This window comes from Streptomyces sp. NPDC059866 (assembly GCF_042731325.1).
In the GTDB taxonomy this organism is placed as follows: Bacteria; Actinomycetota; Actinomycetes; order Streptomycetales; family Streptomycetaceae; genus Streptomyces; species Streptomyces flavusporus.
The window spans coordinates 1-52,457 of sequence record NZ_JBHWJT010000043.1 but is presented as its reverse complement, the minus strand read 5'-3'; the positions used below and the strand labels follow the sequence as shown (position 1 = coordinate 52,457).

Here is a 52,457-nt window from a genome sequence, read left to right as displayed (position 1 = left end):
CGCCCGCCTCGTCGGCGAACTGACCATCCAGGAGGCCGACTTCCGCACCTGGTGGGCCGAACACCGCGTCAACAGCGCGACCTACGGCACCAAGCGCTACCGCCACCCCCTGGTGGGAGACCTCACCCTCGACTGCGACACCTGGGCGAGCCCCGACGGCTCCGGACAGCGCCTGATGGTCCTGACCGCCGAACCCGGCAGCCCCTCCCACGACGCCCTGCGCATCCTCACCTCCTGGACCGCGGAGCGGACGGAACCGACCGAACAGAGGACCTGACCCGATGACCACCTGGGCGCCCGAAGACCAGACCCTGCTCTCCGAGACCTACTCCCTCGTCCTGACCGCCGGGGACGGTGACCGCCCCGGTGTGGAGATCGGCATGGTGGTCGTCGACGGCGAACTGTACGTCCGCGCTTACCGGGGAGTCCGCTCCCGCTGGTACCGGGCGGCGCGGGAACACGGTCACGGAACGATCCAGGTGGGCGGCGTCACCCGCGATGTCCTGCTCACGACCCGTGACCTCGAACCACCCTCCGGACTCGACGCCGCCTTCCGCGGCAAGTACGGACCGGTGGCCGACGCCCTCGTCGCGCGCCCGGAGGCACATGCCGCGACGATCCGGCTCGACCCGGCACCCGCGCCGACCCCCTGAGAGGCCCGCCGCGCCTCAGACGCCGGTGGTGTCACCGGAGGTGCCGAGCACCGGTTCGTCGTCGTACACCTTGGTCACCTCCACGTTCAGCACGGTGGCGATCCGTCCGAACGACCAGTAGTAGCCGGCCACTTGCAGCACCTCGACCAGTTCGCGGTCGCTGAGGAACCGGCGGGCCTCGTCGAAGACCTCGTCGGAGACGCGTGGGTGCCGCACCACCTCGGCGGTGAACCGGACGAGCGCGCGGTCGGCCTCGGACAGTTCGGGGCTGTCGATCTGCCGGTCGCGGACGAGCTGCCGGGTTCGCTCGTCGACGCCGGCCGAGCGGGCCATGGGGTCGTGCTGGGCCGCGACGAACGTGCCGTCGGTGTGGGCGGCGACGGTGAGGATCACCAGTTCGCGTGCGCGGTCCGGCAGTTCGAGTGAGGTGAACAGTGTCCTGGCGAACTCGACGAACGGCTTCACGGTGCCCGTCGAGTGGGACATCATCTTGACCATCGGGTCGGGCGGCAGCTTGCCGAGGAACGTGGCGACCTCGTCCGGGAACGAGGCGGGATCCGGGTCGGTGAGACGGGGCACGGTGGTCCTCCGATCGTGGGTGGCTCAGACGGTCCGGGCGGGCTCGAGGTCGAAACCCGTCTCGCTCAGGTGCCGGAAGCGGCCGTCCTCGGCGAAGGTGCCGAAGATCGCGATCTCCCGGCTCTGGGTGGTGCCGTTCTTCAAAGTGATGTGGAAGACGTGCCGTTCGGCGTAGGTGTCACCGTCGGTCAGCTCGTCGAGCACGGTGACCGTGCCTTCCGTGACCTGGCCGCGGATGCCCGCGACCATCCGCGTGAACTCGTCGCGGTTCAGCGTCTTTCCGTCGCTGCGGTGTGTGTAGTCCGGGGCGTAGTAGCGGTCGAGGACCTCGTGCAGTTCCACCGCGGGGTCGGGCTCGAAGACCAGGGCGCGGAGGGCGTCGGAGATACGGACGTGGCTCATCGTGGGTGTGTCCTTCGGTTGCGGAGGGACGCCATAAGCAGACCCGTGGGTCCGGTAATCATCGTACCGGACCCACGGGTCCGCTTCGTGGTGGAGCCACCCTGACATCGAGGGATCCTCGCCTGCAGCCGTCCGCCCCCGGCCACAGGCGGGGTCCGCGTTTTCGAGAAACGTGTTTCCGCTTGTCGGCCTTCGGCCTCTCCGCAGCCAATTGACTTACGTCACGTCCCGCGCAGCCCGTTCGACGCTTCCCGGAGCCGCTCTTCGGCCGCCGGGGTTCTGCTACGCCCTTCCAGGCGACGTCGCTTGACCGTCAAGTGACCGATGTGTGGGTTCCGTTCCCGGCGAAGAGTGGTAGGCGCAGACTTCGTCCCATGGAGGGGAACTCCTGTCATGCACCGTGATCAGTCACCCCTGAAGGCGCGTCCGGCGTCCGAGCCGGTGCCTCCGCTGTTCCTGGACCTCGACCAGATGCTCGATGAGTTCACCCCGCTGCCGATACGGGCGGAGTTCCGCTTCGACCCGGACATGCCCGCGGTGATCACGGTCGAGTTCCTGGCGGAACGAGGACCGAGTCTCATCTGGCGTATCGGCCGCGAGCTCCTCCACCACGGCCTGACATCGATGAGCGGCTGCGGCGACGTACGGATGTGGCCGGCGCTGCCCAGGGAACGGCCCTCGTCCTGGCTGCTTCTCGAATCGGAGGAGGTGGAGGCCCTGTTCGAGGTGCCCGCGGCACCGCTGGCGGAGTGGCTCGACGCGACCTACCGGATCACCTCGGCCGAGGCGGAGATGGACGGCCTGAACTGGGACGGCTTCCTCATGGAGCTGCTCGACGGCCCGGCGACACCGTCCGAATGACCGCCGCCGGGTGCGCGCACTCGGATGACTTGCTTCCGATCGCGTCACCTGTCAGAGTGGTGACGCGCAGGGTTGCCGTCGTCGGCCCGGCACATGACCAGTGCCACACGTGTGCCGTCCCGGACACCCGATGACAACGCTTTGCCGCAGGCCGCGAGTGTGCGGCGGACGAGGAGGAATGACGTGAGGTCCAGCAACCCGATCTTTTCCCGCTGGGGTGCCGCCCGTGACGCCGGCCCGGCCGACGCCTACGCGCAGCGGCCGGTGGGTGCCGCTGTCGGCGGCCGGCCGGCGGACGACTACGCGACCAACCCCTACGCCCCCGGTGCGGACACGTCACCGCGGACCGCCGGTACCGCGGTGACCATGGACGACGTCATCGTCCGCACCGGGACGACGCTCGGCACCGTGGCCCTGACGGCCGTACTGTCCTGGCTCCTGCTGCCCGTCGACGAGGCGAACATCGGCCGCTCGTACGGCATCGCGGTGGGCGCGGCTCTCGTCGCCTTCGTCCTGTCGCTGGTCCAGTCCTTCAAGCGGACGCCGTCCCCGGTGCTGATCCTCGGGTACGCGGCGTTCGAGGGTGTCTTCCTCGGCGTCCTCTCCAGCACGATCTCGACCTATATCGCGCCGGGTGTGGTCGTGCAGGCGGTGCTCGGCACCTTCGCAGTGTCCGCGGGTGTGCTCGTCGCGTACCGCATGCGCTGGATACGGGTGACCCAGAGGTTCACCGGGTTCGTCGCCGCGGCCGCGACCGGCTTCCTCCTGCTGCTCGTCGCCGACCTCCTCTTCTCCGCCTTCGGCGCGGGCGACGGCCTCGGCTTCCACAGCGGCGGCCTCGGCATCCTCTTCGGCGTCGTCGGCATCCTGCTCGGCGCGGCGTTCCTCGCCCTGGACTTCAAGCAGGTCGAGGACGCCGTCGCCTACGGTGCCCCGCGCGAGGAGGCGTGGCTGGCCGCCTTCGGTCTCACCACGACGCTGGTGTGGATCTACCTGGAGGTGCTGCGCGTGCTGACCATCTTCAACAGCGACAACTGAGTTCTCCGCCGCCGGAGGGGCATGCGCACCGCGCATGCCCCTCCGGCGTGTCCGTACATGGGTCCGCCGTCTGAACCTCCACGGAACCCGGCTCGTTCTCATGACGACGACCTGACCGCCAGAACGGGAGAGACGTGTCATGAGCCCCCACGAGGAGTGCCCGTACCAGGACGGCCGGGTGGTCATCGATCCCGCCTTCAAGGCGGAGGCCCCCGCGCGGTACGCCCGGCTGCGGGAACTCGGGCCCATCCATCCGGCCGAGTTCCACCTCGGCCTGAAGGGCTGGGTGATCGTCGGCTACGACCTGGCCCGGGAGGCGCTGGCCCACCCCGCCCTGCTCAAGGACGCCACGCCCGCCGCCGAGGCCCTGGCCGCCGCCGGCTACGTCCTCAACAAGCCCTCGGTGGGGCTCGGCGCGCAGATGATGGAGGCCGACCCGCCCGAGCACACCCGGCTGCGCCGGCTGGCCTCGGCCGCGTTCACCCCGCGTCGTACGGCCGAACTGGCGCCGCGCATCGAGCAGATCGCCCACGACCTGATCGACGCGCTGCCGCCGGCGGGCGAGACCGACCTCGTCGAGGCGTTCAACGCCCCGTTGCCGGGCACGGTCATCGCCGAACTCCTCGGCATCCCCGAGGAACACCACCCGGACTTCCGCCGCTGGTCGGCCCGGGCGCTCCAGGTGGCCTCGCCCGAGCACCGCCCGGCGCTGGCCGGTCTGCACGGGCTGCTGGCCGACCTCGTCGCGGACAAACGTCGCCGCCCCCAGGACGACCTGCTGTCCGCCCTGGTCGCCGTACGTGACGAGGAGGACGGCCGGCTGACCGAGGAGGAACTCGTGGGCACGGCCATGATGCTGGTGGTCGCCGGTCACGAGAGCACCGTGAACCTGCTGGGCAACGCCGTGCTGGCGCTGCTGCAACACCCCGACCAGCTACGGCTGTTGCGGGACCGGCCCGAGCTGGTGCCCGGCGCGGTGGAGGAGTTCCTGCGCTACGACACCTCCGTCGAGCGCTCCACCAGCCGTTACGCGGCGGAAGACATCGAACTGGGCGGGGTACCGATCCCCCGCGGCAGTATGGTCGTCGTCGCTCTCGGTGCGGCGGGGCGCGACGCCCCGCAGGCCGAGGACGGCGACCCGGCCGTGCTCGACGTGACCCGGCCGGGCGCCCGGCATCTGGCCTTCGGGCACGGCATCCACTACTGCCTGGGCGCCCCGCTCGCGCGCCTGGAGACGGCCATCGCCCTGCGCACCCTGCTCGTCCGCGTCCCCGAACTCGAACTCGCCGCCCCGGCAGGCTTCTTGCAGTGGATCGGCTCCGGCATCATCCGCGGCGTGCTCTCCCTCCCGGTGCGCTACCGCGTCGGCTGACGACATGAGAAACGTCCCGGCCCGCGTCGTGGAGACGCGGGCCGGGACGGAACAGAAGGGGTACGGCCGTCAGGCGGTCCGGCTGCGCAGCTGACGGGTCTTCCAGCCCAGCAGGCCCGCCTGGACGATGAAGAACACCCCACCGCCCGTGGCGTACACCGAGAGCACGTCGAGCGATGGATCGTCGCCCGCGGCCTGGATGTTGTAGGAGATGCCGACGACGAAGGACAGTCCGCCCGCGATCAGCATCGGCCACTGCTTACCCAGTTCGGGGCCGCGCCGCTTGAGCCCGACGGCCACCTGGGCGGCCCCGGAGATGACGGCCCAGGCGCCGAACACGTGGAGCACGGGCGCCACGCCACCGGCCCCGGCGATGCCGACCGCGATCGCGGCGAGCGTACTCAGCACCCCGTTGAACGCCGTGACCCGGCGCTCCGATCCGTCGGGGAGGGCCCGGTGGTCGATCAGTGACGACACCGCGTCGATCAGCGGGTAGACGACCAGCAGCGTGATCGCCACGGCGTCGACGTCCTCGTGGGCTCCGGCGAACGCCAGCGCCCATGCCACGGCCAGGACACCGCGGCCCAGGTACAGCCTCAGCAGGGAGGAGCGTTCGCCCGTGGCCGCCGCATCCGCGGGTGCCGATGTCTGCGTGTTCATGGTGGTTCGGCCTTTCTCAGGTCGGGGGGCGTCGCCGGCCCGGTCAGTGCCGGGACGGGAAGACGCACTTGAAGCTGGAAGCGACGGCCGGGTCGCCGTAGCCCTTGTAGCGGGACACCTGCGGGTAGCTGCACAGGTCACGGGTGACGCTCTGCCCCGAGGCGTTGATCAGGGTGGCGGGCAGGGTCTTGGGCGCCTTGCCGTGCTCGACCCAGGCGGTCAGCGCGGCGAGGCCGTCGGCCGAGCCGTCAGCGCCGTTGAGGCCGCAGTGGTTGGTACCCGGGGCGAGGAAGAGACGGTAGAAGTCGTCGACCCGCTTGGCGCCGCCCAGTTCACGCTCGACCCGCTCGCGGTACTGCACGGTGCCCTGGGTGGGGATGTACTCGTCGGCGTCGCCGTGCCAGCTCAGCAGCTTGCCGCCGGACTTGCGGAAGGCCGACAGGTCCGGGTCGTCCGTGCCGATGACCTTGTCGTACTCGGCCTGGGACTGCTGGAACAGCTGCGTGAACTGACCGTAGGTGACCTTCGGGATGTCGAGGGACGGGTCCTTCGCCACCCAGAGCTTGACCCAGGCGGCGGGCACCGGGAACGGCGTCCCCACGACGTTTCCGTCGGCGTCGGGATCGGTGTGCCCGGCCAGTGCCCAGATGTCGGCCCCGACCGGGACGCCGTACCACAGCTTCTTGCCGGAGACGGTGCGCGGACCGTCCCAGATCTTGCGTACGACGGTCGCGTCGGCCGCCGTGATGGTCAGCTCCCTGCCCTCGCACACGACCTTGGTGCCGATCAGCCGGCGCGGGTCGAAGTCGCAGCGGGACGGGTCGTTGACCAGGCCGTCCTTGACACCGTCGAGGGAGTCGCAGGCCTCGACGGCGGCGTTGGTGAAGGCGTCGAACTCACACTTGGACGGGTAGGTCTTCTCGTTGTTCATGACCACCTGCGGCCACAGGGTGGCGACCTCGAACTCGTCCCAGTTGACGGCGGGAGCGTCGGCGAGGATGCCGTCGTAGTCGTCGGGGTAGCGCTGGGCCTCCATATAGCCCTGGCGTCCGCCGGTGGAGCAGCCGGTGAAGTACGAGTACGCGGGACCCTTGCCGTAGATCGCGTCGACGACCTCCTTGCCGACGACCGCCGCCTCGTGCTGGGAGCGGGAGGCGAAGTTCTTCAGCAGCGCGGTGTTGACCCGGCCCTCGCTGTCCAGCGCCCAACTGGTGTCGAGGGCGTCGCCGACACCGGCGTCGGTGGAGACGGCGGCGTAGCCGTTCTTGACCGCGGTGCCCAGGCCGACGCCGTTGTCGCCGGCCAGGTAGGCGGCGCCGCCGAGCCCCTGGAAACGGCCGTTCCAGCCGCTGACGGGCAGCCAGGTCCGCACCTTGGCGTGGTCGCCGTCGCCCGGATGCGTGAGGGTGACCGTCACTTCGCAGTAGGCAGGGACGCCGGTGACCGTGCCGCCCAGGGCCCCGGTGCCGTGGATGGTGCCGCCCTCCTGGCCGACCGCTGTCACGGACTCCACCTTGGTCCCGGCCGGCGCCTTCACGGACGGCGTCGAGCAGGCGAACGGCGCGGCGGCGGAGCCGTCCCGGGGCTCCGCCGAGGCGGTCGGCAAGTACACCGCCGCGGCCAGCGGCACACCGGCCGCGAGGACAGTCAGAAGTCGTCTCATTGTTTTCCCATCCGAGGAAGTAGATGTGCCTCTGAAACACAGCGACACATGTGCACGGCTCACTCTGGCCATGCGTCACATGTCCCGACAACAGTCAGTTGACGGTCCATGTCCAGGGGCACCGCCCGGGCTACCCGAAGGACGTGTTAGGTCATTCGACGGTCCGCCGCCCGGACCCGTCGCCCACGTGCTCCTCCCGCAGCCACCGCGAGTGATACCGCTGCGCCCACGACCGGCTGACGTATCCCGTGCGCATCCCCAGCCGCGCCTCGGGGTCCTCGAACGCCTTGCGCATGTGCCCGAGGACAACAAACGTGATCGCCCAGGCCAGGATGTCGTGGACGAAGATCGCGCTGGTGCGGGAGATGAAGGGCAGCAGCCCCATGAACCACATCAGCAGGCCGGTGAACATCATCACCAGTACGGCACCGGCGATCCAGCCCGCGTAGAGCTTCTGGCCCGCGTTGAACTTGCCGGCCGGGCGGGCCTCGGGCGAGGTGCGGCGCCTGCGGACGGCGCGCAGCCACTGACGGTCGTACACCGCGAAACGGTTCAGCCTGCGCAGGTCCGCGCGGAAGGCGGGCGAGAAGAGCCCCAGCAGGAAGGGCAGCGGCAGCGAGATGCCGGACCACTCGTGGACCGTGACCATCAGGTGGCGCCGTCCGACGAGTTGGGCCAGCGGCCCGAGGTAGAGACAGGCGGCGGAGACCAGGCACAGCAGCATCAGGTAGCCCGTGGCCCGGTGGACCATGCGCTCGGCGGTGCTGAAGCGGCGTACCCGGCCGTCGTGTTCAGGCCGCGTCACTGTGCCGGTCGGCTCCGTCGAGCCAGCCGTCGACCGCATATCCGCGCTCCTCCCAGTAGCCGGGAACGACCTGGTCGGTGACCGAGATGCCGGACAGCCACTTGGCCGACTTGTAGAAGTACATGGGGGCCACGTAGAGGCGGACGGGTCCGCCGTGCGCGTGGGTGATGGGTTTGTCCTGCATGTTCAGCGCCACCAGGACGTCCGATCGGCGCGCCTGTTCCAGCGTGAGGCTCTCGCTGTAGGCGCCGTCGAAGCAGGTGAACCGGATCGCCGCACCCGGGGAACGCACGCCGGCGTCGTCGAGGATGTCCGCCAGCTTCACACCCTCGAAGGGCGTGTTCTCCACCCGCCATCCGTCGGTGCACACGACGTCGTGGACGACCCGGGTCTGCGGCATCGCGCGCAACGCGTCGAGCGTGTAGGTCTTCGGCCGCTCCACCAGTCCGTCGACCCGGAGTTCGTAGTTCGTCGCGTCCTTGTGCGGCACCGAGCCGACGACGCTGTAGTACCGGAAGCCGCCCGGGTTGGGCAGCAGACCGGTCAGGCCTGAGGGGTCGACCTCCGAGGCGGTGGCGAGGAACCCCTCCCAGCCACGCTGGAGGTAAGGCGCGGCGGCGAGCCCCGCCGCTCCCGCCCCGAGCATGCCCAGCATTGCCCGCCGCCCCACCGGTGCACCTCCGGCCCTCGGCTTCGGCTTCGGCTTTTCGGCCATGGTTTGCGCTCCTTCCGGCACATGTGAACTCTGCCGAGTCACCATGCTCAGCATCGTCACCGACTTAACTGGTGACGATGCTGTCATGAGGGTCTCGAGGGTGTCAACACAGAAGCCCGCTGATGCACACGTATGAGCTCGGCATGCCACGCCGTCGACCGAGCAGGACGGAGACTGTTAGGCTGCGAGTGACGTTGACCGTGTATCGAGGAGTCACAGACGTGGTGGGTGAAGACGACATCTCCGGGTGAGATCCGGATCTGACGGCCACCGGCCGGCGCTCAGGAGCGCTGCCGACGTGGTCCGTCTCGTCGTACCCCTTTTCCCACGTCTGCCCAGGGCAGAGCTCTGTTCTCCGCCCTCAAGCCGCTCGAGGTCACCTCCATGTCCGACGCATCCATCGTCTGTTCGAACCTCTCCTTCGCCTGGCCCGACGACACCCCGGTCTTCCACGACCTGTCCTTCACCGTGAACAGCGGCCGCACCGGCCTGGTCGCCCCCAACGGCTCGGGCAAGAGCACCCTGCTCAAGCTGATCGCCGGTGAACTGAAGCCCGCCACCGGCTCCGTGTCCGTCGGCGGCACACTCGGATACCTCCCGCAGAGCCTCCCCCTGACCGGCAACCTCACGGTCGCCGAGGTGCTGGGCGTCGCCGCGGTGATCCGGGCCCTGGACGCCGTGGAGTCCGGGGACGTCAGCGAGGAGCACTTCACCACCATCGGCGACGACTGGGACATCGAGGAACGCACCCGCGCCCAGCTCGACCGGCTGGGCCTCGCCGACCTCACCCTGGACCGCAGCCTGAGCACGCTCAGCGGCGGCCAGGTCGTCTCCCTCGGCCTCGCCGCCCAGCTGCTCAGGCGCCCCGACGTGCTACTGCTCGACGAGCCCACCAACAACCTCGACCTTCAGGCCCGGCACAAGCTCTACGACGTGCTGTCGGACTTCACCGGCTGCCTGCTGCTGGTCAGCCACGACCGGGCGCTGCTCGACCGCATGGACCGCATCGCCGAGCTCGGCAGCGACGAACTGCGCTTCTACGGCGGCAACTTCACCGAGTACGAGGAGGCCGTGCGCGCCGAGCAGGAGGTCGCCGAGAAGAACGTCCGCAACGCCGAACAGGAACTCAAGCGCGAGAAGCGGGAGATGCAGCAGGCCCGCGAACGCGCCGAGCGCCGCATGAGCAACGCCTCCCGCAACCTCAAGAACGCCGGCCTGCCCAAGATCTTCGCCGGCAACATGAAGCGCGGCGCCCAGGAGGCCGCGGGCAAGTCCGGCCAGATGCACGCCTCCCGGGTCAGCGAGGCCAAGGCCCGCCTGGACGAGGCCGGACGTGCGCTGCGCGACGAGCAGCGCCTCACCCTGGAACTGCCCGACACCCAGGTGCCCGCCGGGCGCAACCTCTTCCTCGGCGAGGGGATGCAGGTCCGTCTCGGGGACATGGACGTGTTCGCTCCGGGCGGGGTCGACCTGACCGTTCGCGGCCCCGAGCGCATCGCGCTGACCGGGCCCAACGGCGCCGGAAAGACCACCCTGATGCGGCTGATCACCGGCGAACTCGCCCCGGACGGCGGGGAGGTCAAGCGCAACGACGGGCGGATCGCCTACCTCTCGCAGCGCCTGGACCTGCTGGACCTGGACCGCACCGTGGCGGAGAACTTCGCCGCGTTCGCCCCCGAGCGGCCCGAAGCGGAGCGGATGAACCTGCTCGCCCGCTTCCTCTTCCGGGGCGCGCGGGCACACCTGCCCGTCAAAGTGCTCTCCGGCGGCGAACGTCTGCGCGCCACCCTGGCCTGCGTGCTGTGCGCCGAACCGGCCCCCCACCTACTGCTGCTCGACGAGCCCACCAACAACCTCGACCTGGTCAGCGCGGGCCAGCTGGAGAGCGCGCTCAACTCCTACCAGGGCGCCTTCCTGGTGGTCAGCCACGACGAGCGGTTCCTCGCCGAGATCGGCGTGAACCGCTGGCTGCGGCTGGCCGACGGATCCCTCACGGAGACGGGAGCCCCCGCGGTGTGAGCCGCCGACGTGTGACGTGGCCCGCGTCCGAGGCGGCACGCCCCGCGGGCCGAACACCGATCACGTTGGACGGTTCCCCATGCCCCAGCCCCATCCACAGCCCGCTCTGCTCGCCCACGACCTCGTCCGCACCCTGGGCGGCCGACGCGTCCTCGACGGCATCTCCCTGACCGCCTCCCCCGGCCACCGCATCGGCCTGATCGGGGAGAACGGCGTCGGCAAGTCCACCCTGCTGCGGGTGCTCGCCGGCGTGGACGAACCCGACGCGGGAAGCGTCATCCGCCCGGCCGACCTGGGCTTCCTGCACCAGGAGATGCCGTACGACGCCGACTCCACCATCGCCGCGGTGCTGGACGAGGCGCTGCGCGAGGCCCGCGAGGACCTCGTCGAGCTGGACCGGCTCGGCGAGGAACTCGCCCGCGTCCCGGAGGACCATCCCGGCCACCAGGAGCTCCTCGACGCCTACGGCAGGCGCCTGGAGCAGGCCCAGGACCGGGCGTCCTGGGACGCCGACCGCCGCGCGGCTCTCGTGCTGGACGGCCTGGGCCTCGGCGCCTTCGGCCACGACCGCACGCTCGGTTCGCTCTCCGGCGGGCAGCGCGGCCGGCTGGCCCTGGCCGCCCTGCTCGTACGGCGGCCCTCGGCGCTGCTGCTGGACGAGCCGACCAACCACCTCGACGACGGCGCCGCCGCCTTCCTGGAGGAGCAGATCCGTGGCCTGCCCGGAACGGTGGTGGTCGCCAGCCACGACCGGGCGTTCCTCGACGCCGTCTGCACCGACCTGATCGACCTCGACCCGGCGGTGGACGGCCCGGTCCGCTACGGCGGCAACTACAGCGCCTACCTGTCGGAGAAGCACGCCGAGCGGGAGCGCTGGAAGCGGCGGTACGCCGAGGAACAGGCAGAGCTGGCGGAGCTCAGGCACGCGGCGGGGGTGACCGCGCACCGGGTCGCGCCGGACCGCGGCCGTACCGACAACGAGAAGATGGGCTACGGGCACCGGGCGGGCCGGGTGCAGAACCAGGTCTCCCGCCGGGTACGCAACGCTGCCCGGCGGCTTGAGGAACTCGAGCGCACCCGGGTCGCCGAGCCGCCGCGCCCGCTGCGGTTCGCAGCGGGGGAACTGGCCGCGCGTACCGAGGAGGGCCCGCGACCCCTGGTCTCCCTGCACGAGGTGCGGGTACCCGGCCGGCTCGCACTGGACGGCCTGGAGGTGTCGGCGACGGACCGGCTGCTGATCACGGGCGGCAACGGGGCGGGCAAGTCGACGCTGCTCGCCGTGCTCGCCGGACGTCTCCCGGCCGAGGGCGAGGTGCACCGGCGGCGCCGGCTGACGGTGGGGCTGCTCACCCAGGACACCGTGTTCGAGCGGCCCGAGCGCACGGTCCGGGACACCTACGAGCTGTCGCTGGGTGCGCAGCGGGCCGAGAAGGTGCCGCTGGGCTCGCTCGGCCTGATGCACGAGGCGGACCTGGACAAGCCGGTCGGGCAGCTGTCCGTGGGCCAGCGCCGGCGCCTGGCGCTGGCCCTTCTGGTGGCCCGCCCGCCCCAGCTGCTGCTGCTCGACGAGCCCACCAACCACCTGTCCCCTCGCCTGTGCGACGAGTTGGAGGCCGCGCTGGGCCCGGGCCCGGGCGCGATCGTCGTCGCCAGCCACGACCGCTGGCTACGCCGGCGCTGGCAGGGCCGCGAACTCCATCTGGAACCGGGACACGGGCGACGGGAGGAGGCGGGTCCCACACTCGCGGCCCACCCCGCCCACGGCCCTGACCCTCGCTGACCGAGCCCGGTGCCGTACGATCTCCAGCACACTGGCACCAGGGAGAACCGTCTGGAGCGGTGACGCTTCTTGCGTCCGGCGTAAGTCACCTGTCAAAATGGTGATGTGAATCTTGACCATGTATTCGTATGCGGGCACCCGGCCCTGGACTTCGCGGCCACCCTCCGGGCCCGGCGCTCGATCCGGTTCGAGATGTTCGTGACGCCGGAGCGGCTGAATGCCTGGTACTTGGAGTCCGGGCTGGTGGACACGATCACTGACGGCGACGAGGTCGACGTCCGGGCGGCCACGATCCTGCGCGAGGCCATCTACCGGCTCGTCACCGACCGCCGCCTCGGCGAGGAGTTCGACTCGGGGGCGCTCGACACGGTCAACGCCGCCGCGCGCAAGACCCCTGTGACGCCGCAGCTCACCAAGACCGGGCGGCTCACCGAGGCGACGCCCGAGCAGGCGCTGGCGACCGTCGCCCGGCAGGCCGTGGAGCTGCTCAGCGGCCCGGACGTCCCCCTGATGAAGGAGTGCGGCAACCCCGAGTGCACCCGGGTCTACATCGACCGCTCCCGGGGCATGCGGCGCCAGTGGTGCGGCATGGAGTCCTGCGGCAACAAGATCAAGGCCGCCGCGTACCGCGCACGCAAGAAATCCGCGCCCGCCGTGGCCGCACGCTGACCTCCCGACCTGGGCGGCGGGCGATCCCGGCGAACGCGGGGCTCAGTCGGCGGCGAGGTCCTTGAGGGTCCCGCGGAACCTGTTCACCAGCATTCCCCGAGCCCAGCGCACCGGCGGCGGGAATGCGGCGTACACGTGATCCCGGCCGGGGACGGGCTCGGAGTGCTCCAGGAGGCCGAAGACCAGGTGCGGCCCACCCCGCCGGACACCGTCGGCTGCCGCCTTGCAGAACCTCAGGACGTCCTCGTCCAGAGGCTTGCGGAGCAGCCCCCTGAGCAGCGGTTCCACGACGGCGAAGTGCTCGGCCGGCCCGTCCCGGATCCGGCGGGAGGTGAGCGTCCCCTCCTTCATCGCGTGCCCCCAGCTCACCGATCCGCCGATCCGGTGCTCCTCGGTGATCCGCGCGATGCCGCTCTCCAGCTCGTCGAGCCCCTCGGCCGGCGAGTCGTCCTCCTCGTCCAGCAGGCCCAGACTGCGGACCGCTTCGGGGCACCGCTCCCGCAGCACCGGCCAGAGCAGCTCGTCCTCGCCGCGGCGGTGCCGACGTACGAAATCGACAAACCGCTGCACGGTCGTCACCAGGCTCTTCGTGTCGACGGCCGCCCCGCCCGCCGGCCCGGTGAAGGACCTGACGACGAGCTCGGCGCCCCCATGACGACATGTGTACGGCCCGTTCCCGTCACAGGGAGCGGGCCGTACCGGTCCAGGCCCTTGGGATGAGGACCTGAACCTGCGGCCGTCCTTGGAGGATCCGTCTCCAGGGACCGTTCACTGTAGGAACGGACGGGCCGACGGCAGTGGTTCACGACATGTGCGCACTGGCGGCCGAGGGGGGACTCTGGCCGCCAGTGCGGGGACGGGAACGGACCACGAGAGCGTGGCTGGACTCCGAATGTCCCGTCACGGCACCGCCGCCCGCGTGTCCAGACGGCAGAGCCTTCCATCTGGAGAACGCAGCAACAGGCCGAAAGGTTCACCACAGCATGCGCATCCGGCCGTCACCTCAGAGGTGTCTCAGAGATACATGGCTCGATGACTACGGTAGGCGAACGTGTCGCCCGAGCTGAGGATGGTCACGATCTCCTCGCAGAAGCGTCGGTACTCCGTCTCCTGTTCGGCCGGCAGGGTCACGGAGACGACGGATCCCTGGGGCACCACGGGCCGCAGGGCGCCCAGAAGGCCTGGCGGGGGCGGCAGCAGCAGCACTTCCATGACGCGTCGGAAGACATCGGTGAGGCTCTCCTCCCGATCCGGCGGTTCGGCACACGCCTGCTCCGGCACCGGACGCCAGACCTTGTCGGCCTCGACGAACAGGTCGAGGCAGGCCGCCAGGTGTCCGAGATCGACCGCTGTCAGCTCGATCGGGTACAGACTCGTCAGCTGGTCGCCGCGCACGCTGTGCATGGTGTACCGCTCGGCCGGAGCGGGGTCGGCGGACGCTTCTTCGCTGTGCCACCGGGACCACAACGGCAGCTTCAGCAGCACCTGCACCCAGCTGTCGTAGGCATCCGAGACGATCCGCTCGTCGTCGGACTCCAGGCCCGCGCTGTGCAGTCGGTAGAGGTGGCGGAGAAGCGGTTCTTCGAGACTCTGGAACTTCGCGAAGAAGACGGGATCGTCAGGGACCAGGGCGTACAAGGACTCCTCCTCTCACCGGCTTGACGGCTCGAAGCCGACCGCGGTACGGCCGTCACGCGGGACACGTGCACCGCCTGGCGTCACCGCTCGGACCGGTCCGCCGGTGAGCAGGCTCCCACAGCACTCGCCCAGCCGGCAGGAGCCTGTCATGAAAGCGAACGGAACAGGCCACCGCGGGGTTCACCGGGGGTGCATCCTGCCACACCACTCCCGCAAGTAACCACCTTGACAGGTGACAAAATCCCATGAAACCATCGTCACCTGTCAAGGTGGTCACTTCTCTTCTTTCGGAGGCGCACATGTCGGTCGTGCGACGCGCTTGCGGACACGGCAGGAGTGCAAAGTCGGCTGACGGATCCGCCGACTGCCAGTCCCGGTGCGGCACTCGACACCCTGGGGAGTCGTCCCGGCCGCGCCTGCTCAGCAGAGACGGTTCCACCCGGACACCACCGCCGCGATGACACACCTCGAGCCCTTCTCCGCTGCGCACACGTGTCACGAATCGTGGCTACACTTCGCGGTCATGGCCGCAAGCCCCTCGGGCGGAGACGGCTTGGGTCCCCCGGCGGCGCGGTGACGACAGGCGACCGACAGCACCTCATGAGAAATGGCGAGGCCAGCCGCGAGATGGACGCGACAGTGCGCTACTCAATCCTCGGTACCGTGCGGGCGATGCGCGGGGACACCGAGATCGACCTGGGCCCCCCGAAGCGACTGGCCCTGCTCGCCCTGCTGCTGCTCCGTGCCCCCGGCCCGCTCACCCTGAGCGAGGCGGTCGACATCCTGTGGGACGAGGAACCGCCGGTCAGCGCCGTCAACGTGGTGCACCGGCACATCGGCGCCCTGCGCAGGACACTCGAACCCGAACTGCGCAGCCGTACCCACGCCGAACACCTCGTCCGCGCCTCCGACGGCTACCGCCTGCTGGTCGACATCTCGACCTCGGATCTGCTGCGCTTCCGCGACCTGCGCGCCCAGGCGCAGCTCGCGGTCAGGGGCGGCGCTCCCGCCCAGGCCGCGGAGGACTTCGTCGAAGCCCTCCGGCTGTGGCGCGGTCCCGTCGTCGCCGCCGGCACCTCGGTGGCCCGGCATCCGGTGTTCACCTCGGTCGGCCACGAGTTCGTCGCGACGGTGAAGGAGGCCGCCGACGCCGTCCTGACCGCGGCACCAGCGCTGACGGAGGAGGTGCTGACGATGCTGCGGCGCGCCGTGGAGAGCCACCCTTTCGACGAGGCGCTCCACTCCCGGGTGATCGCCGCCCTGGCCGCCACCGGCCGACAGGCAGAGGCCCTGCAGCAGTTCGAGACCATCCGGGGCGCGCTGGCCGAGGAACTGGGCGTCGAGCCCGGTCCCGAACTGCGCGCCGCCCAGCAGCACCTGCTCCAGCGCAGGGCCTCCCGGGCCCCGGACGCTCCCCCGCCCCGTCCCGTGGAAGCCGGAAGGCCGGCCCAACTGCCCGCGGACTGCGCCTCCTTCGCCGGGCGCCGGCAGATCCTGAGCCGGTGCCTGGAGCTGCTGCCGCTGAAGGGCGAGAGCCGGCCTCCCACGATGACCGCGGCCATCTGCGGCATGGCGGGAGTGGGCAAGACGACACTGGCCGTGCACTGGGGCCACATGGTCGCCGGCCACTTCCCCGACGGGCAGATCTACGTCGACCTCCAGGGCCACCACCCCTCCCGCCCCCCGCTCGACCCGGCCGAGGCCATCGCCGAGGTGCTCGGCGCGCTGGGCGTGGAGCACGACCGTTCGCACTCGAGCGCCGCCGCACTCGCCGCCGCCTACCGCAGTGCCCTGGACGGGCGCCGGCTGCTCCTCGTCCTGGACGACGCCGAGGACAGCGAGCAGGTACGTCCCCTGCTCCCCGCCACGCCGGGCTGCCTCGCGATCGTCACGAGCCGACGGCGGCTGGAGGGCTTGGCCGTCACGGACAACGCCCGGATCATCACGCTGGATCCCATGACCCGCGAGGAGGGTCTCGAACTGCTCGACCGGCGCCTGGGCACCGACCGGATCAGAGCCGAGCACGAGGCCGCGGAGGAGATCGTGGAGCTGTGCGGCGGGCTGCCGCTGGCGCTGGCCGTCGCCGGCACCCGGGCACTCGTGCAGCCACAGTTCCCACTGGCCTCGCTCGCGGCCAGGCTCCAGGACGCCGACGACTGTCTCGACGCTCTGTCCAGCCGCGACGCCCGCACCGCCATCCGCAGTTCGTTCCACCGCTCTTACGAAGCGCTCAGCAGCAGTGCCGCGCGGCTGTTCCGGCTGCTCGGCCTGCATCCCACGCGTGACATCACCCTGCCGGCCGCCGCCAGCCTGGTCGGCACCGACCCGCGCAGTACCTGGCAGGACGTGGCCGAGCTGATGGACCATCACCTGCTCGTCGAACTGACCGCCGGCCGGTACACCTGTCACGAACTGCTGCGCGCCTACGCGAGAGAGCTCAGTTCGCTCCTGGATTCCCCGACCGCGCGGTCCGAGGCGCTGGCCAGGATGTTCGAGCACTATCTGTACAGCGCCAACGCCGCCACGGCGTTGCTCGCGCCCCACTGCGGCACCGTGATCCTGCCGCCGCCGAGACCGGGGGTCCGGCCCCAGGAGTTCGGCGAACGCGCGGACGCCGCCGAGTGGATCGTCGCCGAGCAGTACCTGCTGCCGGAGCTCGTCCGCGCCATCGGCCACGACCCCCGCGGCGAGACGTTCCGACGCCAACTGACCTCAGCGCTGGAGATGTGTCTGCACTCGACCGGTTTCTAAGCGGCCTCTGCCTCTGACCCTACGACGCTCCGAAGCTTGCGCAGGGCGTTGTGGTGACGGCTCTTGACGGTGCCGGCCGGGATGCCGAGGATGCCGGCAGTTTCCTGAATGCTGCGGTCGCACAGGTATATGTGGACCAGCACGGCACGGTGATCGGGAGACAGCCGACGCAGCAAGGGCCTGGCCACCAGGGTGTCGTGCACCGCCTCGGTGCCGTCGGTACCCGACACGGGGTCGTTGTGGGTGACTCCGACGACCTCCCTTCGGGCATGGGGTTTGCGCACCCAGTCGATGACCAAGTGCCGGGTCACGGTGAACAGCCAGCCGCGGACCGACCCCTCCATCCCCAGCAGTCTGTCGATGTTCCGCCAGGCCCGGATGATGGTCTCCTGGACGATGTCCTCGGCGAGTCCGTGGTCACCCAGCATCTTCTCGGCGTACGAGACAAGACCGTCCCGGTGTTCCCTCATGATGGTGCCGAGCAGATCGGACCGGGACATAGTCGTGAGGGGCGTAGCCATAGTGTCCTGAACCATCCTGGTTCTCTGTCGTGCGGCGACGGGGGCCTGATGTAACCCCCGCGTGCGCACTTTAGGCAGCGGCAAGTGCCAGAAACATGCCGCATTTGTGTCGCCGTAGTGCCGCGGCCCTCGACCGGCGAACACATATGCTCGTGAGGTGCTCGTCCGGCGCCGGAGAACCCCTTCTCACCAGGTACTTTCCACCCGAGGCACCGATTCCCCGCTTTGACGCACTCCAAACGGATGCAGCATGTGAGTTGCATGTCACGTGTGCCTAGCCGCCTTGACCCCGACAGAGGGTGTGCAGGCTCCATGGCCCGAAACTACGTATGTGACACTGCCGCATGTTCCAGCGAGACAGTGAAAGGTATGACACATTGCGTAAGAACCTGCTGCGACTGGGAGTGACCATGGCTGCCGCCGCCGGTCTGTCCCTCGGCGCGGGCACCGCGTTCGCCACCCCGGCCGGTCCGGGTGTGACGGGCAAGATCATCTCCCAGACCACGTTCGGCGGGAAGGACTACATCCTCCGCCAGGTCACCATTCCCCCGGGCCAGAGCACAGGCTGGCACTACCACGACGGAACCCTCTACGGCTTCGTCCAGCAGGGCACGCTCAGCCACTTCGACTCGGACTGCGAGTCCGACGGCGTCTACAAGGCAGGCAGCGGCCTCACCGAGCCGTCCGGCGCGGACCACGTGCACATCGGCCGCAACCTCGGCACGACCGACGTCGTCCTCGACGTCCTGTACGTCCTGCCGCACGGCGCCGCGCTGTCGGAGGACGCCCCCAACCCGGGCTGCGACTTCCAGTAGGTCCCCGGCCCTTGCGCAGCACATGACGAGCCCGCCACGGCGACACGCCGGGGCGGGCTCCTCGCACGGTGGGGCCCCGAGGCCCCACTCACATGTCAGTGGGCGACCCGGAGCGGAACACCGCGGCCTGGCCGTGGATCCGCCCGCGGGCGTCCATCAGGTCCCACATGGTCACGTCTTCGATCCAGAAGGCCCGGCCGCTCTTGCCGACGCGTATCCCCCGGTAGCCGGTGGTGTAGTGGTGGGCCGTCACGGCGCGCACGAAGGCCTCCCGGTCCTCCTGGCCGTCCGGGCGCGCCGACAGCCGGGACGGCAGGCCGACGAACTCGCCCCAGGAGTAGCCGAAGCAGTTCTGCGCCGTGCTGTTGGCGTAGACGAAGCGCGGGTCGGCGGACGTGTCGTGCGCCAGCAGCCCGAACGGGGCCTGCTCGTACAGCCACCGCGCGGCATCCCGCCCGGTCTCCCACACCGCCGGACACAACGGCTCGCCCACCAGCCGTAGATGGCTGGAGAGCAGCAGCTCGGCGAAGGCGGGATCGGTGGGCTGCGCGGGCAGGGTCATCGGCATGGCGCCGTCGTCAAAGGGTGTCATCACCGTTCACATGTTTCTTCGTCCGGCAGGGCAGAGGGTTTTGTCATCGTCAAGGGCCTTGACAGGGAAGTGTCCGCCACAACAGCCTATGGCAACGTTGTCAGATAGCGGGGGCCGCCCCGTACCGGCAACATGCGCCGCCTCTCCACTCACTCTCTGCGATTGGACGACTACACATGGCCGATCAGTCGTGTCCCTCACGACACCCCTCCCGGCGCACCGTCGTCGCGACCGGCTCGACGCTACTGGCCGGGTTCGGCCTCGGCACGGTCTTCGGGCCGGCCGCCGACGCCGCCGCCCGGACCGCGGACGCGACCGGCACCGGCTCATCCTCCGCACCGCGTGAGATCGCCGCCTACCGCCCGGTCCGGGTCTCCTCGCAGGCCTACGCACCCGCCCCCGCCGAGTTCGTGGTGGACGCGATCCCGGCGCAGGGTGTGCGCGGCACCGGATGGCGCGCCGAAGCGGGCGACCCGCAGTGGATCGAGGTCGACCTCCAGGCGGACTGCCGCGTCGACCGGATCCGGCTGACCTTCGAGGCCGACGCGAGCGATCCCGTGTTCACCCCGCCGGCCGGCGGAAACCCGCGCCAGGGCACCACCGGCAAGGAGCTCCTCTCCAGCTACGCCAGGGAGTTCCTCGTGGAGACGTCCCGCGACCGCGACTCCTGGACCAGCGTGTACCGCACCACGGCCGGCACCGGCGGCGTGGTGGACATCCCGCTGCCGAAGCCCGTCATGGCCCGCTGGGTACGGATGACGGCCCACCAGCGCTCCAGCCCCAACCCCCTCGGCCTCAACGGCTTCGAGGTGTACGGCACTGCTCCCGGCCACCGCCCGAAGGCCACCGGCTGGACCGACTGGGGCACCCACCACGGCGACGCCTCGCGGCTCACGGTCGCCGCCGACGGCACGGTGCCGCTGGAGTCGGGCTGGACGCTCACCCTGGACGACTGGGCGGACGGCGACGGCGCGGCCCTCTCGCAGACCGGCGTGGACACCAGCCGCTGGCTGCCCGCGACCGTGCCTGGCACCGTCCTGGGCTCCCTCGTCGACCAGGGCAAGCTGCCCGACCCGGTCGCGGGACTGAACAACCTGCGTGTCCCCGAGGCGCTGTCCCGCCACTCCTGGTGGTACCGGCGGGACTTCGACCTGCCCCGCGGCCTGCGCACCGGCCGAGGGCGGCACCTCTGGCTGGAGTTCGACGGTGTCAACCACAAGGCCGAGATCTGGCTCAACGGACACGGAGTGGGCGAGGTGACGTTCCCCTTCGCCCGCTCCGCCCACGACATCACCGAACTCCTGGCCGCCGAGGGCGGCAACGCGCTCGCCGTGAGGATCTCCCCCATGCCAGTGCCCGGCAGCCCCGGCGACAAGGGACCGGCGGGCGAGGCCTGGGTGGACGCCGGAGCCAACACGATGAACCTCAACTCACCGACGTACCTCGCCTCTTCGGGATGGGACTGGATGCCGGCCGTCCGCGACCGCGCAGCCGGCATCTGGAACCACGTACGGCTGAGATCGACCGGCCACATCGTGATCGGCGACCCGCGGGTCGACACGGTTCTGCCCGCGCTGCCGGACCTGTCGGTCGCCGAGCTCACCCTGACCGTCCCGGTGTGCAACGCCGACTCCACCGACCACGAGGCCACCGTCTCCGCCTCGTTCGGCGACGTCCGCGTCTCGCGCACGGTCACCGTCCCGGCCGGCGGCGACATCGATGTCATCTTCACCCCTGACGCGTTCAGCGCCCTGCGGGTGAAGAACCCCGAGCTGTGGTGGCCCAACGGCCTGGGCGAGCCCACTCTGCACGACCTGACCCTGGTCGCCCGAACCGGCGGCGCCGAGAGCGACCGGCGCACCACCCGTTTCGGCATACGGCAGTTCGGCTACGAGTACGACACCCCGCTGAAGTTCACACCTTCCTCCGACGCCTACACGCAGACCGTCCCGCTCGGTGACCGGCGCGCCCGCCACCTCCGCGTCCGCTGTCTCACCCGGGCCACCAGCTGGGGCAGTTCACTGTGGGCACTGTCGGTGTTCGACAGCGCCCGTCCCGGCACCGACCTCGCCCTGCACGCCGCGGCCGAGGCCTCCAGCACCGACGAGGACGGCCACGGGGCCGCCAACGTCACCGACGGCGACTCGAATACCCGCTGGTCCTCCGCCTTCGCCGACGACCAGTGGATCCGTGTCGACCTCGGCTCGGTGCAGTCCTTCGACCGGGTCGACCTGGTCTGGGAGCAGGCCTACGCGCGGACCTTCGTCGTACAGGTCTCCGCGGACGGCGAGCAGTGGACGGACGCCGCGTCCGTGGACAACACGGCCGTCCCGCTGCCCTTCAACAGAGGCGACGCCGGCCTGCGGGTGACCGACTTCGAGGCCCGTACGGCTCGTTACGTCCGGCTGTCCTGCGGCCTCCGCAACACCAGCTGGGGCAACTCCCTGTGGTCCTTCGCCGTCATCGACAGCGCCGAGCCGGGCACCGACCTCGCACTGCACCAGAAGGCGACCGCCTCCAGCGAGGAGGACGGCCACCCGGCCGCCCACGCCACCGACGGCGCCCCCGGCACCCGCTGGTCCTCCGCCTACGAGGACCACCAGTGGCTCCAGGTCGACCTCGGCTCCGCCCGGCGCTTCGACCGGGTCGCGGTCCTGTGGGAGCAGGCGTACCCGAAGACGTACACCATCCAGGTCTCCGACGACGGCGACACCTGGGCCGATGTCACGACCGTCTCCAACACCCCCGACCCGCTGAAGATCAGCGTCAACGGCGTACGGGTGCTGGTGCGCGGTGGCAACTGGGGTTGGGACGAACTGCTGCGCCGGATGCCCGCCGAGCGGACGGACGCGGCGGTGCGGATGCATCGGGCCATGAACTTCACGATGATCCGCAACTGGGTCGGCAGCAGCAACCGCGAGGAGTTCTACGCCGCCTGCGACGCGCACGGCATCCTGGTGTGGAACGACTTCCCCAACGCCTGGAGCATGGACCCGCCGGACCACGAGGCGTTCCTGTCCGCGGCCCGCGACACCGTGCTGCGCTATCGCATCCACCCGTGCGTGGCGGTGTGGTGCGGCGCCAACGAGGGCAACCCGCCGGCCGCGGTCGACGAAGGCATGCGCGAGGCGGTCGAGAGCCAGGTGCCGGGGGTGCTCTACCAGAACAACTCGGCCGGCGGCATCGTCACCGGCGGCGGCCCCTACGGCTGGGTCGAGCCAGAGCGCTACTTCGATCCGTCGACGTACGGCAGCAAGGACTTCGGCTTCCACACCGAGATCGGCATGCCCGTCGTCTCCACCGCCGCCAGCACCCGCGCCATGGTGGGCGACGACGGGCCGGAGTGGCCGGTCGGCGGTGCCTGGTACCACCACGACTGGAGCGAGCGCGGCAACCAGGCGCCGCAGCACTACAAGGCCGCCATCGAGACCCGACTCGGCACGGCCCGTGACCTGGACGACTTCACGCGCAAGGCGCAGTTCGTCAACTACGAGAACTTCCGGGCCATGTTCGAGGCCTGGAACGCCAACCTGTGGGACAACGCCAGCGGGTTGATGCTGTGGATGTCCCATCCGGCCTGGCACAGCACGGTCTGGCAGACCTACGACTACGACTTCGATGTCAACGGCGCCTACTTCGGCTGCCGGAGCGCCTGCGAGCCCCTGCACGTCCAGGCCGACCCGGTGAAGTGGCAGGTCATCGCGGTCAACCACACGCGTAAGGCGCTCAAGCGCGCGACGGTCACGGCGGAGACGTACGACCTGTCCGGCCGCCGGATCGCGAGCACCCGGCAGGCGCGCGTGGACGTGGACCCCGCGACCTCGGCGACGGCGTTCACCGCTGCCCCCGCGGACGACCTGCCGGACCTTCACCTGCTGCGGCTGACCCTCACGGACGACAGGGGCCAGGTCCTGTCGCGCAACACCTACTGGCGCTGCCGCACCCCCGAGGCGCTGCGCGCTCTCAACCAGGTCCAGCAGGCCAGGCTGTCGGCCTCCCTCACACAGGTGTCGCGCGACGGGGACCGGCGTACGGCGACCGCCACGGTCCGCAACCGGGGGTCCATGGTCGCCGCGATGGTCCGGCTCTCTCTGCTGGGCGAGGATGGCGCCCGCGTCCTGCCGACCCTCTACGACGACAACTATCTGTGGCTGCTGCCCGGTGAGACACGCACGGTCACACTGTCGTGGCCCGCGTCCGCCCTGCCCTCGGGCCGGCCCGAGCTGCGGGTCGAGGGGTACAACACTCCCCCGGTCACGGTGCACGGCTGAGCCGTACCGGGAGAGGCCGGGGGCCGGTGCCGCCGTATCGGCGGCACCGGCCCCCGTGCGTGTGTCACACGCTGCGCTCGTAAGTGGCCCACGCGATGTGCGACTCGTGCAGCGTCACGACCACCTCACGGATCCCCCGGGCGCCCTCCCCCAGCGCCCCCGCGTGGATCGCCTCGACCAGGCGGTCGGCGATCACCTTGGCCAGGTACTCCGTCGAGGTGTTGATCCGGTGGAACCGCTCCTCGTCGTCGAGGTTGCGGTAGTTGAACTCGCCGATCACCTTGCCGAGTTCCGCGGTGGCCAGACCGATGTCGACGACGATGTTGTCGTCGTCGAGCTCCGGGCGCCGGAACGTCGCGTCCACGACGAACGTCGCTCCGTGCAGCCGCTGGGCCGGGCCGAAGACCTCGCCGCGGAAGCTGTGGGCGACCATCATGTGGTCACGTACGGTGATGCTGAACAAGAGTCCTCCAAAGGGGGCGCTCGGCACGGAGCATAACCGGCGCACATGTGAACCAAATGTGCGGTCCTCTCGTGTCCTTCATGTGTCGGAAGGCCCTGGGCCGGGTCGCTCTCCGACACACCCGTCCTCTTCCCCTTTCGGGGACATGCGGCGAGGATGTGCGTGCCGCCTGCGGGTGGCTTCACCGGCAGAGGAGGACGATGGAGACGTCACCGGGAAGCCGTCTGGAGCAGGCTCTTGCCGACTTCGCCGAGCGGTACGGAACTCTGTCCAGGGCCCGGGAACAGATGAGGGCGCTGTCGGTGACGGCGCGTTCCAGGGACGGCGTCGTGGAGGTCACCGTGGGTGCCAACGGCCACGCGGCGTGGATCCGCTTCGTCGACAGTCGGTTCCGCGGGATGGCCGCCCCACAGCTGGGCGACAGTGTCCTGGAGGCTCTGACGACGGCCCGGGCCGAGGTCGCGGCCAGGGCGGCCACCGTGATGACGGCCGCGAACCTCCTGTCGGCGTTGCCCGCGCAACCCGTGCCCGGAGGCGAGCCGACGAGGTCACGGCCGCAGGGACCGCTGTGGGGCCGTAGGCCCTCGCTGCCCACTCCCCTGCCGCCGGAGCTGCGCGAGGCCGTCATGGCGCTGAGAGACTCCGTGTGCGAGCCATGAGCGACTCCTGCCGGCCCTCGATGGGCGGGTGTGCGGGGTGCCGGAACAGCCGGGGAGAGGTGCGGGCATGGCCGCCGGGTCCGCCCGACGGCATTCCGTCGGGCCATCGGATGTGTTCAGGGCCGAGGGCAGACACACAGGTTTGACCATTCACACGTTACTCTGTGGCTGGAGAAATCCCACAGCGAAATGTGCCGGTCTCCGCCGGGTGTCCCTGGGCGTGCGTCCCACTTTCGTGTTCCTCGATCCTTTGTCACTCTCCGAGCAGGAGTCACACATATGACCAACTTCCCCTCTCCGCCGCCGGTCCCCCAGGACCGTCAGTTCGTTCTCGGCCAGCATCTGCGCCTGTCGGTCCTCGCCTCCGGGGAGGAGACCGAGGGCCGGCACGACGTGTCCGATGTCATCCTGCCCCCGGGCGCCGGGACGCCGCTGCATCTGCACACCGGCTACGAGGAGCGCATCTGGGTCGTCTCCGGCTCGCTGACGGTCTGGGCGGGCTCGGACGCCTTCACCTTGCGGTCCGGGGACTTCTACGCCATCAAGATGAACACGCCCCACACCATCAAGGCGGGGGACGACGGTGCGCGTACCCTCGCCATCACCTCTCCCGCCAGGTTCGCGGAGCTCATCAGCCGCACCGGTACCCCCGCGCACCTGGCCACCACCGAGACCGAGTGGGACATGGGGCTGTTCCAGGCCGTCACCGAGGAGTTCGGGGACGTCATCCTCGGCCCGCCCGGAGCCACTCCGGCCGATCTCCAGCGCGACACCAAGTGACACGACCGGACCTGCACTGCGGGGTGTGACGACGGCGCCCGTCCGGTCACCCTCCGCACTCAGGTAGCCGCTTCCCGCGCCGCGGGCCGACGGCGCGCGGCGCGAAGGAAGGGCCCCTCACCCAGCGACAGGGCCCTCAGGGTTCCGGCCGCAACGAGAGGATCAGAAGGACCATGCCGAAGCTTCTGCGCGAGGACGACATCGTCCGCGTCGAGAGCAACGTCTATTCGGTGTCAGGCAGCAGCACCAACTGGGTCATCGTCAAGGACGGCGACAGCTGCACCCTCGTCGACACCGGCTACCCGGGCGACCGCGACGCCGTGCTGGCCTCACTGGAGGCGGTCGGGCTGAACGCCCGCTCCGTGGCCGCCGTCCTGGTCACACACGCACACAACGACCACATCGGCGCGGCCGAGCACCTGCGCGCCACGTACGACGTGCCGGTCCTCATGCACCAGGAGGAGGTACCGCACGCCCGCCGCGACTTCCTCGACCAGGTGTCCGTCGGCCAGGTGCTCGCGCAGGCATGGCGGCCCGGTGTGCTCCCGTGGGCCGTACACGCCCTCCGAGCCGGCGGAATCACGCATGTTCCGGTCTGCGAGCCGCAGGCGTTCCCCGCGCCGGGAGCACTGGACCTGCCCGGTGCGCCGGTGCCCGTGCACACGCCGGGGCACACCAAGGGCCACTGCGCCTACCACCTGCCCGGCAGCGGCATCCTGATCACCGGCGACGCCCTGGTGACCGCGCACCCCACGTCGCGGATCAACGGACCGCAGCTGCTGCCCGACATGTTCCACACCGACCGTGCCCGGGCTCTCGATTCCCTGGCCGTGTTCGAGGGCCTGGACGCGGGTCTCATCCTGCCTGGTCACGGACCCGTGCATCGCGGGTTGGCCAAAGAGGCAGCCCTGACGGCCCGCGAGTGCGCCGCCAGGTGACGGCCCCGGCCCCGAGGCGCCGTCCGACACTCGCACTCGTCCCCCCGACGGGGCAACACGGTCCCACACGTACAACGACCCACCAAGGGTCGTCAGGGAGGCGGTTCGACGACATACTTACCGGGCAGTATTGGCGGAGGGAGCCTCGTGCGAGTGACGTCGTCGAACCCTCGGGAGGTCGAAGAAGGTCCACACTTCCTCTATGCGCAGGCACATCAGCGCCTATCGTGAAGAGTGGACATGCTGGACGAACCATCTGGCGTCGACACTTATCTGCACGGGACCCTCGGCGTGGGTACCATGCGCAACGTCATCCATATCGAGGGAGTGAACGGTGTGACCAGCCAATCAGCCGCCACGCTCCGATCGCGGTACGTAGCACAAGCCGCGTCGGACTTGGAGGAGAACCGTCGGCGACAGCAGGAGCTGATGGAGAAGATCAGGATGCTGAAGCAGGAGGAGGCCCTCCTGGCGGACATCATCAACCTCGCCGAGCAGTACGAGGGTTTCACGGACGCGTCCCGTCTGCCCGAGCAGTTGCAGGAAGAGCCCGTCGTCGAAAAGGCGAAGCAGGCCCCTGCCGAAACCGCTTCACGACGCTCCACGTCGGCCAAGACCACTCCGGCCGCCAAGACCGCACAGGCCAGCGCGAAGGGGAAGTCGCACCAGCCTCTGCTCGGTGACCTGCTTGCGGACCTGCTCGGCCAGTACAAGGAGCCGCGTCTGGCGAAGGAGCTGCGGGACGAACTCCTCAAGAAGCACCCGGACCGCAATCCCACACCGCAGGTGGTACGAAACACCCTCGAATCCCTGGTCGCCAAGGGACGTATCAGGCGTCACAAGCAGCAGCGTTCCGTCATGTACACCCTGGTGTAGCGGGCGAGGCGGACAGCTCCGACTGACACCCACGCGCGTCCCGCGGGCGGTGGGCCGCAACCGGGCACTGCAATGCACCTCATGCGACACAACCCGCCACGCGGGACGGGTGCGGCACTTCAGGGCGTGTGCCAAGGGTTCCTCCCTACGGAGCCACATCCGCCAGCCACGCCTCGTCGGCAGTCGGGGCGAGCATGAGTTCGTCGACGCCGAGGTCCTCGTCGCCCAGGGCGAAGTACGCAACAGCGACGAGGTCCCGCGTGCCCTCGCGTCCGGCAGCCTTCCAGGCCGCACGTGCGCGGACGAAGGCCGTGGCCGACACCGAGGGGCCGGTGTCGTCCACCACGGAGTCGTCGGCTCTTCTCCGACGCCTTGGCCCAGGTCGGAACGGCGTCGGGCCGGACATCTCGGATCTGGTGAGGGCACGATACCGATTCTCACGAGCGCGCCTTCTCCTCACGACGGTCCGACGGGCGGAAAGATCCCGGCTTCCCCTATTCCCTATAGCTCCACGTACTTCGCAGGGGAAAAGGTTCACCCGGGGCTGCCCAGCGTCTGTAGGAACCGACGGTCGATCAGCCGACCGGTGCCGTGAGGGGCCTCGTCCAGGCAGCGGAGTCTCAAGAAGCCTCCCATGCGGCAGGTGTGAAAGCCCCGCTCACGGGTGTGACCACGCCCGTCGGCGCGCCCGCTCAGCGGCCCTATCCCCGCCAAACGTTGTCGAACGCGGCGTTCTCGACGTCCCGCCGCAGTCGTACGGCCTCCAGCTGCGTCACCGCGTCACCGACGGCGGCCAGTACCGTCGTGACCGCGTCCCCGGTAAGGCTCTCGCGGGCCTCGGCCGAGTCCTCCCCGATCCCTGCGGCCGCCAGCAGAGCGGCGAGGACGGGCTCGCCGGACGCCCTGCGTTCCTCCGCACTGCGGCGGGCCTGCGAGGCGGCCAGGACGGTCCGCGCGGACCGCAGCCGGAAGTGGCCCCGTGGGTGGGTGACGAGCCCGGCCCGCTCCAGGTCGTCGACATAGGCCGCGGCGAGCTCGCCACCGCGGCGCCACAGCCACTCGTCGACCTTCTCGTACGGCTCCTGCCGGGTGAGCGAGGCGTGCGCCTGGTCCAGCAGACGGTCACCCGTCGCCACCCGAGGGCCGGGCATCATGCGGTCGCCGTCCAGGCTCAGCGCTCCGCTCTCCAGGAGATCGACCGCCTCGGCCCCCGCGAGCGCAAGGGACAGGTCTCCCTGTGCCACGGGCCGATCGGACGACATACCCAGGGCGACGAGCGCGAGGTCGCGTGCGGTGGTCATGAGTCCCTCCTCGTCTCGAGCAGGCGCAGCCACACCTCGCTGATGGTGGGGAACGCGGGTACGGCGTGCCAGAGACGTTCGACCGGCACCTCCCCGGTGATGGCGACGGTGGCCGAGTACAGCAGCTCGGCAACGCCCGGTCCTACGAAGGTGGCGCCGACGACGACCTGACGGTCCCGGTCGATGAGGATCCGGGCCCTGCCCCGGTAGTCGGGGCGGTACTGGACGGCGCCCGCGAGGTGACCGATCTCGTAGTCGACGACCTCGACGGCCCGGCCGGTGCGCTCGGCCTCGCGGACGGTCAGGCCCACGGAGGCGACCTCGGGGTCGGTGAAGACGACACCGGGGATGGCCTCGATGTCGGCCGTACTGCTGTGCGGAGCCCAGCGGCCGGTGTCCAGCTGATCACCCCGGGCCCGGCCGGCGATCACGGCACCGGCGATGCGCGCCTGATACTTGCCCTGGTGGGTGAACAGGGCCCGGCGATTGACGTCGCCTACGGCGTAGAGCCAGTTCCCGGGGACGGCAGTGACGGTGAGGCTGTCGTCGGTGGCGAGCCAGTCACCCGCCCTCAGTCCCACGGTGTCGAGGCCGATGTCCTCCGAGCGCGGGGCGCGGCCGGTGGCGAAGAGGATCTCGTCGGCGGTGATCTCACCGCCGTCCGACAGCCAGACCCGGACCTCACCCCCGCCGTCGCCGTCCTCGCCGTCCGCCCTCTTCGCATCCACGACGGAGACGCCGAACCGTACGTCCGCTCCGGCCTCCCGCAGCCGCTCGGTGACCAACTCCCCCGCGAAGGGCTCCATCCGGGGCAGCAGTCCGTCCTCGCGGGCCAGCAGGGTCACCCGGCTGCCCAGGGCCTGCCAGGCGGTGGCCATCTCGACGCCCACCACACCGGCGCCGACGATCACCAGCCGCCCGGGCGGCTGCTGGGCGCTGGTGGCCTCCCGGCTCGTCCAGGGGCGCAGTTCCTGGACGCCGGGCAGCGGGGGCAGGGACGCGCGGCTGCCGGTGCACACGGCGACCGCGTGCCGGGCCCGCAGGCGGACGGTGTCGCCGTCGGGGGTCTCCACCGACACCTCGCGCTCCCCCGTCAACCGGCCATGCCCGCGCAGGAGATCGATGCCGACCGACTTGATCCACTCGACCTGGCCGTCGTCCTTCCAGTGGGCGGACATGCGATCGCGATGCGCCAGAACTGCCGCGACGTCCAGCGGACCCTTGACGGCGGGGGCGAGACCCGGGACGTGCACGGCGTCGGCGCGGAGCAAAACGGGGCGCAGCAGGGCCTTGCTGGGTTCGCAGGCCCAGTACGAGCACTCACCGCCGGCCAGTTCGCTCTCCACGATGACGGTGCTCAGACCGGCGGCGACGGTCCGGTCCGCGACGTTCTCACCGACCGGACCAGCGCCGATCACTATGACGTCGTACGTGCGGGTGTTCTCGGTCGGCATATGTCCTCCGTTGGCTGTGTGCCGGGCGGATGGGTGGGGGGCGGGCAGGTCTCAGCGGCCGGGGGCGCGCTCGGTGACCTCCTGGAGGAACCACTCATTGCCGTCCAGGTCCTTGAAGGCGGCGAAAGTGCCGTAGCTGGCCCGCTCCGGGTGCAGGCCCAGTACGCGGTGGGAGTCACCGGCATGGTGGAAGGCGCCGGTCTCGTCGCGGAACGGGCCGGAAACCTCCACACCGCGGGAGGTCAGCTCCTCCTGAGCCTTGACGATGTCGGTGACGGTCAGCTGGAGGCCGTGGAGCGTGCCCGCTTCCTGTTGCGTGAGGCCCCGGCCGAAGATGATCGAGCACTCGGAGCCGGGCGGGGTCACCTGCACGATCCGATAGCCGTCGTTGATCGGGAAGTCGGCGTCGAGGCGCCAGCCGAGCTGCTCCACGTAGAAGCCCTTGGCCCGGTCCACGTCGGAGACGGGCAGGATGACGACTTCGAGCTTCATGTCCATGGCTGTGATCTCGCTTTCTACGGTTCGGCATACGTCGGCAGGCACTGCGCTCTCAGTGTCGGCCGTGGTCGACATGTGTCGCCTCAGTCACCTGACTCAATTCGTTACCGGAGTCATAGCACCTGACGGCTTTGGGATACGTGTGAATGTTGGGCGCTCCGCCTCGGGCCGCGAACGCGTGCCAGGGCGGAGGTGGGTTGCCGCACGCTCTCCGCCGGAGGCGCCCTCGCCACGGCCGGAACAGCTGCGGCGAGCACAGCCACGGAGAGTTGACACAAGGTGGACTACGTCGCCCTCGGTGACTCGTACGCCTCCGCACCACTCGTGCCCACCCAGGCCGACGCGACCTGTCTGCGTTCCCACCAGAACTACCCCTCGCTGGTGGCGCGGTCGCGGTCCGCGACGCTGACGGACGTCAGCTGCTCGGGTGCCACCGCCACGGGTGAGAGCGTGATGGCCGCCGCCGTCGAGGGGGTTCTCACACGTCATGGACGGCACCACTGACGTTCCCCTCGCAGCCGGGTGACCGGTCCGGCATGATCCGGTGCCGGACCGGTCCTTCCACCGGTCAGAGAAAGCTCGAGGCCGACGGGCCGTACCCAGACAGCGCCGCACTCTCCGCCCAGTTCCACACCTGCGTGTCCGTCGGCCAGTCACGGTCCTCGGAGCTTGCCGCGTCTCGGGACGGCCGCTCGCCGGGGAGGCAGTCGCGATCCGAACGAGGCTGCGGGGCGATCCGTACGTATGTGTGCGTCATGGAGGCCATGTCCTGCCCTCGCTCTTCGGTCGGCGGTGTGGGTACGGCTGAGGGGGTGGCGGGTCCCGTGCAGGGGGAACACGGGACCCGCGGTCCAGGAGGACGGGTCAGGCGGCGGCGCTGGCGTTGATGGTGACCGGGATGTTGTCGCGCGTGGCCTTGGAGTACGGGCAGATCTGGTGGGCGGCCTGCGCGAGCTCCTCGGCGGTGGCCTGGTCGACACCGCCGAGCACCGGGTTGAGGACCGCGGAGAGGGAGAACTCGCCGTCGTCGCCGTGCGTGAGGGTTATCTCGGCGGTGATGGTGGTGCTGGTGAGCCGGATCTTGCGGATGGTGGCGGCGCGGCGCAAAGCGCCGAGGAAGCAGGCGGCCCAGCCTGCGGCCAGAAGCTGCTCGGGGTTGGTCGCGGTGCCGGCGCCGCCGAGCTCCTTGGGGAGGGCGAGGCCGGTCTCCAGCAGACCGTCGGAGGAGCGGACGTGACCGCCGTTCCGGCCCTCTCCGTCGACGTCGACAACGGCGGTGTAGCTGACTGCCATGACTAGTGCTCCCCATCTGGGTCGAAAGGTCTTCGGGCGCCTGCCGACCAGGACACTTTTCGTGTCACCGGTTGAGGCGGTGACGTAATCATGGCAACCGTTCCGTCACCCGTCAAGCCGGTGATTGGCGACTTCGCGAATTACACATGTCCTCTGTCGCCCTTATGACATGTCCCAGCTGTGCCACCGGTATCGAGTGACACCTGCCTCGCGGCCGTCGGATTCTGTCGCGCAGATGAACGGCACACAGCGCGCCGGGAGAGGCACGGAACCGATGAGACACACCCGCTTGGACGACCGTCCGCCTGATCACCGGCGACAGCGTGACTGTGGCCAAGGGCCCGGAGGGCCGGCAGACGGCCTCGGTAAGGCCGGGCCCCGGACGCGACGGCATCGTCTTCCACACCTTCGAACAGGACGGGCGCCTGACGGTGCTCCCCTCCGACGCCTCATCCCTGGTGTCCCAAGGCCGCCTGGACGCCGAGGTGCCGACCAGCCCCGCCGACTACCGCCTGGAGCTGAACACTTCGCGCACCTCCCCCGACTGGGACTACGCGACCGCGACGACCTGGTCGTTCCGTTCGCCCTCCAGGGACAAGCCCACCGAGCTGCCCCTCCTCCAACTCGACTACGCCGTACCGGTCGACGCCCACAACACCATCACCCGGGCCTGGTCGTACGGCGTGGACGTCACCGTCCGCGCCCAGGACAGGGCACCCGCCCCGCACGGGTCGAGGTGCAGGTCGAGATCTCGTACGACGACAGCCGCACCTGGCGTCCGGCGAACGTCCACGACCGTGGCCACGACACGTTCCGGGCCACGGTGGACCGCCCGTGCCATCGGATCGGCGCCTCGTACGTGACGCTGCGCGTCACGGCCCGGGACTCCGCGGGCGACAGCGTCCAGCAGATGGGCCTCAGCCGAAGGACCGTCCAGCGCCGCATCCAGAGTCTGATGACACGTGCCGGCGCCGGGGACCCGCATGTAGCTCGCCTGGCAGGCCGCCCGCCGCGGCTGGCTCTGAGAGGGCGGCCCCGGTTCACCCTCCCTGTCCCAGAGGTCCGTTACGGCAGCGGGAAGCCGAGCTGCTTGGCGGCGTCAGCCAGACCGTTGGCACCCCACCGCACCACTGCCTGCTCCGTCGTGGACAGGGACCGCAGCTCGGCGCGGTCAAGGTAGAGCATCCCGTCGAGGTGGTCGGTCTCATGCTGCATGATCCGCGCCCCGAGCCCGGCATGCTCTTCCACATGGCGCTGTCCCGCCTCGTCCTCGCGAGTCAGCCTGATCCGGTCGGGACGAGTCACCACGGCCTGCCAGCCGTCCACGCTCAGGCACCCTTCGAAGCTCGCCCTCCGCGGTCGTCCGACAGCCTTGTACGAAGGGTTGACCAGCACGGTGAACGGCACGGGCTGTTGCCCGCGCTCGATCAACCGGGCGGAGAACTCTGCGGGTGTCGACAGCACCGCAAGCCGCAGCGGCAGCCCGACCTGCGGCGCGGCCAGTCCGACAGCTCCGTGAATCTGCTCCATCGTCTCGCGCATCCTGGCGATCAGATGCTGCAGCATGTCGTCGTCGAGCTGCCCGTCGTAGGAAGCGGTCTTCTTCCGGAGCACCGGATCGCCGGCCTGGACGATGCTCAACGACCCCGGCTTCTCGATGAGTTGCGCCACCTTGTCGGTGAGTTCATTGCTTCCCATGCCTGATAACCGGAGCCGGGCCGGTGCGGGGTTCACACGACCGTTCAAGGAGTGAGGAAGGACACATGCACGATGCCGCTGGGCAGACATGTACCGCAAGGCCGACATTCCGCACCGTCAGGCTCGCGTGTGTGTGATCCACGCCATATGGCGGGGGCGCATAGCGAGGTAGGGGCCAGTGTCTTTGTTGTAGTGACAAGGGGCGTGTCCGCGGTAGAGGCCGGCGTGCTCGGCAGGGAGGCAAGGGGGCGACGCTGATGGGGCAGTTGCGGGCCGATGCGTTCGACCGGTTCGTGGCGGCTCGGTGGTCGGCGTTGCTTCATCTGGCGCGGCTGCTCACTGGCGGAGACCGGCACCGGGCCGAGGATCTGCTGCAGGAGGCGCTGGTCAAGCTGTGGTTTGCGTGGCCGAGGGTGGCCGATCAGGCGCCCGAGGCCTATGTGCGCAGGATCCTGGTCCGTGCCGTGGCTCGCTCGGCGCGGCGTCGCTGGTGGGGCGAGCATCCCGTCGACCAGCTGCCCGATCCGCCCGGGGTGGGGGATGAGACCGCCGCCGTGGACGAGCGGACCCGGTTGGAGACGGCGTTGGCGTCGCTGCCGGCGCGGCAGCGGGCTGCGGTGGTGCTGCGCTACTACCAGGATCTGCCCGAGCGGCACGTCGCGGAAGTGCTGGGGTGCCCGGTGGGTACCGCCCGTTCGCTCACGGCACGCGGCGTTGCACGGTTGCGGCAGCTTCTGGCCGAGACAGTCGAGCCGGTGGAGTGAAGAAGGAGCCATGGATCACTTCGAGCATGAGCTGGCACGGATGATGCGTGACAGTCAGGAGGACCCGCCCTACGACGACCGTCACCGACACCGCCTGCAAGCCGACATCCACGCCCGGCAGCAGACCCGGACGGCCTGGATGGCCACCGGATCCGTGCTGACCGTTGCCGGACTTGGAGTCGGGCTGATGGTCCTGGCAGGCCTTTTCGCTCAGGACAGGTCCAACGGTCCTCAGCCCCGCCCCGTCACCTCTGCCGAGTCGTTCCTGACACCGTCGACGGTCCGCCCCGCCTCCACTGCCAAGGGAGCGCCGACGCCGACACGGACCTCAACCACCGCCCGCCGGTCAGCTGATCCCCGCTTGTCCTGCTCTCCACGAATTGAAAGCTCACTACGTGATTCATGAGAACCCACCCGCGCCGGCCGACGAGCCTCAGCAGGCGGCGAAGCCCCGGGCGGTCTCCTGGGAGCGGCGGCTGCGCCGGTTCGGGTACGTGGAGCGGCCGCGTACGTCCGTGCGCGACCGCCTGGTCGTGCCGTTTCCCGAGCCCGGGTCACGGCTGTGGCGCACGCTCGGCCTCTCCCCGGCAATGGCGGGCCGGCTGGCGCGCTGGTCCGGATGGGGCGGGCCGCTGCTGGTGGCGCTGCTGGCCGGGCTGTTGCGGTTTTGGCGTCTGGTCAGCCCGCGGGCGGTTGTGTTCGACGAGACGTACTACGCCAAGGACGCCTGGTCCCTGCTGCAGCTCGGTTACGAGGGCACCTGGCCGGACCGCAAGATCGCCGACCCGCAGATCCTCACCGATCCCCAGGTGATCCCGCTCTCCGACACCGGCGCCTTCGTCGCACATCCGCCGACGGGCAAGTGGGTGATCGCCCTCGGCGAGTGGATGTTCGGCCTCAACCCGTTCGGCTGGCGCTTCATGACCGCGGTCCTCGGCACGTTGTCGGTGCTGATGCTGTGCCGCATAGGGCGCCGCCTGTTCCGCTCGACACTGTTGGGTTGCCTGGCCGGAGCGCTGATGGCTCTGGACGGCCTGCACTACGTGATGAGCCGGACCGCTCTGCTCGACCTCGTCGTCATGTTCTTCGTGCTGGCGGCGTTCGGATGTCTGCTCATCGACCGGGACCACGCACGAGCCCGGCTCGCGGCAGCCCTGCCGGTCGACGAGGACGGCCACATACGCCCGGACGCACACACCGGCGACCATGCCGGGACGGGAGTGCGTCCCTGGCGGCTCGCAGCCGGCCTCTTCCTGGGCCTGGCGGCCTCGACCAAATGGAACGGCCTGTACTTCCTCGCCTTCTTCGTGACCCTCACTCTGCTGTGGGACGTCGGCTCCCGCCGCGTCGCCGGGGCATGCCGCCCCTACCGGGCGGTGCTGCGCAAGGACCTCGGCTGGTCGGTGCTGTCCCTGGTTCCGGTCGCCGTCGTGACATATCTGGCGACATGGACCGGCTGGTTCCTGTCCGACAACGGCTACGGACGCCACTGGGCGGACGGCCACGGCGGCACCTGGTCCTGGATCCCGGCCCCGCTGCGCAGCCTGTGGCACTACGAGTACGGCGTCTACCGGTTCAACGTGGGACTGCACACCCCCCACAAGTACGAGTCGAACCCCTGGAGTTGGCTGGTTCTGGGCCGCCCTGTGCTGTTCCACTACGAGTCACCGAAACCCGGGACGGACGGCTGCCACACGACGGCCGACTGCTCACAGGCGATCCTCGCCCTGGGAACACCGCTCCTGTGGTGGTCGGCATGCTGCGCACTCGTGTACCTGCTCTACCGATGGGCGCTGCGCCGCGACTGGCGCTCCGGCGCCGTCCTGTGTGCGGTGGGTGCCGGGTATCTGCCCTGGTTCCTGTACCAGGACCGCACGATCTTCTCCTTCTACGCGGTCGCCTTCGTGCCGTACCTGTGCCTGGCCGTCACGATGATGCTGGGAGCCCTGCTGGGGCCGCCGGGAGCGACTGACAAGCGCCGCACACGAGGTGCGGTGACCGCAGGCGTGCTGGTCCTGCTCATCGCCTGGAACTTCATCCACCTCTTCCCGATCTACACCGGGCAGACGATCCCGTATGCCGACTGGCGCGCCAGGATGTGGCTCGACACCTGGATCTGAGTCCGGCCGCAGGTACGTGCGGGTGACCTGGGCGACATCAGGTTTGCGGCCGAATGTCAGGAAGGTGTTGTGCTCGCCGACGACGACCCCGAACAGGCCGGTCTCCCCCGGTGGTCCTCCCCACCGGCGCGGACGCCATGGCCGCCCGCATCGGCCCGGTGACCAGCGCGAGCGCCGTGGCCAACACCCGCAAGACCGTCCTGCGTTCCGACCGCGCCGACCCGGCCGACGCATCCGGCATCAGCGTCCTGGCCCCTCGTACCAACCTGCTCAGGGCGGTCCATGGGGCCGTCCGCTCGGGATCGTTCCCCTCCCCGACCACGGCACGCTTCCTGACCGTGGCCCTGGGCTTCCGCGCCGCTTCCCGCCTCGGTTTCGACCGGGTGCGCACCGGTCAGGAGTCCAGGCAGGTCCACATCGACGGCCACGGGTTCACCGTCGTCGGCATCCTCGACCCCCTGCCGCTCGCCCCGGCCTCGACACCGCCGGCCCGCGAGCCGCAGATCGAGGCGGTGCGCGCCGCACTGCCCGCGACCCTCCATCCGCAGCTGCCGGGCCTGGTCCAGGTCAGCCGTCCGTCGGGCTCCCTGGCCGCCGTCTGAGGCGGCCCGGAGCGTCGGCGTCGAGCCGGAGGGGGCCGGGGCCTCCGCGCAATCGATTCGTCCCGGCCGGCGGGGTGTCACCTGCCGGAGTTTGCTGTAGTTCTTCCCCGGGCTCTCCGGGGGCTCGTCGTGCCGTCGTGCGACGTTGTCCGGTGTGTCTGTGGCCGGCTCAAAGGCTCGGATCGAGCAGGAGCTTGCCGGAGGTGCGCCGCGATTCGATGTCGGCGTGTGCCTGCTCGGCAGCGCCCAGCGGGTAGCGTTCGGTGATGTCGATCCGCAGCTTGCCCTCGCGGATCTTGTCGAACAGGTCTCCGGCGTGCTTGAGCAGCAGCTCCCGGTTGTGGATGTGGTCCGCGAACACTGCGTAGGTGACCCTGATGCTCTTGGGCAGGTCGAGCAGCCGCACCGTGGGGATGTCGCCGATCAGCGGGCCGTAGTAGACCAGCGTCCCGACCCGTCGCAGGGACTCGATCGAGGGCCAGAACGTGGTGGCACCGCCGCCGTCGAAGACCGCGTGTACGCCCTCGCCGTCGGTCAGGTCCTTGACCCGGTTCACGAAGTCACCGCCCGAGGAGACGAGGACCTCGTCCGCACCCGCCGCCTTCGCGGCCTGGACCTTATCCTCACGGGAGACCAGGCCGATCACGCGCGCGCCGCGCAGCTTGAGCAGTTGGGTGACGATGCGCCCCACACCGCCGGCGGCGGAGTGCACGAGCGCGGTCTCGCCCTCGGCCAGGGGTGCGGACTCGGTGACGAAGTGGTGCGCGGTGAGGCCCTGCATCATCGTTGCGGCGGCGACGTCGCTGGAGATGTCGTCCGGGACCGGGACGACCTGGGCGGCGGGGACCGCGATCCTCTCGGCGTAACTGCCGTAGACGGAGACCCAGGCCACCCGGTCGCCGATCGCGAAGCCGCTGACGCCCTCACCGATGGCGGTGACCCGGCCGGCGCCCTCGACCCCGGGGACGAAGGGCGGGTTGCCGGGCACTGCGAATCCGGTACGGGTGCCGGTGTCCATGAAGTTGACACCGGAGAAGTCGACGTCCACCACCAGTTCGCCCGGCCCTGGCTCGGGGTCGGGCCATTCCTTCAGCTGGAGTACTTCCGGTCCGCCCAGCTCTTCCACTACTACAGCGCGCATGGCGCACACCTCTTTCTGTCGGTACGACCGCCGGATGACCGGCGGATGCAATCGGAGAGACTGGTCCGCTCAGGCCTGCAGCAGGGTGGATGCGTAGGCGGGGTTGGTGTAGTCGCGCCAGGCCGCGATCCTGCCGTCGCGGAACTCGTAGATCGCCATGTTCATCACCGGGGCGAGCTTCCCGCCGGGCAGGGCGAGTCCGTGGATCTGTTCGGCGATGACGACGTCACCGTTCACCGCCTGGTGCACGGTCTCGAACTTGATCTGTGCGAAGTTCGCGAAGACGCCCTTCCACAGGGCGATGACCGCGTCGCGGCCCTTGACCGGTGAGTCGCCGTAGGCGGTGAAGACGACGTCGTCGGCCAGGAACGGGGCGAGGGCGTCGGCATCCTGTGTGTTGAAGGTGTTCACGAAGTCGCGGACGAGTACGTCGTTGTCGGTGGCAGCCATGTCAAGGGCCTCCAGGGTCGTTGTCTGTGTGTGTCGGATGTCGTCGAGCGTAGGAAGAATTTTTTGGACCAGCAAGTCCAGAAGGCTCTGCTCCTCGGGCGCGTTCAAACGGGGGCGCGTCCGAGGCCGAAAACCGTACACATCTCACACGTTTCTCGCGCGTCATATTCACACGTATGACCGACGGCGATGTGGTTTCCCAGGCCGCTGGGGCCTTTCAGGCGGTGGAGGCACTTGCCGGGGTTCTTCCGAACGGCTTTCGTGAGCGCGGTCCCGGTGGTGCTCTACTGGCGATCACCGGCTCGCAGATTCCCGCGTTGAACGGGATCACGAGCATCGCTCCCGCACCGGACAAGGCGGAGATCGGCCTGCTCGGCGAGAAGCTCGAGGCGCACGTCCAGGGACTCCCCTGGAGTATCCGGCTGCCGGGGCGAGCCGGGAACGGAGATCGTCGATCTCGCCGCCGCCCACGGGCTCGCCACGCTCACCCCAGAGGTGGACCGAAGGGTCCAAAGAAGTGGGATGATGATGAGATGAACAAGGGAATGACCGCCAAGGGCAGAGCTACCCGACACCGCATCATCGTCGCTGCGGCGATGCTGACCAGGGACAAGGGGGCTGCCGAGACGACGCTCGACGACGTGCGGGCAGCCACGGCCACCAGCAAGAGCCAGCTGTTCCACTACTTTCCCGAGGGCAGGGCCGACATCCTTGCCGCCGTGGCCGAGTACGAGGCAGGGCAGGTCCTCGAGGCGCAGCAGCCGCATCTCGGCGATCTCTCCACGTGGGAGTCCTGGCAGGGGTGGCGGCAGGCAGTACTCGACCACTACACGGAACTGGGACAGAAGTGCCCCCTCGGCAGCCTGACTGCCGAACTGGGCAAGTCCTCGCCCCAGGCCCGCTCGATCGTCACCTCTCTCTACGACGAATGGGAGGCAGCTCTCGTACGCGGCGTGAAGGCAGTTACGTCCGACGAAGAGGAAGCCGTACGGCGACGGGCGCGGAGCATCCTGGCGGCCGTACAGGGGGGTGTCGTGATGCTCCAGGGGACGGGGCGCACGGACTATCTCGACGCGGCCCTGACCGCGGCGATCAGCCCGTTGCAGCCTGCGGCCGTGGGCACCGCGTAGGCCCGACCGCAAGATTGGACTTGACGGTCCTATTTTGGCGAGTCAAGATTGGACCATGCCATCCAATCCTGCTTTGGAGCGCTCCCCCGACCCCCCACCCCGGACGCGCCCCTTCCGCGCGGAAGGGGCGCAGGCTTCGCTGACGCTTCTATCGGTCGCCTCGGTCTCGTACGCCCTGGTCCAGTCCGTGGTGAACCCCGGTCTGGAGGCGCTGCGCGATCACGTCCACACGAGCCAGCTCGGAGTGGGGTGGGTACTCACCGGCTTCCTGCTCTCGAGCGCCGTCCTGACACCCGTGCTGGGACGAGTCGGTGACCAGGTCGGCAAGCGCCACGTACTCGTCGCGGTCCTCGCCCTGCTCGCTCTCGGCAGCGTGATCGGCGCCCTCGCCACCAGCCTCCCCGTGCTCGTCCTCGCCCGCGTCCTCCAGGGCGCCGGCGGTGCCACACTGCCCCTGGCCTTCGGCCTGGTACGCGACCTGGTGCCCCGACGCCAGGTCGGCACCGCGGTCGGCACGATCGCCGCCGTCAGCTCCGTCGGCGGGGCACTCGGGGTACTGGTGGCCGGCCCCATCGTCTCCTCTCTGGGTGTCGCCTGGCTGTTCTGGCTTCCCGCCATCGCCAATGGGCTCGTCGCAATAGCCGTGTTCTTCTTCCTGCCGCGGTCCAGCGGCGCCACAGCCGCTGGACGACTGAACGTGGGTGCCACCGTGACGCTGGCCGGCACTCTGGTCCTCCTGCTGCTGCCGCTCAGCCTCGGCCAGGACTGGGGGTGGCTGTCCGGGCGGACGCTCGGCCTGCTCGCCGGGGCACTCGCGGTCGGGACGCTGTGGGTCTGGTGGGAGAACCGGTCCCGCCACCCCTTGATCGACATGCGCGTCTTCCGGATGCGTCCTGTGTGGACGGCGAACCTGGCTTCGTTCCTCTTCGGTTTCACCCTCTACTCGGTCTTCGGCTTCGTCCCGTCCTTCCTCCAGGTGCCCACGGCCACCGGGTACGGGCTCGGCAAGTCGATCACCATGTCCGGCCTGCTGTTCCTTCCGGTGACGCTCACTCAGTTCGCGAGCGGGGTCGTGACCGGTCCGCTCGCCACCCGAATACCGGCCAAGGCGCTGCTCATCCTTGGCTCCGTACCCGTCGTGGTCAGCCTCCTGCTGCTGGCGGCTTTCCACGGAGAACCATGGCAAATCGCTCTCACCATGGCGATAGGCGGCATTGGATTCGGCGTCGGCCTTTCCGCACTGTCGGCGCTCGTCGTGCACGCGGTGCCCGCCGAACACACAGGTGCCGTGAGCGGAATGAACGCCAACATCCGCACCATCGGCGGTGCGGTCGGCGCAGCCGTCGTCACCACGATTCTCGCCTCCACCGCGCGGGCGGACGGATACCCGAGCGAAGGCGGCTGGGTCGCGGTGTTCCTGGTACTGGCCGTCGCCGCGGTCGTCGGACTCACCTCGTGCCTGCTGATACCCACCGGCCACCAGGAGAACGAGTCGCAGGACATGCACATCGGCGCGGACCAGACCGCGGAAAGCACCGCTCCGGTACCCCGTTCCTGAGAAAGCGGCCGAAGCTCAACCCACCCCTCACATGTGCCACCGGCAGTCGTATGGCTGAGTACACGGACAAGACACATCTGTTAGGCAATAGACACATCTCGGCGAAGGAGGGCGGATACATGACCGTCACGACGCATACCGACCTCGACCAAATCCGCGAACTGAGGGCCCGCTACGTCCGGTACGCCGACACCAGGCAATGGGAGAAGATGGCAGGAGTCTTCACTGACGACGCCGTCATGCGATTCCGCGATGTCGACGGCACACTCGCCGACGAAGTCGCCGCCGCCGAATTCGCGAAGACCATCGGCGGCCGTGTCGGGGCAGGCCAGCCCATCCACCACCTGTCCACACACGAGGTCACATTCACCTCGGACACAACTGCTCAAGGGGTGTGGGCCATGGAGGACCGGATCTACCACGACCGCGAGGCCCATTACTCCTTCCTGCACGGCTTCGGTCACTACCACGACACGTATCGCAAGGTCGACAGCGAGTGGCGCATCTCCGACTGCGAGCTCACCCGGCTGCGGCTCAAGATCGTTCCCTGACCCGGAGCCACCCCGGCCACGCCTCATCACCCGAGAGAGACTCCCGCATGTCAAGCAAGCCCTTCCCCTTGACCCCCACCACCATCCACGTCCCCGACGAGGTACTCGTCGACCTCAAGGAGCGTCTGCAGCGCACCCGTTACGCCGTGGACGCCGGAAATCGCGACTGGTACTACGGCGTGGACGGCCAGTACCTGAAAGAACTGATCGACTACTGGATCGACGGATACGACTGGCGCGAGGCAGAAGCCGAGCTCAACCAGTACGAGCAATACCAGGTCGAAGTCGACGGCGTGCCCATCCACTTCATGCGCAGGGCCGGTGTCGGCCCCGATCCGAAGCCGATGCTGCTCTTCCAGGGCTGGCCCTGGACCGTCGCGATGGCCACCAAGGTCATCGACAAGCTCGCCGATCCGGGTGCCCACGGCGGAGATCCGGCCGAGGCGTTCGACGTCATCGTCCCCTCAACGCCCGGCTTCGGCTGGTCCACGCCCCTGCCCGACAACCCGGACATGAACTTCTGGAAGGCCGCCGACCTGTTCCACAAGCTGATGACGGAAGTCCTCGGCCATGAGAAGTACGCAGCCACCGGCTCCGACCTGGGTTCCATGGTCACCGCTCAACTCGGCCACAAGTACTACGAATCGCTGTACGCCATCCACGTCGGCTCACCGATCCCGCTGAACATGTTCAACGGCGACCGGGCCTGGGACCTCACCGGCGGTAAGACGATCCCCGAGGGCACGCCCGAGGACATCCGCGCCGGGATCCTCTCCTTCCAGAAGCGCTTCGTCGCCCACGTCGCCGTGCACATGCTCGACTCCAGCACCCTCGGTCACGCGCTGAGCGACTCCCCGGCCGGCATGCTGGCCTGGATCCTCGAACGGTGGACGAACTGGAGCGACAACGACGGCAACGTCGAGAACGTCTTCAGCAAGGACGACATTCTCACCAACGCGACGATCTACTGGGCCACCAACTCGATCAGCACATCGATGCGGATGTACGCCAACGCCAACCGCTACCCGTGGACCCCGTCCCACGACCTCACCCCGCCCGTTCAGGCACCCACCGGCATCACCCTGGTCGGGTACGAGAACCCGCCTGGCGTGACCACCGAGAACCGGGTCCAGGACTTCCTGGGCAGCCCCCGGGCGCCCTGGTTCAACCGCGTCAACGTCACCGCACACCCGGGCGGAGGCCACTTCGTGTTCTGGGAAGTACCCGACGCCTGGGTCGACGACGTGCGCCGTACCTTCCGCGGGCGCACCGACTGACGGTCGGACCGACCGAAAGCATCCGAGGGCGGGCTGGCCATCCCCAGAGCCGGTCCGTCCCTGGGCCCTCTGCCTCTCCGACGTATCGACGCCCGTCGCCCCGCGCCCTGACCACAAGCGCCTGCACGAACTGGAGTTTGCAGGCGAAGAAGCGGCAGCCGTACTCCTCGCACAGGGCCAGCCCCTCTCCGGCCAGCAGCGCGGCCTCGGCCCAGCGGCCCGCCTGGTGGTAGTCCGGGCACAGATGCGGCAGTGCGGCCAGGTACCGGCGGCCGGGCGCGGTGCGTGCCAGGTCGGCGAACCTCTGCGCGCACACCCACAGCAGGTCGGGAGGTGCGGGGGTGAGCCGGTCGAGGGGCCCGGAACAGCGGTGGCAACTTCTGTGGATCGCCGCTGTACGAGCACAACAGGATCAGGGTGAACAGGGCTTCTACGAGAGCGCAGCCGGACGCAGGACGGCCTTGCCTGTGCCGGCCTCGCCGGTCAGCAGGAGCGTCGCGCCGTGGATCGCGGAGCCGCTGAAGCGGGACCGTGGGAAGTCGAGACCCCGTCCCGCCCGATCAGCCGTGCTCTGGGGCAAGGCAGGCTGGGCGGTCCAGGTCGTTCATCGGGCTGCTGTCTCCAAGTGCTGCGATCGCATGGAGCCCTTGGGGCGGTACACAGAGTCCGGTCATGTCAACACGTGGCTCTGCAGCGTATGCAGTCGTCCGCGCACAAGGGGTGTCCGTGTCTGCCGGGTGTCTACAGTCCCAGGTCGAGGGCGAGGCACGAGTAGAACTTCCACGAGCCCGCGGGGTCGTACGATGCGTTGACCCCGTCGGCCGGCGTGGCCTCGACCTCTTCGGTCATGTCCTCGAAGCGGATGCGCTCGGGAAGCCTGCCGAATCGCGCGTGTCGTACCGCCGCCTCGGCGGCTTCCGCGGTGAGCCCCTTGTGCATGCCCGTGCTCTACTTCGTCGATCGTGGATGGCGTCCTGGTTGTTGCCCTGGACTGCTATCAGCACGCCCTTCCACTCGCCGCCCGTCAAATCGGTGACGAACGTCGGGGCGCGGATCGGTCACCTCATGGCGTCGACTTCGAGGATCGCGGCGGTGAAGGCTTCGGGCCGCTCCTGAGGGAGGTTGTGTCCGGCCCCCGGGACAACATGGTGCTTCCAAGGGCCCGAGAAGTGGGCGGCGTAGCCGGTCCCGTCGGTCGGCGGGATGACGCCGTCGGCCTGTCCGTCCAGGGTGACGGCAGGAACGGTGATCTTCGGCTGTTCCAGCAACCGCTTCTCCAGTTCCGCGTAACGGGGATCGCCGGGGGCCGCGGCCAGGCGGTGCCGGTAGCTGTGGATCACGACGTCGACGTAGTCCGGGTTGGTCCACAGCTCCGCCGCCTGCGCGAACTCGACCTCGGTGAACTGCCATTGGGGCGAGTTGCGGTGCCAGACGACCCGTGCCAGGTCCTCCCGGTTGCGTTGGAGCCCCTTCCGCCCCCGCTCAGTGAGGAAGTAGAAGAAGTACCAGTACCCCTCCTCGAGCGCGGGCGCCAGCGGCTCCTGGGCGACGGCGAGGTTCTGGATGAGGTAGCCGTTCACGGAGACCACGCCGGTGCAGCGCTCCGGCCGCAGAGCCGCGGCGACGTCACCGGCCCGCCCGCCCCAGTCGTATCCGGCGAACAGGGCCCGGGGAAGGCGCAGGGCGTCCATGAAGGCGATCAGGTCCGCGCCGAGCGCCGCCTGCTCGCCGGAGCGAAGGGTGTCGTCGCGGAGGAACCGGGTCTCTCCGTGGCCGCGCAGGTAGGGGATGTAGCAGCGGTAGCCGCGCCGAGCGAGCGCGGGCGCCACCTCGGCGTAGGAGCCGACGGGACTGAAGGGCCAGCCATGCAGAAGGATCACGGGCTTGCCGTGGGCCGGGCCCACGTCGTGATATGCGATGTCGAGGACATCGGTACGGGTATGGCGCACCGGCCCCAGATCGCGTGCGATCCGCCCGGTCGGCGCCGTGTCCGTGCGTGCCGACGCCTGACCCGCCCCGGTGAGACCGGCGGCTCCGGTCGCCGCTGCCGCCGCCATGGCCTGGGTCAGTCTCCGTCTGCTGATCATGTCGTTTCCTCGCGTTCGATCCGGAGCGTGTGAGATACATGTGCACACACCCACCACGTATCACCGCTCTAACGGGTTACGAGGATCGTCGTATCAGGTGTCTCTGTCAAGGAACCGACGACGTGGCGGCGCTGCACATGTGTCGGCTGACTCCGTTATCGGAGCGGGGTGCTGAGCGCCGGCGTGGTGCTGGGCGTGGGTCTGCTGCTGAGGTGTTCCGTCCTCGGCAGCGGGCGAGAAAGCGGCGCCTCCAGCCCCACTGCGGTGGCCGGCCATAAGGTTTCCGGACGTTGCCACAGGGCCCCTGCCCGCAGTGGAGCATGGCTCGGTGGGCAGCCATCATGTGGTCTGGACGACCCGTCCCGACGATGTCGCACATCTCGACCGGCTGCGCGGGCGACCGGTGCCGGGGTTCTGACAGCGACGGGCCTCCTGCTCCGGAATCGGAGCAGGAGGCCCGTCGCCTGCAGGGTCAGCCACCGATCCTGCGGAAGGTCTCGACGAGGTCCGAGGCGAACGCTTCGGGGTTCTCGTAGTGGACGAAGTGGCCGCCCTTCATGTGGGCGTTGGCGTTGACCACGTTGAAGGAACTGCGCGTCGGCCCGTTCTCGAAGAGGGCGATGCGCTCTTCGACGGTGTTGATGGCGGGCGGGTAGGCGTCGCCGAGCAGGAAGGTGAAGCCGGCCGGCGGCTCGACGACGGGCTGGCGGTCGTGGGAGGGCACCCACGGGTGGCGCACCGCGTTGCGGTACATCCGGATCGAGGTGCCGATGGACTGCGTCACCCAGAAGATGGTGGCCTGGGTGAGGATGAAGTCGCGGGGAAAAGCCTCCTCGAAGTTGCCCCGCTTGTCGCTCCACTTCTTCCACCGCCGCAGCAGCCAGGCGAGCATCCCGATGGGAGAGTCGTTCAGACCGTGGGTGAGGGTCGAGCCGTCCAGCATGTGGACAGCGACGTGCGAGGCATACGTGTTGACGAAGTTCTCCAAGCCCTCCCGCAGCTCCGGCGAGGCGTCCTCCGGGATCTTGTTGCCGTCGGTCAGATCCCAGAACCGCTCGTTGGCGAACTGCCCCGGAGGCATGTCGTGGCCGTAGTGCAGGCCGATGATGCTGTCGGCGTACTTGTGGCCGAGCGCACTCGTCACCAGAGCACCGTAGTCGGAACCCGCCGCCCCGTACTTCTCGTAGCCCAGCACCTCGGTCATGAGCTTGTGCAGGATGTCGGCGATCTTCCAGTAGTTCAGATCGCCCCTGCCGACAGGGGTGGACCAGGCGAAGCCGGGCAGGTCCGGGATGATGACGTCGAACGAGATGGACGGGTCACCACCATGGGCGGCGGGGTCCGTCAGCGGGCCGATGAGCGCATAGCTGAACTCGCCGGGCCACGGCCATCCGGGGCTGATGATGAGCGGGATCGGGTTCGGGCCCTTGCCGCGCTCGTACACGAAGTGCACGGGTGTGTCGTCGATTTCGACCTTGTGCTGGTTGTAGGAGTTCAGCCGCTTCTCCTGCGCACGCCAGTCGAAGCCGTCCGCCCAGTACTCCACGAGCGGCTTCAGGTATGCGGTGCTGATGCCGTAGTACTCCTCCTCGTTGTCCAGGTCGTCGAAGAAACGGGTCTTCTTCAGGCGGTCCTTGAGGTCATCGAGGACGTCCTGGGGGACGTCGATGGTGTACGGCTCCAGCGCGGCGGGCTTGTTGCTGTTGCTCATGTCAATGCTGCTTTCGTGTGGGAATGAAAGAGAGGTTGTTACTCGGTAGGCAGGTAACGGGGGGCGAAGTCGCGCCGCGGCCGGTCGGGTTGCCCGCCTCCGGGCGAAGCGAAGGGGCGCGGTCAGGCGGTGAAGTCCAGACGGACTCGGGTCTGCTTGAGCTCGGCGATCCGCCAGGAACCATCGATCTTGACGAAACGTGCGTGGTAGTGGCCGAAGCCGTGCATACCCCTGAAGGGAATGGTTTCGGACACCTCGGCACCCTCGGGCCGGGTGACGATGTCCTCCATCGCGAACACGCCGCGGGCGGTGGTCCCCGAGTCGACGTCGATCTCGTCAGAGAACAGGTGGTGGATCAGGGTGACACCGGGGCCGCCGCTGGAGCCGACCGTCGCGGCGATCTCGTCCCGGCCGTTCATGCGCAGCCACACCGTTCCGTCCGGCTTGTGCGGGGTGAACGTGCCGTCAGGTGTGAACAGGTTCGCCAGGTCGTCCCAGCGCTGGTGATCCGCGTAGCGGACGTAGCGGGCCATCAGACGGCGGAGTTCCTCAGTGATGCCGAGGCGCTCAACAGTTTCCATGATCGATCTTCCTTCTTCCCATGATGTGCGGGTCTCCGCAGCGCCCGGCCCGTCCGTCTCCGACGTCATGCGCGTCCGCCGAGGGCTGGCGATCAGCCTGCCGGTGATGCGAACATCACCGAGGCGCTCCGATTCCTTATGGACTGTTCGGTCCAGTCATCATGCGCCAACCAGAATGGACCGGCAAGTCCAAAAAGGGGTGGCGCCGGTCACAGTGCGGACCGGTCGCGCAGCACGGACTCCCCCGGGGCCGCCGACAACGCGGCGCTCCGAGCGGGAACGACTGCCGACGGCGGCAGGTGATTGGGCCACCTGCCGCCGTCGGCGGTCGTTCTGTGTCGTGCGAGGGGTCGGAGCGCTCGCAAGGTCGGGGGTCAGACGGTGATGGTCTTGTACTCGGTGTAGGTGCCGAGGCCGACCGCGCCGTACTCGCGGCCGATGCCGCTGGCCTTGAAGCCGCCGAACGGGCCGTCGAAGGCGATGGATGCGCCGTTGACCGTGATGGTGCCGGTGCGGACGCGGCGGGCGACCGCCAGGGCGTGTTCCTCGTCGGAGGACCAGACGCCGCCGGAGAGGCCGTACTCGGAGTCGTTGGCGATGCGGACGGCGTCGTCCTCGTCGTCGTAGGCGATGACCACCAGGACCGGGCCGAAGATCTCCTCCTGCGCGATCCGCATGGAGTTGTCGACGTCGGCGAAGACGGTGGGCGTGACGTAGTTGCCCTTCTCCAGGCCTTCGGGGATCTGCGGGCCGCCGGTGACGAGGCGGGCGCCCTCGTCGATGCCGAGCTGGACGTAGTTGCGCACCCGTTCCTGCTGGTCGGGGCGGATCATCGGGCCGATGAAGGTGTCGGGGTCGTTCGGGTCGCCCACCTTGAGCGACTCCACCAGGTCCTTCAGCGCGGCCACGACCTCCTCGTACCGGCTGCGCGGGGCCAGGATCCGGGTCTGGGCGATGCAGGACTCGCCGTTGTTGAGCAGGGAGCCGAACTTCACGCCCGCGACGGCCTTCTCGATGTCGGCGTCGGGAAGGATGATGGCGGCGGACTTGCCGCCCAGCTCCAGGCTGACCCGCTTGAGCTGCTCGCCGGCGATCGCGGCGATGCGGCGGCCGGCTCGCGTCGAGCCGGTGAAGGCGATCTTGTCGACGTCCTGGTGCGAGACCAGGTATTCACTGGTCTCCCGGTCCGCGGGCAGGACGCTGATCACGCCCTCGGGCAGGCCCACCTGCTCCAGCAGCTCGGCCAGGAAGCCCATGCTCAGCGAGTTCTCCGGGGAGACCTTCAGGACCACGGAGTTGCCGGCGACCAGGGCCGGGATGATCTTCGAAGTGGCCGAGGAGAAGGGCGAGTTCCACGGGATCACCGCGGCCACGACGCCGACCGCCTCGCGGCGCACCACACTGCGCACCGGGGAGGCCGGGTCGGAGGGCTGAAGCGTCTCCTCCCAGCCGAACTCCTCCGCCGCCTTCAGGTAGGCGTTCGCCTGCCGGGTCAGGCCGGGCTGTCCGGCGCGGGTGAACCAGCCGGCCGAGCCGTTCTCCAGCGAGATCAGGTGTGCGATCTTCTCCGCGTTCTCCTCGCGCAGTGCGTTGAACCGCCGCAGGACCGCGATGCGCTCCGCGGGCGGGGTCAGACGCCACTCGCCCGCTTCGAAGGAGGCCCGTGCCGCGGCGACCGCGCGGTCGACGTCCGCCGGCTGTGCCTGCGCGGCACGGCCGACCACCGACCGGTCGTGCGGGGAGGCGATGTCGAGCAGCTCCGGGTTGCCCGGCTCGGCCCAGGTACCTCCGATGAAAAGCCGGTCGTAGATGATCATGTGCTTTCTCTCTTCCGGTGCGCCATCCAACTGTCACTCCAATGTAGCACTTCCATTCATTAAGTGCGCATTGAAGTGGCTGCAAGGATGTGATTCTCTACATCAGAGGTACTCTTAAGGAATGAGAGCCGACGCTGCGCGCAACCTGGAAGCCGTCCTGACCACCGGAGCACGTATGCTCGCCGCCGACCCCGCCGCGAGCATCGCGAGCATCGCGAGCATCGCCACCGAGGCGGGTGTGGACCGGCGCACGGTCTACCGACGCTTCGCCTCGCGCGAGGACCTTCTGGCGGCCATCTACGAATCTCGCCTTACCGCCATCGAGCACGCCATCGAGGACGCGCGGCTCCGGGAGGCACCCGTCGCCGTCGCCCTGCACCGCTACGTCGAGAACATCATCGCCGTCAACCGCACCTGGCCCGTCGACCTCGCCCGCATGCTCGCCGACGACACCATTCACCCACGCCGCGACGCGTCCGTCCGCGAGGTCGACGCCTTCCTCCGGCGCGCCACCGACGAAGGCCTCCTGCGCCCCGGCCTCCCGGAGGGATGGGCGAGGCCGCTGCTGCCCGAGCTGGTGAACCTGGCAGCGCATCAGCTGGCACACCTGAGCCCCGGGCAGGCGGCCGACGTGGCGGTCGACACGTATGTGCGCGGCATCGGCATCCCGAGCCGCCGTGCCCCGCATCCGGCGGAGACCGGGGAGCCGGAGCGAGCCGAACTTGTGCCCAGCGGCTTGCTTCGCCGCGAAAGCAGGGCTCCGCACACATAGGCTCGAAGCGTGTACACATGTGGCTGGTTCGTTGGTGAGGGGAGTGAGGCGCCGTGGCGTCGCTCGTGACGATGATCGGCCGGAACGGCGAACGAGGGCGGTTGTCCGCGTTCGTGACGGCCGCCGAAGGTCAGGCCCTCGTCCTCAAGGGGGAGACGGGTGTGGGCAAGAGCACCTTGCTCGACCATGTCGCCCAAGTGGCGGCGCAGGCAGGCCACGAGGTGGTCCGGGCCGCCGGGGTCGAGGCGGAGTCCGGGCTCCCGTTCGCCGGTCTGCACCAGTTGTTCCACTCCCTGCTGCCCTCCGTCGACGGTCTGGACCAAGTGCACCGCACCGCGTTCGACACCGCCTTCGGCCGCAGCGCCGGGAAGCCGCCGTCGGTCATGTCGGTCGGCATCGCCGTCCTCGACCTGCTGTCCCTGGCCTCCTCGGCGAAGCCGCTGCTGCTGGTCCTCGACGACGGCCAGTGGCTGGACGCCTCCAGCATCGCGGTGATCGGTTTCGTGGGTCGCCGGCTCACCGGCAGTTCGATGAAGCTCGTGGTCGGACTGCGCTCGGACATCACATCGGGCTTCGACACCGCCGCCCTGCCCGAACTGCCCGTCAGAGCCCTGTCGGACACGGCCGCCCGACAGCTTCTGGACCTGCGCCACCCGGACCTGGACACAGCTGTCCGCCGGCTGGTGCTGGACCAGGCCCAGGGAAACCCGCTGGCCCTGCTCGAACTGCCCGCCCACGTCCGCGTCGGTCACGCGGGACTCGCGACCGCCGGAGTCCTCGGACTCCACGATGCCTCACTGCCGCTGCCCCGACGCCTCCAGCACGTATACGGCACACGTGTCAGAAAGCTCAGCGACGGCGTCCGTGAGGAGCTGCTGCGCGGTGCTCTCGACGGTGTCGGAGCGACATCCGGAACGGCGCCCGCACCCGGTCTGGGGCGCTACCGCATGCGCGACGCCGACGAGGCCGTGGCCTGCGGTCTGCTGGACGTCGACCCGCTCAGCGGCGAGTTCGCCTTCCGGCACCCGCTCGTACGTTCCACCGTCGTCCAGATGGCCACGCCCAATGAGCGGCGCGCGGCGCACGCGGCCCTCGCCCACGTGCACCGCGACGACGTCGAGCGGCGGGCCACGCATCTCGCGGCCTCGACCGTCGACCCGGACGAAGAGGTGGCGGCCGCCCTGGAGGCGGCGGCCGAGTCCGCGACCCGGCGGGGCGGCGCGGTGGCTGCCGTGGCCTGGCTGACCCGCGCCGCGGAACTCAGCGAGAACCACGAGGACCGTTCCCGCAGGCTCGGCGACGCGGCCTTCGTCGCCGGACACGCGGGGCTCTTCGACCAGGCGCAGCAGCTCGTCCGCTCCGACCGGGCACCGGGCACGGCCGAGTCCCCGGCCGCCGTGGTCACCTCGGCCTACATGGCGCTCTTCGAGGACGGAGACGTACAGCACTCGCACCGCCGGGTGACCGCGGCGATCGAGAACCTGCTCGACCGCGAACCGCACAAGGCGTCCGAGGTGCTCACACGTCTCGTGAACCTGCTGTTGGCGATCGACCAGTACGCCGGTGACCCGGCGCAGTGGGAGGAGACCCGCGTCTTGCTCGGCTCACTGGGCGATCTGGCCTCGTCGCGCTCGCTGATCTACCGCGACGCGTGGGGCGACGTGGTCCGGCACGGTGCCGAGGTAGGGGACAGAGTGGAGCGTGAGTTCGCCCGGCTTGCGGACATGGAGCCCTGGGACATCACCCGGCTGGGGGTCGCCGCCTACCACGTGGACACCCTCAGCCAGTACCGGCCGCATCTCCAGCGCACCGTGGACCGCGAGGCCGAGACGGGCTTCGTGCGCAACAGCATGACCACGCAGCACCTGATCATGCTGGACCAGATGACGGTCGGCGAGTGGGACGAGGCCGAACGCACCGGACAGCGCTGCCTGGAGCTGACGACGTCCCACGGATACCTGTTGCTCGCTCATCACACCCGTGCGTATCTGGGGTTGTTGGCCGCGCTGCGGGGCCAGGTGGACCGCGCCCGGGAACTGCAGGCCACCGTCGACGCCTGGGCCCGCCCCCGCGGCATCGGCTTCCTCACCCAGACCGCCGACGCCATCGGCACCACCGCCGCCCTCGCCGAA

The 52,457-nt window shown here is 69.5% G+C and carries 49 protein-coding genes and 1 pseudogene; 26 read left to right on the top strand and 24 right to left on the bottom strand.

Features of this window, described 5'->3' with window-relative positions; all coding sequences use genetic code 11:
- Together ACFV7R_RS40280 and ACFV7R_RS40275 are read left to right on the top strand one after the other, a co-directional pair.
- Positions 1-277, top strand: a pseudogene (locus ACFV7R_RS40280) (transcriptional regulator); the annotation flags it as partial.
- A gap of 4 nt (positions 278-281) precedes the next feature.
- Positions 282-653, top strand: coding sequence for a DUF2255 family protein (locus tag ACFV7R_RS40275; RefSeq protein WP_385273615.1), 372 nt, complete (start codon positions 282-284; stop codon positions 651-653).
- A gap of 15 nt (positions 654-668) precedes the next feature.
- On the opposite strand, the gene ACFV7R_RS40270 is transcribed toward ACFV7R_RS40275, so the two are convergent.
- Positions 669-1,232 (bottom strand): carboxymuconolactone decarboxylase family protein, encoded by a 564-nt coding sequence (locus ACFV7R_RS40270; RefSeq protein ID WP_224740243.1) that lies wholly within the window; start codon positions 1,230-1,232, stop codon positions 669-671.
- 24 nt (positions 1,233-1,256) lie between these two features.
- Complete coding sequence (locus ACFV7R_RS40265) at positions 1,257-1,634, bottom strand: nuclear transport factor 2 family protein (protein ID WP_385273612.1); 378 nt, start codon at positions 1,632-1,634, stop codon at positions 1,257-1,259.
- A gap of 393 nt (positions 1,635-2,027) precedes the next feature.
- On the opposite strand from ACFV7R_RS40265, the gene ACFV7R_RS40260 reads away from it, so the two are divergent.
- The 3 genes from ACFV7R_RS40260 to ACFV7R_RS40250 all read left to right on the top strand — a co-directional run bounded on the left by ACFV7R_RS40260 (position 2,028) and on the right by ACFV7R_RS40250 (position 4,905).
- Complete coding sequence (locus tag ACFV7R_RS40260) at positions 2,028-2,495, top strand: SsgA family sporulation/cell division regulator (protein WP_385273609.1); 468 nt, start codon at positions 2,028-2,030, stop codon at positions 2,493-2,495.
- Between the two features lie 183 nt (positions 2,496-2,678).
- On the top strand, positions 2,679-3,533 hold the full coding sequence (locus ACFV7R_RS40255) for a Bax inhibitor-1/YccA family protein (RefSeq protein ID WP_224740247.1): 855 nt from the start codon (positions 2,679-2,681) through the stop codon (positions 3,531-3,533).
- Positions 3,534-3,672: 139 nt separating this feature from the next.
- Positions 3,673-4,905 (top strand): cytochrome P450, encoded by a 1,233-nt coding sequence (locus ACFV7R_RS40250; protein ID WP_385273606.1) that lies wholly within the window; start codon positions 3,673-3,675, stop codon positions 4,903-4,905.
- Between the two features lie 69 nt (positions 4,906-4,974).
- Here ACFV7R_RS40250 and ACFV7R_RS40245 read toward each other — a convergent pair whose 3' ends face one another.
- The 4 genes from ACFV7R_RS40245 to ACFV7R_RS40230 form a co-directional block, all read right to left on the bottom strand.
- A complete protein-coding gene (locus ACFV7R_RS40245; protein ID WP_385273603.1) occupies positions 4,975-5,565 on the bottom strand; it encodes a DUF308 domain-containing protein in 591 nt (196 codons plus the stop codon).
- Positions 5,566-5,608: 43 nt separating this feature from the next.
- Complete coding sequence (locus ACFV7R_RS40240) at positions 5,609-7,228, bottom strand: tannase/feruloyl esterase family alpha/beta hydrolase (protein ID WP_385273600.1); 1,620 nt, start codon at positions 7,226-7,228, stop codon at positions 5,609-5,611.
- A 151-nt stretch (positions 7,229-7,379) separates the two neighbouring features.
- On the bottom strand, positions 7,380-8,072 hold the full coding sequence (locus ACFV7R_RS40235) for a cytochrome b/b6 domain-containing protein (protein WP_385273597.1): 693 nt from the start codon (positions 8,070-8,072) through the stop codon (positions 7,380-7,382).
- A complete protein-coding gene (locus tag ACFV7R_RS40230; protein WP_385273635.1) occupies positions 8,020-8,688 on the bottom strand; it encodes a molybdopterin-dependent oxidoreductase in 669 nt (222 codons plus the stop codon). Before ACFV7R_RS40230 ends, ACFV7R_RS40235 begins: the two co-directional genes overlap by 53 nt.
- A 444-nt stretch (positions 8,689-9,132) precedes the next feature.
- On the opposite strand from ACFV7R_RS40230, the gene abc-f reads away from it, so the two are divergent.
- From abc-f to ACFV7R_RS40215, 3 genes are all read left to right on the top strand, one after another.
- Positions 9,133-10,767 (top strand): ribosomal protection-like ABC-F family protein, encoded by a 1,635-nt coding sequence (gene abc-f, locus ACFV7R_RS40225; RefSeq protein WP_385273594.1) that lies wholly within the window; start codon positions 9,133-9,135, stop codon positions 10,765-10,767.
- Positions 10,768-10,846: 79 nt separating this feature from the next.
- Positions 10,847-12,547: an ABC-F family ATP-binding cassette domain-containing protein gene (locus tag ACFV7R_RS40220; protein ID WP_385273591.1), complete on the top strand. Its 1,701-nt coding sequence runs from the start codon at positions 10,847-10,849 to the stop codon at positions 12,545-12,547.
- A gap of 105 nt (positions 12,548-12,652) precedes the next feature.
- Positions 12,653-13,216 carry a CGNR zinc finger domain-containing protein gene (locus ACFV7R_RS40215; RefSeq protein WP_385273588.1) on the top strand — a complete coding sequence of 188 codons (564 nt, stop codon included), beginning with the start codon at positions 12,653-12,655 and terminating at the stop codon, positions 13,214-13,216.
- A gap of 42 nt (positions 13,217-13,258) precedes the next feature.
- On the opposite strand, the gene ACFV7R_RS40210 is transcribed toward ACFV7R_RS40215, so the two are convergent.
- Positions 13,259-13,795: a hemerythrin domain-containing protein gene (locus ACFV7R_RS40210; protein WP_385273585.1), complete on the bottom strand. Its 537-nt coding sequence runs from the start codon at positions 13,793-13,795 to the stop codon at positions 13,259-13,261.
- 435 nt (positions 13,796-14,230) lie between these two features.
- Positions 14,231-14,854 (bottom strand): hypothetical protein, encoded by a 624-nt coding sequence (locus ACFV7R_RS40205; protein ID WP_385273582.1) that lies wholly within the window; start codon positions 14,852-14,854, stop codon positions 14,231-14,233.
- Positions 14,855-15,526: 672 nt separating this feature from the next.
- Between ACFV7R_RS40205 and ACFV7R_RS40200 the strand changes: the two genes are divergently transcribed.
- Positions 15,527-17,605 (top strand): BTAD domain-containing putative transcriptional regulator, encoded by a 2,079-nt coding sequence (locus ACFV7R_RS40200; RefSeq protein WP_385273580.1) that lies wholly within the window; start codon positions 15,527-15,529, stop codon positions 17,603-17,605.
- On the opposite strand, the gene ACFV7R_RS40195 is transcribed toward ACFV7R_RS40200, so the two are convergent.
- Positions 17,602-18,105, bottom strand: a complete 504-nt coding sequence (locus tag ACFV7R_RS40195; RefSeq protein WP_385273577.1) for a sigma-70 family RNA polymerase sigma factor — start codon at positions 18,103-18,105, stop codon at positions 17,602-17,604. The two genes, ACFV7R_RS40200 and ACFV7R_RS40195, sit on opposite strands and share 4 nt — an antisense overlap.
- Positions 18,106-18,536: 431 nt before the next feature.
- Between ACFV7R_RS40195 and ACFV7R_RS40190 the strand changes: the two genes are divergently transcribed.
- Positions 18,537-18,941 carry a cupin domain-containing protein gene (locus tag ACFV7R_RS40190; protein ID WP_385273574.1) on the top strand — a complete coding sequence of 135 codons (405 nt, stop codon included), beginning with the start codon at positions 18,537-18,539 and terminating at the stop codon, positions 18,939-18,941.
- A gap of 88 nt (positions 18,942-19,029) precedes the next feature.
- Here the strand turns inward: ACFV7R_RS40190 and ACFV7R_RS40185 are convergent, their stop codons facing one another.
- Positions 19,030-19,533, bottom strand: a complete 504-nt coding sequence (locus ACFV7R_RS40185; protein ID WP_385273632.1) for an MEKHLA domain-containing protein — start codon at positions 19,531-19,533, stop codon at positions 19,030-19,032.
- A 176-nt stretch (positions 19,534-19,709) separates the two neighbouring features.
- Between ACFV7R_RS40185 and ACFV7R_RS40180 the strand changes: the two genes are divergently transcribed.
- The gene (locus tag ACFV7R_RS40180) at positions 19,710-23,804 is read left to right on the top strand and encodes a discoidin domain-containing protein (protein WP_385273571.1); all 4,095 of its coding nucleotides are present in this window, start codon (positions 19,710-19,712) and stop codon (positions 23,802-23,804) included.
- A gap of 64 nt (positions 23,805-23,868) precedes the next feature.
- Here the strand turns inward: ACFV7R_RS40180 and ACFV7R_RS40175 are convergent, their stop codons facing one another.
- Positions 23,869-24,267 carry a 6-pyruvoyl tetrahydropterin synthase family protein gene (locus ACFV7R_RS40175; protein WP_385273568.1) on the bottom strand — a complete coding sequence of 133 codons (399 nt, stop codon included), beginning with the start codon at positions 24,265-24,267 and terminating at the stop codon, positions 23,869-23,871.
- Between the two features lie 200 nt (positions 24,268-24,467).
- On the opposite strand from ACFV7R_RS40175, the gene ACFV7R_RS40170 reads away from it, so the two are divergent.
- The 4 genes from ACFV7R_RS40170 to ACFV7R_RS40155 all read left to right on the top strand — a co-directional run bounded on the left by ACFV7R_RS40170 (position 24,468) and on the right by ACFV7R_RS40155 (position 27,520).
- Positions 24,468-24,926 (top strand): YbaB/EbfC family nucleoid-associated protein, encoded by a 459-nt coding sequence (locus ACFV7R_RS40170; RefSeq protein ID WP_385273565.1) that lies wholly within the window; start codon positions 24,468-24,470, stop codon positions 24,924-24,926.
- Positions 24,927-25,205: 279 nt separating this feature from the next.
- On the top strand, positions 25,206-25,706 hold the full coding sequence (locus ACFV7R_RS40165; protein ID WP_224740098.1) for a cupin domain-containing protein: 501 nt from the start codon (positions 25,206-25,208) through the stop codon (positions 25,704-25,706).
- Between the two features lie 173 nt (positions 25,707-25,879).
- A complete protein-coding gene (locus tag ACFV7R_RS40160) occupies positions 25,880-26,644 on the top strand; it encodes an MBL fold metallo-hydrolase (RefSeq protein WP_385273562.1) in 765 nt (254 codons plus the stop codon).
- A 336-nt stretch (positions 26,645-26,980) separates the two neighbouring features.
- Positions 26,981-27,520 (top strand): hypothetical protein, encoded by a 540-nt coding sequence (locus ACFV7R_RS40155; protein WP_385273630.1) that lies wholly within the window; start codon positions 26,981-26,983, stop codon positions 27,518-27,520.
- A gap of 145 nt (positions 27,521-27,665) precedes the next feature.
- Here ACFV7R_RS40155 and ACFV7R_RS40150 read toward each other — a convergent pair whose 3' ends face one another.
- From ACFV7R_RS40150 to ACFV7R_RS40135, 4 genes are all read right to left on the bottom strand, one after another.
- Entirely contained in the window at positions 27,666-27,866 is a 201-nt protein-coding gene (locus ACFV7R_RS40150) for a hypothetical protein (protein ID WP_385273559.1), read from the bottom strand.
- A 355-nt stretch (positions 27,867-28,221) separates the two neighbouring features.
- A complete protein-coding gene (locus ACFV7R_RS40145; protein WP_385273556.1) occupies positions 28,222-28,821 on the bottom strand; it encodes a GPP34 family phosphoprotein in 600 nt (199 codons plus the stop codon).
- Positions 28,818-30,275, bottom strand: coding sequence for a dihydrolipoyl dehydrogenase family protein (locus ACFV7R_RS40140; protein ID WP_385273553.1), 1,458 nt, complete (start codon positions 30,273-30,275; stop codon positions 28,818-28,820). Before ACFV7R_RS40140 ends, ACFV7R_RS40145 begins: the two co-directional genes overlap by 4 nt.
- A gap of 51 nt (positions 30,276-30,326) precedes the next feature.
- Entirely contained in the window at positions 30,327-30,773 is a 447-nt protein-coding gene (locus tag ACFV7R_RS40135; RefSeq protein WP_385273550.1) for a VOC family protein, read from the bottom strand.
- 279 nt (positions 30,774-31,052) lie between these two features.
- Between ACFV7R_RS40135 and ACFV7R_RS40130 the strand changes: the two genes are divergently transcribed.
- Positions 31,053-31,277, top strand: coding sequence for a hypothetical protein (locus ACFV7R_RS40130; protein ID WP_385273547.1), 225 nt, complete (start codon positions 31,053-31,055; stop codon positions 31,275-31,277).
- Positions 31,278-31,637: 360 nt separating this feature from the next.
- Here the strand turns inward: ACFV7R_RS40130 and ACFV7R_RS40125 are convergent, their stop codons facing one another.
- Complete coding sequence (locus tag ACFV7R_RS40125; RefSeq protein ID WP_385273544.1) at positions 31,638-32,066, bottom strand: organic hydroperoxide resistance protein; 429 nt, start codon at positions 32,064-32,066, stop codon at positions 31,638-31,640.
- 323 nt (positions 32,067-32,389) lie between these two features.
- Here ACFV7R_RS40125 and ACFV7R_RS40120 point away from each other — a divergent pair, with 323 nt between their 5' ends.
- Complete coding sequence (locus tag ACFV7R_RS40120; protein WP_385273541.1) at positions 32,390-32,929, top strand: hypothetical protein; 540 nt, start codon at positions 32,390-32,392, stop codon at positions 32,927-32,929.
- Positions 32,930-33,131: 202 nt separating this feature from the next.
- Here the strand turns inward: ACFV7R_RS40120 and ACFV7R_RS40115 are convergent, their stop codons facing one another.
- On the bottom strand, positions 33,132-33,800 hold the full coding sequence (locus tag ACFV7R_RS40115) for a peptide deformylase (RefSeq protein ID WP_385273538.1): 669 nt from the start codon (positions 33,798-33,800) through the stop codon (positions 33,132-33,134).
- A 221-nt stretch (positions 33,801-34,021) separates the two neighbouring features.
- Between ACFV7R_RS40115 and ACFV7R_RS40110 the strand changes: the two genes are divergently transcribed.
- From ACFV7R_RS40110 to ACFV7R_RS40100, 3 genes are all read left to right on the top strand, one after another.
- Entirely contained in the window at positions 34,022-34,528 is a 507-nt protein-coding gene (locus tag ACFV7R_RS40110; protein ID WP_385273535.1) for a SigE family RNA polymerase sigma factor, read from the top strand.
- 590 nt (positions 34,529-35,118) lie between these two features.
- Positions 35,119-36,648: a dolichyl-phosphate-mannose--protein mannosyltransferase gene (locus tag ACFV7R_RS40105; protein ID WP_385273627.1), complete on the top strand. Its 1,530-nt coding sequence runs from the start codon at positions 35,119-35,121 to the stop codon at positions 36,646-36,648.
- A 110-nt stretch (positions 36,649-36,758) separates the two neighbouring features.
- Positions 36,759-37,250: a hypothetical protein gene (locus ACFV7R_RS40100; RefSeq protein ID WP_385273532.1), complete on the top strand. Its 492-nt coding sequence runs from the start codon at positions 36,759-36,761 to the stop codon at positions 37,248-37,250.
- 169 nt (positions 37,251-37,419) lie between these two features.
- Here ACFV7R_RS40100 and ACFV7R_RS40095 read toward each other — a convergent pair whose 3' ends face one another.
- On the bottom strand, positions 37,420-38,391 hold the full coding sequence (locus tag ACFV7R_RS40095) for a quinone oxidoreductase family protein (protein WP_385273529.1): 972 nt from the start codon (positions 38,389-38,391) through the stop codon (positions 37,420-37,422).
- A 69-nt stretch (positions 38,392-38,460) separates the two neighbouring features.
- Positions 38,461-38,841 (bottom strand): nuclear transport factor 2 family protein, encoded by a 381-nt coding sequence (locus ACFV7R_RS40090; protein ID WP_385273526.1) that lies wholly within the window; start codon positions 38,839-38,841, stop codon positions 38,461-38,463.
- 533 nt (positions 38,842-39,374) lie between these two features.
- Between ACFV7R_RS40090 and ACFV7R_RS40085 the strand changes: the two genes are divergently transcribed.
- The 4 genes from ACFV7R_RS40085 to ACFV7R_RS40070 all read left to right on the top strand — a co-directional run bounded on the left by ACFV7R_RS40085 (position 39,375) and on the right by ACFV7R_RS40070 (position 43,357).
- Positions 39,375-39,971 carry a TetR/AcrR family transcriptional regulator gene (locus tag ACFV7R_RS40085; protein WP_385273523.1) on the top strand — a complete coding sequence of 199 codons (597 nt, stop codon included), beginning with the start codon at positions 39,375-39,377 and terminating at the stop codon, positions 39,969-39,971.
- A 139-nt stretch (positions 39,972-40,110) separates the two neighbouring features.
- Positions 40,111-41,529: an MFS transporter gene (locus tag ACFV7R_RS40080; protein WP_385273624.1), complete on the top strand. Its 1,419-nt coding sequence runs from the start codon at positions 40,111-40,113 to the stop codon at positions 41,527-41,529.
- A gap of 119 nt (positions 41,530-41,648) precedes the next feature.
- Positions 41,649-42,080, top strand: a complete 432-nt coding sequence (locus ACFV7R_RS40075; protein WP_385273520.1) for a nuclear transport factor 2 family protein — start codon at positions 41,649-41,651, stop codon at positions 42,078-42,080.
- A gap of 47 nt (positions 42,081-42,127) precedes the next feature.
- Entirely contained in the window at positions 42,128-43,357 is a 1,230-nt protein-coding gene (locus ACFV7R_RS40070; protein ID WP_385273517.1) for an epoxide hydrolase family protein, read from the top strand.
- 741 nt (positions 43,358-44,098) lie between these two features.
- Here ACFV7R_RS40070 and ACFV7R_RS40065 read toward each other — a convergent pair.
- The 5 genes from ACFV7R_RS40065 to ACFV7R_RS40045 all read right to left on the bottom strand — a co-directional run bounded on the left by ACFV7R_RS40065 (position 44,099) and on the right by ACFV7R_RS40045 (position 49,553).
- On the bottom strand, positions 44,099-44,296 hold the full coding sequence (locus ACFV7R_RS40065; RefSeq protein WP_385273514.1) for a hypothetical protein: 198 nt from the start codon (positions 44,294-44,296) through the stop codon (positions 44,099-44,101).
- 119 nt (positions 44,297-44,415) lie between these two features.
- Complete coding sequence (locus ACFV7R_RS40060; protein ID WP_385273511.1) at positions 44,416-45,444, bottom strand: alpha/beta fold hydrolase; 1,029 nt, start codon at positions 45,442-45,444, stop codon at positions 44,416-44,418.
- A gap of 472 nt (positions 45,445-45,916) precedes the next feature.
- On the bottom strand, positions 45,917-47,155 hold the full coding sequence (locus ACFV7R_RS40055) for an epoxide hydrolase family protein (protein ID WP_385273508.1): 1,239 nt from the start codon (positions 47,153-47,155) through the stop codon (positions 45,917-45,919).
- A 122-nt stretch (positions 47,156-47,277) separates the two neighbouring features.
- The gene (locus ACFV7R_RS40050) at positions 47,278-47,736 is read right to left on the bottom strand and encodes a nuclear transport factor 2 family protein (RefSeq protein ID WP_385273505.1); all 459 of its coding nucleotides are present in this window, start codon (positions 47,734-47,736) and stop codon (positions 47,278-47,280) included.
- 374 nt (positions 47,737-48,110) lie between these two features.
- Complete coding sequence (locus ACFV7R_RS40045) at positions 48,111-49,553, bottom strand: aldehyde dehydrogenase (protein WP_385273503.1); 1,443 nt, start codon at positions 49,551-49,553, stop codon at positions 48,111-48,113.
- A 175-nt stretch (positions 49,554-49,728) separates the two neighbouring features.
- Here ACFV7R_RS40045 and ACFV7R_RS40040 point away from each other — a divergent pair, with 175 nt between their 5' ends.
- Both ACFV7R_RS40040 and ACFV7R_RS40035 read left to right on the top strand, forming a co-directional pair.
- Complete coding sequence (locus ACFV7R_RS40040) at positions 49,729-50,325, top strand: TetR/AcrR family transcriptional regulator (RefSeq protein ID WP_385273621.1); 597 nt, start codon at positions 49,729-49,731, stop codon at positions 50,323-50,325.
- A 71-nt stretch (positions 50,326-50,396) separates the two neighbouring features.
- A partial coding sequence (locus tag ACFV7R_RS40035; RefSeq protein WP_385273618.1) for an AAA family ATPase occupies positions 50,397-52,457 on the top strand: 2,061 nt, incomplete at its 3' end.

Coding starts and splice junctions, on each gene's coding strand:
- ACFV7R_RS40275 (WP_385273615.1), top strand. CDS start 282: ATGACCACCTGGGCGCCCGAAGACCAGACCCTGCTCTCCGAGACCTAC.
- ACFV7R_RS40265 (WP_385273612.1), bottom strand. CDS start 1,634: ATGAGCCACGTCCGTATCTCCGACGCCCTCCGCGCCCTGGTCTTCGAG.
- ACFV7R_RS40260 (WP_385273609.1), top strand. CDS start 2,028: ATGCACCGTGATCAGTCACCCCTGAAGGCGCGTCCGGCGTCCGAGCCG.
- ACFV7R_RS40250 (WP_385273606.1), top strand. CDS start 3,673: ATGAGCCCCCACGAGGAGTGCCCGTACCAGGACGGCCGGGTGGTCATC.
- ACFV7R_RS40245 (WP_385273603.1), bottom strand. CDS start 5,565: ATGAACACGCAGACATCGGCACCCGCGGATGCGGCGGCCACGGGCGAA.
- ACFV7R_RS40240 (WP_385273600.1), bottom strand. CDS start 7,228: ATGAGACGACTTCTGACTGTCCTCGCGGCCGGTGTGCCGCTGGCCGCG.
- ACFV7R_RS40235 (WP_385273597.1), bottom strand. CDS start 8,072: ATGCGGTCGACGGCTGGCTCGACGGAGCCGACCGGCACAGTGACGCGG.
- ACFV7R_RS40230 (WP_385273635.1), bottom strand. CDS start 8,688: ATGCTGGGCATGCTCGGGGCGGGAGCGGCGGGGCTCGCCGCCGCGCCT.
- abc-f (WP_385273594.1), top strand. CDS start 9,133: ATGTCCGACGCATCCATCGTCTGTTCGAACCTCTCCTTCGCCTGGCCC.
- ACFV7R_RS40220 (WP_385273591.1), top strand. CDS start 10,847: ATGCCCCAGCCCCATCCACAGCCCGCTCTGCTCGCCCACGACCTCGTC.
- ACFV7R_RS40200 (WP_385273580.1), top strand. CDS start 15,527: ATGCGCGGGGACACCGAGATCGACCTGGGCCCCCCGAAGCGACTGGCC.
- ACFV7R_RS40195 (WP_385273577.1), bottom strand. CDS start 18,105: ATGTCCCGGTCCGATCTGCTCGGCACCATCATGAGGGAACACCGGGAC.
- ACFV7R_RS40190 (WP_385273574.1), top strand. CDS start 18,537: ATGGCTGCCGCCGCCGGTCTGTCCCTCGGCGCGGGCACCGCGTTCGCC.
- ACFV7R_RS40185 (WP_385273632.1), bottom strand. CDS start 19,533: ATGACACCCTTTGACGACGGCGCCATGCCGATGACCCTGCCCGCGCAG.
- ACFV7R_RS40180 (WP_385273571.1), top strand. CDS start 19,710: ATGGCCGATCAGTCGTGTCCCTCACGACACCCCTCCCGGCGCACCGTC.
- ACFV7R_RS40170 (WP_385273565.1), top strand. CDS start 24,468: ATGGAGACGTCACCGGGAAGCCGTCTGGAGCAGGCTCTTGCCGACTTC.
- ACFV7R_RS40165 (WP_224740098.1), top strand. CDS start 25,206: ATGACCAACTTCCCCTCTCCGCCGCCGGTCCCCCAGGACCGTCAGTTC.
- ACFV7R_RS40160 (WP_385273562.1), top strand. CDS start 25,880: ATGCCGAAGCTTCTGCGCGAGGACGACATCGTCCGCGTCGAGAGCAAC.
- ACFV7R_RS40145 (WP_385273556.1), bottom strand. CDS start 28,821: ATGACCACCGCACGCGACCTCGCGCTCGTCGCCCTGGGTATGTCGTCC.
- ACFV7R_RS40140 (WP_385273553.1), bottom strand. CDS start 30,275: ATGCCGACCGAGAACACCCGCACGTACGACGTCATAGTGATCGGCGCT.
- ACFV7R_RS40135 (WP_385273550.1), bottom strand. CDS start 30,773: ATGGACATGAAGCTCGAAGTCGTCATCCTGCCCGTCTCCGACGTGGAC.
- ACFV7R_RS40125 (WP_385273544.1), bottom strand. CDS start 32,066: ATGGCAGTCAGCTACACCGCCGTTGTCGACGTCGACGGAGAGGGCCGG.
- ACFV7R_RS40110 (WP_385273535.1), top strand. CDS start 34,022: ATGGGGCAGTTGCGGGCCGATGCGTTCGACCGGTTCGTGGCGGCTCGG.
- ACFV7R_RS40105 (WP_385273627.1), top strand. CDS start 35,119: ATGGCGGGCCGGCTGGCGCGCTGGTCCGGATGGGGCGGGCCGCTGCTG.
- ACFV7R_RS40095 (WP_385273529.1), bottom strand. CDS start 38,391: ATGCGCGCTGTAGTAGTGGAAGAGCTGGGCGGACCGGAAGTACTCCAG.
- ACFV7R_RS40090 (WP_385273526.1), bottom strand. CDS start 38,841: ATGGCTGCCACCGACAACGACGTACTCGTCCGCGACTTCGTGAACACC.
- ACFV7R_RS40085 (WP_385273523.1), top strand. CDS start 39,375: ATGAACAAGGGAATGACCGCCAAGGGCAGAGCTACCCGACACCGCATC.
- ACFV7R_RS40075 (WP_385273520.1), top strand. CDS start 41,649: ATGACCGTCACGACGCATACCGACCTCGACCAAATCCGCGAACTGAGG.
- ACFV7R_RS40070 (WP_385273517.1), top strand. CDS start 42,128: ATGTCAAGCAAGCCCTTCCCCTTGACCCCCACCACCATCCACGTCCCC.
- ACFV7R_RS40065 (WP_385273514.1), bottom strand. CDS start 44,296: ATGCACAAGGGGCTCACCGCGGAAGCCGCCGAGGCGGCGGTACGACAC.
- ACFV7R_RS40060 (WP_385273511.1), bottom strand. CDS start 45,444: ATGATCAGCAGACGGAGACTGACCCAGGCCATGGCGGCGGCAGCGGCG.
- ACFV7R_RS40055 (WP_385273508.1), bottom strand. CDS start 47,155: ATGAGCAACAGCAACAAGCCCGCCGCGCTGGAGCCGTACACCATCGAC.
- ACFV7R_RS40050 (WP_385273505.1), bottom strand. CDS start 47,736: ATGGAAACTGTTGAGCGCCTCGGCATCACTGAGGAACTCCGCCGTCTG.
- ACFV7R_RS40045 (WP_385273503.1), bottom strand. CDS start 49,553: ATGATCATCTACGACCGGCTTTTCATCGGAGGTACCTGGGCCGAGCCG.
- ACFV7R_RS40040 (WP_385273621.1), top strand. CDS start 49,729: ATGCTCGCCGCCGACCCCGCCGCGAGCATCGCGAGCATCGCGAGCATC.